Here is a 57,671-nt window from a genome sequence, read left to right as displayed (position 1 = left end):
ATTTCGCGCAGGATGCGGTCGTAGCTGCCTATAATGAGAGCGAGCAATGGCTGGACGACATGTTCGCTTATGTGGAAGGCAATCTCGCTTACGCGCTTCAATACTTGCAGCAACATCTGCCTTCGGTAAAGCCGATGAAGCCGGACGGCACCTATCTGCTATGGGTGGATTGCAGGGAATTGGGACTCGATAAAGCGGGTCTCAAGGATTTGATGTATAAGCGCGCCAAGGTCGTCTTCAACGAAGGTTCTGTATTCGGCAGCGAAGGCGAAGGCTGGCTGAGGATCAACCTGGCTTGCCCGAGGTTTATTCTCGAGAAGGCTCTCCGTCAATTCGCGGAGGCGGCAAACGGTCTGGAATCCCGGTAAAGGTGGCGATAAACGTGGAGCAGCAGGCAGGAGGCATGAAGACGGAGGAAGGACGGGCTATGCTAGAACGGGTTCGTTCGATATGCGCGGAATTTCCCGAATCGACCGAGCTTGTCGACGGCCATGGACACACGGTCTATAAGGTAAAGAGCAAGTCGTTCATTATGATGCGGGATGGCATTATGCATATCAAGTCTACGCCGGAGAACGCAGAGATCTTGCTTCAAGACGCGAGATTCTTTCGGACTCCTTACATCGGCCAGCATGGCTGGATCAGTATCAATCATCTCGAGGAATGGGAAATGATCGCCGATCTCTTGGAAGAGGCTTACCTGCTGGCCGCGCCTAAGGGACTCGCGAAGGCGTGGCTTCAATCCAAACGAGGCTAGTTAGTGCTAGTGCTAGTGCTAGTGCATCCATTTGCAACCATAAAAGCCTCCCAAGTCGCATCATAGCGGCTTGGGAGGCTTTTTCACGATCGCTCCAACAGCGATTGCTCCAGTACGGAACGGATCTGCGGGTACCTGGCGGTAATGCCCAGGAACGATTCCCGGTTCATCGACAGCACGGTTCCGGATGCCGAAGCCCTGACGGTCGCCGTGCGCGGAATGTCCCGCAGCAGCGCAATCTCGCCGAAATGGTCGCCGTCTTGCAGCACGGCAACGGTGATCTCGCCTTGCCCTTCAATCTCCTTGCGTACCTCGAACCGGCCACGCACGATAATGTAGAATTTGTCGCCTTCCTCGCCTTCGGTGACGACATCTTCTCCTGCCTTGAAGGTTTCGGTCGCGAAATGGGCGGCGATCTCCTCCAGCGCGTCCGATTCCAGACCTGAGAAGAAAGCAAGCTTGGACAAACGCTCTCCCTGCACGGCGGCATGTCTGCCGTCTTCGGAAAGGCGGAAGCCATGCTGCTTGTCCCATAAACCCCGATAAACGCCGCCGCGCTCCATCAGCTCGGGATGCGAACCGGATTCGACGACGACACCTTGGTCGAAGACGAAGATCAGATCCGCTTGTGCGGCGGAATCCAGCCTATGCGTTACGGATACGAGAGTATGAGCGCCGCGAAGCTCAAGCAGCAGCTTGTTAATATCCGCCTCCGTCGCGGGATCAAGCGCGGACGTCACCTCATCGAGCAGGAGCAGCCTCGGTTTGCGGAGGAGCGCCCGCGCGATGGCAAGCCGTTGGCGTTCGCCGCCCGACAAAGTGCCTCCCTCGTGATGCACCTTCGTATCGTAGCCATCCGGCCAACGTTCGATAACGGCGTGAATTTTTGCTTTCTCCGCCGCTACGCGCAGTTCTTCATCGGTCAGGCCGCTCTGGTCGAGCACGAGATTGTCGCGAATGGTGGTGTTGAACAAGAAGGTTTCCTGCGTAACCAGTGTGACGTACCGTCTTAAGGAAACTTCGCTGATGGTACGGAGGTCGAGGTTATCGGCCATCACCGCACCCTCTCGAGGATCGTAGAAGCGGGCCAGGAGCTGCAGCGCCGTGCTTTTGCCGGAGCCGCTGGAGCCCACGAAGGCAACGTAGCTGCCGGAAGGAATGTCCAGGCTTACATTCCGCAGCTGCGTCGTCGTATCGGAATAACCAAACGTCACCTGGTTTAACCGGAACGTTCCGACTTCCTGCTGAAGCGTTTTGGCGTTGCCGGCCTCCGGCACGGTCGGCTCTACCTCCAGCACCTCTCCCACTCGCCGGAAGCTGACGCCGGAATCGATAAAATCAGGAATGAGATACGACAGATTGGCTCCTCCTTGCGCAACGGTCAGCGAAAGGGTGAAGAAAGCCATAAAGTCTCCGATGCTCATCATTTCCCGGAAAATAAGATACCCTCCAAGGCCAATCAAACCGCCGTTTGTCAGCAGCATGATGGCGAGTGGAATCCTCTCCATCAGCGAACTTGTCATATGCAGTCGGAATCCTAGAGTAAACAGCCCTTTAATGTCGCTGCCGCCGCGAGTCGTAAATCGTTCCTGCTGATGCAAGCCCTTGATCGTCCGATGACCCTTGATCATCTCGTCAACCGTATTGGAGAAACCGGCTTGCGCATCGCGGTAGGCGATCGTTGCGGCTTCCGCCCGCTTCTGCAACAGCTTGGGAGCGAGCATCATAAGCAGGGAGGCGGCGAGAAGCGCGAGCGCCAGTCTCCACTCCAGCAGGAAAAGAGCCGTCAAGCCGAGAACGACCGAGAACGACTCCTTCAGCAGCGAAGGACTTGTCAATCGAACGAGGCCCTCAATCGAGGACATGTCCGACGAAAAACGTGTCGTCAGGTCGCCGATTCGATATTGCTGAAAGAAGGGTAACGATTGCTTTTGCAGATGCGAGAACAGCTTCGCTCGAAGGGTCCGGATCGTATTGCCGCTAAGAATGCCGAGCGAATAGTCGCCCAGCAAATTCGCGACCACGCTGATTGTGCCTCCGATCAGCAAAATGCCCAGGATAAGGAGGAATACCTCCATATTTCGCGGAATCAGCGCTTCGTCCATAATAAATTTCAAGCTGTACGGTGCTGCTACCGCATAGGCCACTTCCAGTACAAGGGCCAACAGGAACAGCACCGTCCAAAGCTTATGCTTCCATAATTGCGATAGAATCATTGTGGTCAATTGCAACGGGACACCGCCTCTCAAGTAACTCTAGCGTACTTCACAAGAGGGCGGTCTGTAAATATGCCAAGTGCCGATCTTACAACTGCCAGAGTCGATAGAGAATGACGGCGGCTTCGGCTCGAGTGAGCAGGTCTCTTGGCGCCAGGCTGCCGTTTTTGCCTACAATGATACCGAGGTCTGCGAGCGCCTCTACGCTCTCTCTCGCATACCCGGCAATTTCTCCCGCATCGCCAAACGTCTCTAATGTAGATTCCGCTGAAGCCGCTGCCTCGATGCCGACTGCTTTCAGTGCGCGCATCGTCAGCACCATTACGTCTTGGCGAGTGATTGGGCCGTCCGGGTTGAACCGGCGGTCTCCAACGCCTGCTGCAATCCCTTGTTGCTTCGCGATTAGCAGCTCCTCGTAATAATAAGCGTCCGAAGGGACATCTTCGAACATTTCCGCCTCATAGTCCGCTTGTTGCAGCTCCAGCGCTCGCACCAGCAGAGCGACGAAGTCGGCTCTCGAGATAGAGGCTTGAGGCGAGAAGAAGTTATCGCCGACCCCTCTCACGATATCGCGTGCAGCCATTGCATGTATTGCGGTTTCGGCCCATTTCACGCCCGACAGATCCCGGAAAGCAGGGCTGGCATAAGCAACCGCGTAGGTGCTGAAATGTGTCGTCCGGAACACGACGGCGCCTGCGCTTTGGTCGTAAATGCTGTTTTTGACCGGAGTCGGCGTACCCGATCCATCTATATGCCAGACCACGATTCCTTCCGGGTGCAGATTCTCCTCGGCCGTTGGCGTATAAGGAACAACTACAGAAACTGGCGAATCCGGGTTGTGCCAAGGGATGATCCGGTCGCCGTCCAGCACTTGCAGCTCGATGACGGGACGTTCTCCGATCAGCGCCTTAACAGCAGAGTCCAGCTCTGTCGCAGCCGTATCCGATATTCGAATGGATATTTCGGCGGATAAGCCGTCCGTGCCGGACAACATGTCGCTCGGAACATAGATCATGTTGCTGCCCATCTTCACTGCGAGTAGGAAGGATTCTTTGCCCCGCAGACTTTCCGTTGGCAATACAATTTCGTAAGACGACGCGTTCGCCTGCGCCGGCAGCTCTATCCAAATCTGTTTGGCTCCTCCGTCGCCGGAGTCCGCCAGCTTCAGTGCATCCTTTAAGTTGTCGCCAGTTACCAAGGCGGTCGAACGGCCGTTCTTGAAAGTTATTCGAGGCTGGATGGTGACGACGCCCTCCTTGCTGATCACAGCACCGGAATTGGGGAGAACAATTACGCCGTTCCCGTTCCCGTTGCCGTTACCGGAGCCTGGGCCGAGAAGGGCAAGCACCCCGTAGACAGAGGTGTCCTGATAACCTTGGCCTGTCATATCGTTCCATGTCGCGACGCTTTGACGGGAGCCGTTTTTGCCGTCGTTGATTTGCACGTCGAAACCAAGCTTCGAACCGATGTCCGGGGTGACCGACGTCAGCGGTATCCGCAATTCCACCGTATAGTTCGTTCCGTTAATCGCGGTTGCGGAATGGAAACCTTCAGCGATGGAGGGCGGATTAAATGACGTTTCATTGTCATAGTTGACCCGGTATTGTCCGTCATCGTTCTGATAGGAGGGAGTTTTCCCGTTGTTCTGATCCAGGAATATTTCGACGGAGTCTTGTTCGTAGGCGTTCGGACTGCTCTTGTCGAGTTCGGCGTTGTTGACCTGGAACAGCACGTACAGATATTCGTTGTCCCATAGCGCCTTGGCCGTGCCATGGGCGCCTTGCCACGCCATCTGATATTGATTGACGGGAATGTCGGCCGTCGTGCTCCAGATCCCGTCGATAACGCCGTCTACGACAGGCGTTCCGTAACGGGCCGTCGTTTCCTTGGCCGTGACGTCTACGGGAGGATTTTGTTCGATAAACTGATCAGGATCGATAACTCCGTAATAAGCGGGCTTGGCTTGCAGCTCCCTGTCAAAGAGGAGCGGGTTATTGTCCGATCTCCAGCTGGAAGCGTCGTTAAGCCCCCAGAACGTCACGCGGGCGATGTGATCGGCATATTTCTTGTAGATGTTCATGAGCTGCGCGTACAAATAGCCTTGCGCCTTCGCCTGCGCATCGGACAAAGTGGCATTATCGCCGGCCGTAATGTCGATCTCCGTAATGCTGACCTCTACGCCAAGCGCGATAAAACGCTCCAGAGAAGCTTCCACGTTGTCAGGTTTCGTATTGAGATTGTAATGGGCCTGCATGCCGATTCCGTCGATGAGCAGCTCGCCGTCATGCGTCTCCGCGTATTTATCGTTAAGCTCTTTCACCATATTGGCGATGGCGGTAGACTTGTTCGCGTTGTCGTCGTTGTAGTCGTTGTAATAGAGCTTGATGTCCCAACCATTGTCCAGAATGACTTCCTTGGCGATCAGAAAAGCCTGCTCGACATAGTCGTCGCCGATGGCCGCTTTCCACGGGGAGTTGCGCAGCGAAGCCCGCCAGTCGGACGGATTGGGGGGATTATCGCTCATGGCTTCGTTGACAACATCCCAGGAGATGACCTTGTCGCCGAAGTGCTCAACGACCGTCTCGATATGCGTCCGCAGATTGGCCAGTGCCGACTCCCGGCTGAGCGGCGTGTTATCCTCCGCGGTGCTTAACCATAAGGGCATCTGCTGATGCCAGACAAGGACGTGGCCGTGCAGCAGAAGCCCGTTCGCTTCGATCTTGGCGATCAGGGCATCCTCCGCGGCGAAGTCGAACTGCCTGCTCTCATTGTAGGCATAGTCCGGCTTCATCGCATTTTCCGCCGTTACGACGTTATGATGCCGCTTTAGCAGATCCAGGCGGTTGCCTTCGAACTCGGCGTCTCCAACCGCGTTGCCGATCAGGAAGTAGTCCTCATAGGTTTCCTTGATCGGAGTCAAATTCTGAATCGGCTTCGGCGCCGCCACGGGACCGATATAGGAGAGGACGAAGTCATCCATATAAAAAGCAACGGGTGCCGCGGGCTTTTGAGCCGTCTCCACATAGGCCTTTAATACGCTCGGAGTAGTGGCGACTGTAAAGGAACCGGACAGTTGAACCCAGGCTCCGTCCGTTGCGGCCACGTTGGGGGAGACGTTTGTATACGTGCTGTCGCCGCTTTGTACGCTGAGTCGAAGCGAGGTCGGCGGCTCTCCGGGAGCCATCTTGACCCACGCCGAGAGTTGGTACTGATGTCCTTTGTGCATCTTGCCCATCACATCCAGAATAGGGCCGTTGTATTGGGACGACACGTTTACCAGCAGACTGCCTTCTCCGCCGGTGGTATGATTGTCTGCATCGGAGACTGCGATACTTTCGCCAGGACTGCCGCTTCTGATGGCCCAGTTGCCGGAACCGTTCTCGAAGTCGGCCGTCAAGCCGGTTTGATCGAGGTCGCCGCCGCCTGGCGCGGTATCCGGCGTCACGTCTTTGATCAAAACCTCGTCGATGTAGATATCCGCCGTAGAGACGGAATCACTGGCGGATTCTACCCAAATACGGAATTCCGCAGTGTTTGCCGGAACCTCGTAGTTTCGGATCGAAAAGGTCGTCCATTCCGCGGAAGATACCGTTTGATTGCCGATGATCCAGGGGTATTTGTTTTCCAGAAGCGGTGAATCGACTTTGGAGGCGACATGGAACGTATCGCTGCCGGAGCCGGATCGTACTTTGAGGGAGAGGTCGTAGGTTTTGCCGGAGATCATAAGAGCCGTTAGATTAAGACTGGGACTGTTGTCGCGCGTTTCACGGCCGCTAAAGAGCAGGGAATGAGTGCCTTCCGAAGCTTGTTCCGTGGAGATGGAGACAGAGCCGGGACCGCCCCAGACGGATGCCCAGCCGCCGGTCTGTCCATCTTCGAAGCTTTGGGACAATACGATGTTGTCCGGTGCCGAATCTGCGCCCTCGGCCATCGCATTGCCGGCAGACCAGCTTGCCGGCAGCAGCAACAGCATGGCCAGCGCGACCGCAATGACCTTAGTAAGCGATTTTCTCATTGCTTGTTTTCCCCCTTGCGCATTGTGGTAGAAGCTTCGGCGAAATGCCGCAAGGCAAGGCAGACCCTGCCAAGCTTCCCGACTTTCATTATATCGCGGGGGTTGTAAGCGTTTGCTTAAGAAACTATAGAACATACTGAACATATTAAACATCTGTCAGCCCGTTCCCCGATTCGCCGCGGCGGGCGAATTAGGGGAGAAAGCCGGCCTGGCTTACAAGGACGGCATCCGGCGGAAATGCTCGCCGCAATCGCTCCAGCAAGGAATGATAGGCGGAAGGCGAATACCATTCCTGCAATTGAAGCTCATCGTACAGCTTATCGATGCCGAGCCGCTTCGTTCGTTTGCCGCCGCTGCCATCGCCCATAAAATAATCGTCGACGCATACACGGTCCACGATCGCGCGCAAAGTCTCGGCGAATCCTTCGCTGCTCGGCAACAAGGGAGCTATGGCCGCCTGCGTGGGAACACCTGCTTCGGCTAACTCGCGCAGCGCCCGCAGCCTGGCAGCGATCGGAGGAGCGGAAGGAGTAAACGCCCTGCGAATGTCTTCGCGATCCGTCTCTATCGTCATGCTGACCCGAACGCGTTCGCCAAGCTTAAGCAGCAGATCGATATCGCGCGTTACGAGCGGGCTTCGGGTCTGCACCAGCAGGAAGTCGGGAGGAAGCTGAGTCATTACCTCCAGCAGCGAACGCGTAACGAGTTCCTTCGCTTCCGCCGGCTGGTAAGGATCCGTGCTTGACGACATAAAAATCGTAACAGGTCCTTTGGTTTTGGCCCTCGAGAGCTCCTTGCGAAGCACATCTGCCGCGCCTTGCTTGACATCCACCCACGAGCCCCACTCCTCCCCCCGGAACAAAGAGACGGGCATGCCGCGTACATAACAGTAGGAGCAGGCGAACGAACAGCCGGAATAGGGATTCAAGGAGTGGCTGTAGCCCTCCAGAAATCCCGTTCCTTTGTTCAGCAGCGTCTTGGGTTCCTTGCGGACAATTCTCGTCATCGGGATGAGCCCATCGCAAGATGAACTCCTGTATTGGAATGGGCTGCCCTGTCTTCCAGCTCCAGCAGCAGCTTTTTCATCGGCAATCCGCCGCGATAGCCCGCAAGCGACCCGTTTTTGCCAATGACGCGATGGCAGGGCACGAAGACGAGTACCGGATTGGCACCGATCGCGGTGCCTGCCGCACGAACGGCGGAAGGGCTGTCGATCGCTTTCGCGATATCGGCGTAGCTTCGGGTCTCGCCAAAGGGGATGTCCAGAAGCGCCTTCCATACCCGAAGCTGGAACGGAGTGCCGCACAGGTCCAGCCTCCCTTCGAACAGCGATTTATTCCCGCCCGCGTATTCCGCAAGCTCGCTGCCATAGCGCTTCATCCGCTCGTCATCCCGAATCCATTCTATGCGGCCGAATCGACGCGTACACCGCTCCGCCATTTCGTCGAACGGTTCGCCCAAAGCCCCTGCGTAACAGAGACCCCGCTCGGTCTCCGCGATATGCATATGGCTGTCTCCGAATGCAATGAGAGACCAATAGAGACGGCTTCCTCCGGCTTGCTTATTCATGATTAGCATCCTCCTTGCGTTGTAATAGCCGATATTGGGCGGGCGTGCAGCCTGTAATCTTCTTGAACAACGTAATAAAATAAGGGGCGTTCGGCAAGCCGACCCGCGCGCCGATCTCGGCTACGGAAACGCCGCTCTCCGCAAGCATTTTCTTTGCCTGCCGTATGCGGAACTCCTGAATGTAAGAGACAGGCGTAACGCCCGTCACTCGCTTGAAAATCCGGTGCAGGTGATACGGACTGCCATGGCCGATCTCGGCCAGCTTCTCCAGCGTTAATGGCTCCATGTACCGCTCACGGATATAGTCCGTTATCGTCAATATCCATTCCTCGTCGGGGAGACGCACGCCTGTTGGCTTGCATCGTTTGCACGGTCTGTACCCTGCGCTTCGGGCGGCATCCGGCGAACGGAAAACGGAGACGTTTTCCCGAATGGGCGGCTTGGATTTGCAGGAGGGGCGGCAGAAGATGCCCGTCGTCCGTACCGCGTACCAGAACGCTCCGTCGCTTGCGCCATCGTTGCAGACGATGGCTCCCCATTCCGCCTCCGAAGGGCGATCTCCCTTTTTGCGGGGAGTGATTTCGTCTCTGTTCATTTGCCATCACCTCTGCTATAAGTATAACCGCCGAGGACGAAGCGCGCGCGTACATTCTATTGGAAAAGCAAGATTTCGAATAAGTCGTTTAACTATTGAGAGCTGCCAGTACAAATCAAAATAAGTGTGGTCACATTATCGTCGAACTGCGCAACAAACACCATGACTCTCGATAAAAAGATTCATTAAGCTAAAGGGCAGCATCAGCTCTCTTTTGTTCATGATAAAAAAGGGAAAATGGACGTCGGTGTGGAATCAGAACTTAACATCGGAATAATTAATGGAGCGTGAGCCTATGTATCGCACACAGATTCCAGATAAACCATTCAACTCCAAACGACCGGGCACCCTCGTTGGTATCTTGTTGGCCGTATCGGAGTATCTAGGTGCATTATACGGAAAAATTGCGGAGACAATGAGTGCATGCTCTTATGGTCGTTGCTCCGAGTGTGGAGGAAACGTTGGATCAGCCGAGATCGACCCCAGTCGCATGATCGCTCCCGAGCTGTCACTCAAGAATGGCGCCGTCCTCTTGTGGGCTGGAACGGATTGCGCGCCAGTTCCAAGGATCAGGCAGTTGGCAGCAATGCTTGGAATCGATTATCTGAAACCACTGGACGAGCAAGATCCGGGGTTTATCCCCATCCTTCTATATGGGTACGACAAAGAACCCGTTTCGTTTGTCCATAACAAGAAACCGCATACGGACTATTACCGCGGCTGCGTACACGATCTTCAATACATGATCGATGCGCGCACGACGAGTAAAGGCAATCTGAGGATGATTTCTTACTTCTCCAAAAGATCGGATTGTCCGGCGTGCCAAGGAACAGGCATGAGCAACACCGTCACTGATATCCGTCTCGCTGGTCATAGGCTGTCAGAGGTTGAAAAGCTGCCGATACCGGAAATGCGTTCCTTTATCCTGGGTCTGTCGCAGTTGATAGACGCGAACGAGCACGACATTGTAAGCCCTATAATAAGCCAACTTGAACCAATGCTTATTTACTTGAACAAAATTGGAATCAGGACGCTCAATCCAACCACCGCACAAGAAATAGTTCAGACCGTCACTTCCTAAGTCGCCTAGCGATGATCGTTCGCGTCTTCGATAGCCCCTTGAAGACAAATTTTTGAAGGTGCCTAGTTACGCTAACGAAAAACGATAGTTCAATTGACCGCCTTATGAGAGAGGCGGTTTTTTTCCTCTCTGTCGCAATACGGATCCTCTGGGTCCTTTAGCTTAATGAAATAAAGAGCAGCTGCCGCTCCGGCAAACTGCTCCTGGATCATGAAATGACGATTACAATTTCTTTTTTAAGAAAAATTGTTTAATATTTTCTGGATATTCATCATTGACCGCAAAAACTTCGTAGCCTCTACGTTTATAAAAATCCGGCGATTGATACGAAAATGTGCAAGTATGAGCCAATATACAACCTAGTTCTTTTCCGAGCCTTTCAGCTTCGGCTATCATGACTTTTGTCTAATATTATCAATCCGAAAGCCGGTATTCATGGAACCCCCCTTTATTTCATCTTTTTAAGATTACTGTAACAGTTAAGAAGACTCTAATCGATGTAATTTATCTTTTAAACTGTATTTCCTTATCAAAAAAGACGATGGATACGATTTCCTTGTCATTGATCACATTTTCGAATGTTTTAACCGTAAATAACTGAGTGCCATTCTCCGTCAAATGCAATCCGTTAAACAGGTTTGTCGTTTCCAACGTACCGTCCTGGTACTTTATCGTAATCGGGTAGTTATCCAAGTGTTGGTTAACGCCAATTTCCTTTAATGAACCAGCAGCTTCGTTAATCTCATTCATTGAACTGCTCTCAATCTTTAATGAAATCGAAATCGGTGAGACGGAGATTGTTTTTAGTACCGCTCCATAACCAAACATGGCAATGTTTTTGTTGACTTCATAAGGAGTAGAGTACTCCTTGAAATCCAGCTTAAAATCTGTTTCCCAAACGTCTGGTATGACCGTTGTAAAAATGCCAGGAAACGGACCTGCCGCTTGTAGATCTTTGAGTTGGAAATGAACGTTTTGACCAGCTATGGAGTTTTTCGTTAGGATGCTCATAGCCAAACTAATTTTATTGTCACTGCGGTTGCCATCGTCAAGCACTTTAAAGCCTACGCTCTTATAGTCCTGATTTGTTGTAATGTCGTAATTTAAAAAGCGGTACCGTGCCGCGTCTAATACCGTACCTTCAGGTGCAGTAAAGTCCATTAAGATATAGGTCAGATTACTATCGCCAATCACTTGTTTAATATTAATCGTCCCGTTCTTATTTTTTACCTGTTTATCAACCTCATAAGCGCCATTTGACAAATATTCTGCTTGCTCTTGGTTTACCGGATTAAGAAATTTCATAAACACATCATCTAATTTCATATATGCCGCTGCAAAAGCGGTTGTGGCTAAACAAACCATCAATACAGCAACCAATAAAGCGGGTCTTAAACGTTTCGAAAGAATAAATCCCCTGTTTTTTTTATTTCCATCCCTGCTTTGCACTAAAAGGTTATGAAACATCTCTTCTTTTTTTTCGGTATTTGGCGTAAGAGCTTCGAAAAGCCGATTAATATTATTGTTACTCAAGGAGCTTCCCTCCCAGGTCAATTTTGAGGCGTCTACGACCTCTGAATAGTTGCGTTTGAATCGTGCTTTCTTTGTATCCCAACATCTCAGAGATCTCTTTTACGGTGTACTCCTCGAAATAGTACAGATATAAAACGGTTTTGTATTTTTCGGGCAGTGAAAGTAGTCTTGCAAGCACGTTTCCCGACGGCTCATCGCCATCCCAAGAAGAAATCTCAGGTAAAGCGTCTAAAGCAACTCGACGGGTTTTCCACCAATTTTTAAGAACGTCTTTACAGTAATTTCTGGTCGTTACCGTCAACCACGCTTTTTCATGCTCGCGGTCATTGAAAACCATTTGATATTTGATCAGCTTTAGAAATACAGATTGAACAGCATCTTCTGCATCAACGGGATTCTTCAAATAGATAAAGCATAGCCTGTAAACTCGATCTACATGCCGTTGATATAGTTCAGCCAATTCTTTATCCGTACGCAATAAAGAATTGTTCTCCATTTTTTCGCCTCCTGCATATAACACGATCGGGTACTCGAAATAATCCCATTATCGTTAATTATTTTACAGTACGCAGAGAAGCAGAGTAATCATAAAGAAAAGCCCAAACAATTTCCTTGATTGGGCTTTGTGATGCAATCCTATTCAAAGAACAGATACAATCCATTTTATCCAGTAAGCAGCTGGCACCAGTAATACCTGTGCAAAAACAGTCCCTAATAATCGGGATATCATTAATAAACCAAAAACCTTATTAAGTGTAGCGACCTGTTTTTCTCCTTTAAGGACTTTATCTGTCATTAAACCAACTTGCGGATCAATTAGTATGGTAAGTAAAATGGTCGCCATTCCATTTATTAGACCAGATGCTTGTGATGCGGTAATCGAGTATTCTGTCGTTAAAGTTGAAGCCAGTAGTGCAGCTAACACACCGATTGTGTAAATGGCTGTCACCAGACAATTAAGAGCCACTAGCCTTTTGGGAATACCTCCAACCCTCAATCGCGACAGCATCGATAACTTTGGGGATCGCAAATGATATCGTGCATGATTTATCTTTTGAAAAGAAACAGAAGAACGGACCATTTGAGGTATGGATCCTGCAACTTCTAAATGAGAGATTACCCTCGAAGATAGAAAAACTGCGGATGGAAACAGTAATAAAGCTGTAAAAGTTCCTACTGTTGCCGCACCAATAATAATACGAAACTGATCAATTAAATTATATTCTACGGTAAATTTTTTTGATAAATCAATAATGTTACCTGTAAGTGGAGCCTGTAGCATATTAGCTGTTCTTGAAATGAGCAGTATAATCCCCGATAAGGATAAAGCAACCGCCAATTTCCCTAATCGTACACCTGCCAAGCGAATAGAATAGGTAAGAGTCTCCGAAAGATGAATAATAAAAGTAAACATAGATACAAGCAATACTTGCTCCAACAATCGAACACCTCATATCGTTCTTGACGATAGTGAATATAGATAAGACCTATATAAATTATATTGATGTAATAACCTTCAATAAAGAGAAATGAGCTCCTTGATTTTTTCCTGTTTTTCGCATACCCAGGTGATGGTACGGTTAGAACTGAAAAAAATTTAGACTGAGCCTGGAAAATGAACCAGCGACAGCCAAGGACTTTATTTCTCGTCCTTGGCTGTCGCTGTTGTCATTCAACTAACGTTCCCCGATGGCGTAATCCGTATCAGGAATCAATGGGGGCGAATCCGATAATGATTTGACGGAATCTCTTTCGATTAACTTTGAGTTCACATACACAAACTGTGCCTCTTCATCGGGATGCTGGAGTCTCCACTGCATTCGTTTTAACGCCTTTTCTGCAAATTCGAATCTATCGATATGCATCGTCGTAAGTGCAGGGACCATAGTTTGACTGATCTCCGTATTATCGAAGCTGATAAGCGAAACATCTTCGGGTACCCGAACACCATTGATTTGGAGCTTGGATAACAAGATATGCGCAGCCATATCGCAATAACAAACAAATGCCGAGGGGAGCTGGTCCGGCAACGAAAAGTCGAAGTGATATTTTCCCGATTCATCGTTATTGACGATATGCCATTCTTTGCGAATTTCCAGTCCGTGCTGTGTTAAGGCTCTGAAATATCCGCAGTATCGGTCCATTACACTGCTGGTATAGTTCGGGTTACCGACAAAACCAATAGTATGGTGACCTTTTTCAACCAAATAATTAGTTGTGAAATAACCCATCCGGTAATTATCAGACACGATATAATCCAATCGCAGGTTGTTTTTGTAAAAGTCAATCGCAACGATTGGTATGGGCAGATTTAACAGCAATTTCAAATAATCGCTCTTAATTTCACCCGCAATAAACAGGCCGCTCAGTTCGCTTTGATCTTGAGTAAACGATAAAGGGTAATTTAGGGCATCTTCTTCCTTTGGTTCGAGGATGTAAAGGTTCAAAGTATAGTGCAAGAGGGCACACTCTCGATTTAAGTAATAAAAGATCTTTGTATAGAAATCATCGATCTCCAGAAAAAAACGTTTCGGGACGATGAGTCCCAACTTATAGACGGTCTGAATCGGTTTTTCTTTACGGGTTACGTATCCCATTTGATTGGATAGTTCTATGATCTGTTTCTTTAAAGCCTCACTGACGCCGGGCTGGTTTTTTAGTGCTTTTGACACCGTAACCTTAGTAATCCCGAGTTTACTGGCGATCTTATCCAGGGTTACTTTTTCCTTAGTCATACTCAACACTCCTCCAAAAGATAACAAAAACCTTTATGTGCATTATCGCAATTATATAATATTGTAACTTTACAAGTCAACAAAATAAACAAAGTGGTTTGATCGTCTTTATTGTTGAATTTATCGCTATTCAGCAATGAATGAAAGCGGAAACAGGAAAAATGGAAACACAAAATAAAAGGTGTTGACACAAAAATGTGAAGTGACATATACTTGCTTCGAAAGGTTATTTATTCGAAATTACTAAAAAAGTAAGGTTACAAAATGAATGGGGAGGTTGCTTAAGATTTATTGGAAGCAAATTAACTTGATGAGGTGCTTGGGGCGATTGACGCGTTTGGTTCCTCGCACTAACAAAATGGTGGTGTTAGTAAATTGAAACATAAGGGCTTAAGAGATTTGGTGAAAAATCGTTACATATATCTAATGACGCTCCCGGCTCTGTTATTCAGCTTGATATTTTCTTATTTGCCGCTCGCAGGCATTACGATGGCATTTCAAGATTTCAACCCTATCAAAGGTATTTTTGGAAGCGAATTCATTGGTTTGCGAAACTTCGAGTTCTTTTTTCGAGGCCGAGATTGGTTCACCGTGACGTTTAACACGGTATTTCTTAATCTTCTATTCATTGGATTTGGAACACTGCTGTCCATCACTCTTGCCATCATGTTATCCGAGCTTGGTAAAAGCTTGTTTGTTCGAGGAATGCAGTCGATCATGATTTTGCCCAACTTTATTTCCTGGCCCATTGTTGGGCTGTTCTCTGTAGCCTTTTTGACGGCGGATACGGGCACCTTGGACGGACTTATGAAATGGTTGGGTATCTCGGATGCTTATATGGAATCTTCGATTTGGCCTGTTATTCTGCTCTTTTTCAGCTTATGGAAAGGCACGGGTTTTGGAGCCATTGTGTACTTGGCGGCAATAGCGGGCATAGACAGGGGACTATACGAAGCGGCAAAGATTGACGGGGCCAGTCGACTCCAATGCATTTTCCGAATTACGCTGCCGATGCTTAAAAGTACGATCATTATGTTGTTTTTGCTTGCATTAGGCGGTATATTCTCGGGCACGTTGGATATGGTCTATTCGTTGGTCGGGGATAACTCATTCCTGTTTCCGACAACGGACACGATAGATACTTATGTATTTCGCGCGTTGCGTACGCAAGGCTCATTTGGGATGTCCCAGGCCGTAGCCTTGTATCAATCGATTATCGGGTTCATCCTTGTCGTGCTCTCCAATCAACTTGTCAAAAAATTCGATAAAGATTCATCCATTTTCTAGAGTGGAGCGGTGAAAGTAATGAAATTATCATCTTTGTGGTCGTTGTCTACTTTATTTTACTTATTTACGGCATTGTTTTCTCTGGCTTGCGTCTATCCGTTTGTACTCGTATTGACGAGCTCGTTGACCGATGAAGTGGAATTGATACGGAACGGCTACTCCCTGTTTCCTGAAACTTGGTCTATTGCTGCTTATAAAGCCATATTAAGCACTCCGACGATCCCGAGAGCCTATCTAGTAACCATATTTACAACCGTTGCGGGTACACTTATCAGCTTGATTGTTACCAGTATGATCGCCTATGCCTTATCAGGTCGAAAGCTGTATTACCGTAACCACATTAACTTCATTTTCTACTTCACGATGCTGTTTAATGGCGGACTTGTATCCTTTTATATTTTAGTAACCCGATACTTGCAGCTAACGGACTCCATTTGGGTTTATATTATCCCTTTTGTTCTCAATCCATGGAACATGTTCCTCATGCGTAACTTTTTTAACGAAATACCGGAAGAGCTGTACGAATCGTCGAGGCTGGAAGGCGCGGGGGAATGGCGGATTTTATGGCAAATTGTATTGCCGTTGTCATTGCCGGCGTTGGCAACCATTGGTTTGTTCTATGCCCTTATGTATTGGAACAGCTGGCAACCGGCACTTCTTTTTATTAACAATGACAAGTTATTTTCGCTGCAGTATATCATCATGCAGATTATTCGCAACATTGACATTGCACAGAATATCGCAGTCTCAAGTACGGCCGGTTCGGTTATCAACACCCAGCGACCTCCTGCTTTTACCGTAAGACTCGCGACCGCCATGGTTACCATTGGTCCGATTATCTTTCTCTATCCGTTCCTGCAGCGATACTTTGTAGGAGGCTTGAAAATCGGGGCAATAAAAGGATAAATCACAGCTACAATCAGCAAAGCTGAATTAGCATATAAAAATATCGGAGGGGTTAAATATGAAAAAAGGTCTAAAAAAGACACTTTCTTTGATCTTTGCAGTCACCATGAGTACTTCTTTGCTTGCGGCATGCACCGGAAAAAACTCGCCATCGACACCGGATAAGGGGGAGTCGTCACCGACAAATGCGGTGCAAAACAATTCGTCGGAACCGCCCGCAGTTAAGACTCCGTTGGAGCCTGTAAAGCTGGAGGTCATGCTCTGGGGAGACAAGCCGAAGCAATTCGATGAGATTGTCGATGAATTCGAAAGACAGACCAAAGATACTTTGAACATTGACTTAAACGTGACTTGGACGCCGCTGGCCGACTACGGCAATAAAATAAAGCTGATGCTGTCAGCCGGGCAAAAGATTGACTTGGCTTTCGATGCACCGTGGTTGAACATGCCTGGTTTGATCGCTAACGGCAGCTATATTGAATTGGACAAGTATTTTAATAACGATCAATATCCGGGCTTGCAAAAAGCGTTCGGCGAAAGCTTGCTTAACAACAATAAATTTGTTGGTCCCGATAAACAGCAGCATGTTTACGGGGTACCGCTCGGTCAAGGTTATGCTCCCGTATATGCGCTGTATTACCGGAAAGACTTGGCCAAAAAACACGGTATATCGGAACTGAAATCCTATGACGATATGATTGCTTACTTTGATGCAGTAAAAAATAATGAGCCTGGAATTACTCCATATATCTTTAATAAGGATCAATACCCGCCAGCATGGATTATTGACGGAAATAGAGCCATTAAAATCGATCAGGCCAAAAATAATATATGGGAAGTATCGACAGGCTCCGCTGGCGTAGCCAAATTGCATATTGTAGACAACAAAATTAAAGCAGCCTATTTGCCAGGGGAAAGCACGGATGTTTTGAAGGATTTTCCTGAGCCCTTTCATGCACTCGACTTCACAACCAATGAAGAGATATTGAATTGGAACGAGAAGGGTTACATCGAATCCAATGCAATCAACCGCAAGGATGCGCAAGATCAATTTACTGCAGGCACCGCCGGCTCGTACATGCAGACGTTAGACAACTATGTCGCACTAGAGAACGCATTAAAAGCGGCAGTGCCGGGAAGCGAGCTGGGTGTATATGTGTACGAGAACAACGTGCGCAACATGGAACCGGCTTCTCTGCTAACCGAATTTAAGTTTTGGAACTTCTTGAGCATCCCCGCTTCGTCTAAGAATGCTGATCGTTCTATGATGTTCCTGGATTGGATCTTTGCAAGCCAACAAAATCACGACTTATTTGAATACGGAATTGAAGGTAAAAACTGGGTTGCGGTAGGGGACGATAAATACAAGCTTCCGGATGGAGTGGACCCTGGCCAGAACTACGCATTTCCTGGATACCAATTAACTTGGAATCCGAACTATATGCGTCTTGCAGAAGCATATCCGCAAGATGTAGTGGAGTATTACAGTTATGTTGCTCAAGATACGACGTTCCTCAAACAAGTTAGCGCCGGCTTTACTTTTAATGGGGAGCCTGTGAAAACCGAAATGACCAACCCTTCCTTTGCAAAAATGGCCGCCGAAAACGCAGGCTTTGAGCTGGGACTCATTAAAAATATTGCGGACAACAAAGCCAAACAAGAACAGAATCTGTTGAAAGACAAGCAACTCCAGGCAGATATTCAGAAAATCAAAGCGGAATTGGTTCAACAACTGCAAGCGTTCTTGGATGAGCAATAATGACGGAACTTTGGACCGTTGATAAACTGCGGGAAAGGGGCGGCAACCAGCAACGGTGGCTGAGCCTTCCCGGTAGTCGCGTCGTTGTAAATCCTTTTAATTTCAAGAAGGCGGGGACGACGTCCCCTTCTTCGTACAGCAATCGATCCACAATGCCTATGAACGTCGGATATCTCACTCCGCATATTCCCGAGTCCGAGATAGGGTTCGAGTTTGACGATATGATTATGATTCACACAGATACCAATCGCTCGCCGCAGCGAATCGAGGGATGCGTATTAAATGTATCTGACCCGGCCCGGTGGACAATAAGCGAATATGATATTCCCGGTCATGGAACCGCCCTGTTCGGCGCCTCCGGTATTACGATTACGGTTAATAGCGATGCGAGAGATTACTGGCAGTATCTTACGACGGAAATTGAGGTTGACCTTGATCAAACGCCAATGCTGCATGTGGTTGTACCGGAATGTTTGTCCGCATGGAGCATTAAAGTTGCGCCGCTTGAGGCGGAGTCTGCAAGAGAAGATATCGAACTGATGACGGAAAATTCCAACTCGGGTGTCTTTAGCGCTAATATTGCCGAAGTGACGGGATGGGGAGGACGCAAGCGTTTTAAGCTGAGGTTATATGCTTATGGGTTTGGCAAATCCATAACATTTGAAAACTTGGAGATCGCGGGGGTTATGAATCCCTACGCCGATGCCATTCGGTTTGAAACCGAGTGGGCGCCTCACGAACTTGCCTTTCAAGCGGTTTATCGAAATCATATGACGTTGGAAGGGCGAGACTATTTCTATAACACGAACACGGTGTGCAGATCCTTAACTTGTACGCAAGAGGCGTTCGACACCGACATCATCTTGGGCGGCCGTTATACGGGACAGCTAACGTATGATCCCGGCCTGACCATGCTTGTTGTAAAAGACAGACGTTATGCCTTCGCGATTCGACTATTAGGAGAACACGTTGAGGGGATGGTTTACTATGCCAATTATTGCGACTATTTAAGCGGCACCCGGGCATTGGAGGAGCCGCCACAATGCGGGTATTGGCAGATGCGGATAAAACCTGTTCGGAGCACCGGGGAAGGCATTCATCTATTGGTCTCCTTCCCGGGTCCGCTTGAAACGGCCGAGAGCCTGGTACGCGATTTGAGCGCAAGTTCGCTTCGGGCGTCGGTCAACGAACGTTTAGCTGTAAAAAGGGAACAGAATGAACGATTCTGGAACGGGTTCTTGAAAAAGGTCCCGTCGCCATCTTTGTTCTCACTGGGTCATGTTCCATCCAAAGGAGTAACGCCTGGTCAAACGGAGGAACAGTATTATAAGGCATGGATTTTTCTGGCGTCCAATGTACTGGACGTATCGCCGGAGGCGGGGTATCCATACCCTCAGCTTTGCTGCGGCAAACCTTCGTTATGGGGGTCCGGGGCTCACGAAGCGCCATATTCCGCTGCATGGGAAAGCCTCTTTGCGATACAACTGTACGCGTATATCGATCCAGACTTGGCTTGGGAAGCATTTAAAGGTCTGATGTCTTTGGTTGACCCAACCGGCATGCTCGGGGGAGAAAGTCTGCCCTCCAGAAAAGCGCAGACGGCCATGATTTTATATGAACTAACCGGAGATATAAATGCCTTGCGGTCCGTATATCCGTCAATCCGTTCATACTTACGCTGGCGTGTGGACAACCCGCGCTGGATTCTTGGATTGATTAATAATCCGAATTCGAAAGATTCGGAATTCGTCGTTTCCGCGCTTATCGATATTTCTTATTTCATTCAAATGGCGGAATTGCTCAGCATGCATGACGAGATTCCGTTTTGGCAAGAAACGTATGCCGAATTATTGCAAAATTACAAAGCATGGTTTTGGGACGCGCCGGGCGGATTTCCTAATCAATATTACGATACCGCCACGGGAGTGAGAAGCCCGGGCTGGACCTCCTGGGTGCTGACGGGCGTTCATCTCCCTTCCTTGGAAACGCCTTATGCGGAGAGCTTGATTAACCGGTTCCTGGGAGAATTCGACCCGAGCAAACCGTTTGGAGGACTTGCTTACCCCAAACATCCGGATATTAACTTCGACATTTACGGCTTGATACAGTTGGGTTTTCTGGAGGAGGCTCGGCAGCTTGTCGAGGTATGTATCCGCGATGTAACGATGTCCGGTTTTTTTGCGGAGCAATATGATGTGGAGGATAAACCCCATCCGACGGGAGTCAGGCCATCCATTTTCGGGTGTGCGCAATTAATAGAATGCGTACTTATAAAAAACGGGTACCGCTTGGAAAACGGCAAGCCTTATCGGATGAATTTGTTCCATGAGCAAGGGCTGGTTGAGAGTTTTTAGGAAATGTATTCGAACATAGAGACTTCAAGGATTGGGAGTGTAAAAGCTGACTAACACCGTATCTTTAAATGAATGTCAATGGGGATTAATGGGCTTTTACAAAAACCAATGGCGACTATATGAGTCCATGGAACTCGGTCACGAGATCATTCCTGCTATTGGACATATGAAAGCAAGGATTCCCGGCAGTGTGCAAACGGATTTAATGGCGAACGGGTGGCTAAAGGATCCCAATTTAGGATTGGCCAGCTTGGACGGCGAGTGGGTTGATAACAGGGAATGGGTATATGAAACGAATTTCAGCATATCCGATGACTGGCTGCAAGATCGATGCGAACTCGTATTCGAAGGATTGGATTACTCCGGAGAAATTTATCTCAATGGGGGCAAAGTGGCGGGTTTTGAAGGCATGTTTATCCCCGTGAGACTGGATATAACAGACCGGATCCGTACAAATGGATCGAACCGATTGTTAGTCGTATTTCATGCGGCGCCGGATATTGACGGACAATTCGGTTACTCCAATCAAATTCGAAAGCTGAAATCGCGTTTCAACTATGCCTGGGATTGGTGTCCGAGGATTGTCCCGGTCGGCATTTGGAGGGACGTTTATCTTCAAACTTACAGCGAGGTCAAAATCAATGACTTCTACCCCAATGCGATGGTAGAGGACAACTTGATCGACGGCCATGTGCGGTTTCGTACGGAAGTGACCGTTCAGCGAAGGGGCTCCTATACGATCTCTTACAAGGTCATAACAGATCAGGGCGAGCCGAAGGCGCTTGCTGTTCATACGATGGAGCTTGAATGCGGTAATTCATTTATTGAACACGAACTTGCAGTTGCTGATATTGAATTATGGTGGCCTAACGGGTATGGAAATCAGCCGCTGTATGAGGTTGGCATTGAGATCACGAGTGATAACCATATCATGAAATGCCAGGATAGGAAGCTTATCGGATTCCGTAAGTTGGAATTTATTAAAAATCCGAATTCCCCTGAAAGCGCTCTACCTTATACGCTCGTAATCAATGGCAGACCGATCTTCATGAAAGGCGTTAACTGGGTGCCTATCCGCCCCTTTTATGGAGATGTCAAGGCGGACGAATATGCCAACTATCTTGGCCGGTTTAAAGATATGAATGTAAATATTTTGCGAGTTTGGGGCGGCGCCATTATTGAAAAACAAGATTTCTATCAATATTGTGATGCCAATGGACTCATGGTGTGGCAGGAATTATTGCAATCTTCTAGCGGAATCAACAATACGCCGCCGGACGATCCCAAGTTTCTCAATGATTTGGAGCAGGTGGCCATCTTTGCCATTAAGGAAAAAAGATCGCATCCAAGTCTTGTCATCTGGTGCGGGGGCAACGAGCTCATGTGGGAAGGGTTCAAGCCTGTCGATGAGAGACATGCCAATATTGCGAGACTAAAAAAAGTTGTCGAGGAGCATGATCCTGACCGTGGATTTTTGCCGACAAGCGCCTCCGGCCCAAGCTTTAATGCCAATGTCGAACATATGGGCAACGGGCTTCATCATGATGTGCACGGCCCTTGGTTATATTTGGAGGGGGATCACTACGAATTTTTTAACAAGGACGACTCACTATTGCTGTCCGAGATGGGGACTCCCGGTATTTCAAGAGCGGAAAATATCGAGAAATATGCGATAGGCTGTTCGGCTTGGCCTCCAACAAAGGAAAATCCGTATTGGGTTCATCGGGGGGCATGGTGGATTCAATGGGAGCAGTTAAACAGATTATTCGGCGAGTGGAGTCGCGATCATAATGAATTGCAAATATACAGTCAAGCCAGCCGGTATTTGCAGATGGAATCGCTGCGTTATGCGATCGAAGCGACTCGGAGACGAGAGCCATACGCATCCGGTTTTATTATCTGGATGGGAAATGAACCCTTTGCCAACAACTCGAACACATCTGTAATCGAATATGACGGAATGGTCAAACCGGCTTATTATGCCGTAAAGAATGCATTTTCCTCACTCCATATTTCAGCGAAGTATGACAAGGTCAACTTTAGCGAAGGAGAGCGTTTCAGCTGTCAATTGTACTTGCACGATGAGCTTGGAACAAACGGACAGACCTTTGAGGTACAGGCCGAAATTGTAGGGATCGATGGCACGGTGTATAAGCAAGACAGGTTTACCTGTACTTCCGAACAACTTGCAACGCAAGCAGGCGAGCTGGATTGGATTGTCTCAGGGGCTCCGTACTCTCTCTTTTTCTTGAGATTGCAAGTAAGGGATAAAGAGGATGCGGTTGTCAGCACCAACACGTATCTGTACTCTATGGACTTGCTCTCCCCGTATCGACCGCTAAGACAGTTGCCTAAAGCATCGTTAGCTGTGGAACTTATGGGAGAAGGGCAGCTGCAGATTCGCAACGTCTCCGATATTACAGCGGTAGGTGTCATGATTCAAGAAAAAGAAGCTTCCAGGTTTGTTTCATTTAATCATAACTATCTTCATATTTTCCCTGGAGAAAGCGTTACGATTGAGAGCTCTATGCAACCTATGGATACAGTGGAGCGGCTTGTAATGAATGGCTTCAACATAGATTTGCCGAGTTAATCATCGATTTGAAGAAAGGGAGGGGATTCTATGTTTAGCTTTAAGAGATTAAGCAGGCCTATTTCATTACTTGTTATCGCATGTCTATTGTTTTCCTATCCGGGTTTGGTCTCAGCGCAGAAATCGGAATTGGAAAATCATTGGGCACAACGGGCAATGACAAAATGGATTGATAAGGGGATCATCCGAGGAGATTCCAAACAGCAGTATAAGCCTGATCAACCAATGACCAGAGCGGAATTAGCCAGCTTTATCGTACGCATATTGAACTTGAAAGAAACGAGCAATAAGGAATTTGCCGATGTATCCCCCAATGCCTGGTATGCTTCCGACTTTTCGAAGGCGCATGCTGCCGGACTAATATTGGGCGATGACAGCGGACACGCAAGGCCGCTGGATTACATTAGCCGCGAGGAAGCCGCGGTCATTTATTCCCGAGTATTCCAGCTGCAAGCAAGCGACAAATCTCCATCTCAGAAGTTTACTGATGCTTCGCTTATTGCCGATTGGAGTCGTGAAGCGGTACAAGCCATGCAAGAGAACGGCTTTATTAAGGGGAAGGGCGGAAATAAATTCGACCCCAAGGGTCGCTTAACCCGTGCGGAAGCCTTTCAAATCTTCGATAATGTCGTAGATGAAATCATTAGCGATGGTGGTGCCTCAGGAGATTACCAAAAAAGCGTCATCATTAATGGCAATCATGTTGTTCTTTCTAACATGAAAATAAAAGGCAATCTCTATGTTACGCTTGGAGTCGATGCCGGTGTCGTCGCACTGGACGGGGTCGAGGTAGAAGGAAATATTATCATCAACGGTGGTGGGCTTGAAGGCATATTTATTGCCAATTCTCAAATTAAAGGCAAGGTTATCGTAAACAAGGAGCAAATGAAAGTCGTTGCAGATAACAGTGTCATTCACTCCCTGGATGTGGTGAAACCCGCAAACATTGTTTTAAACAACTCCAAGGTGGACGATATGGTTATCGGCAACAAGGGAACAGGGAGCGAGCTTCATCTCGATAAGCAATCAAAGCTGGGGCAACTCATCGCACAAGCTCCAATAACGATTACAGGCGCCAATGGGATAACGAGTGCCGATATTCAAGCTGGCGGAGTGGTGATGGATAATCAACCCGGCAAGATCATGATTGCTCCGGGTATAAGCGTGAAGATTGCGGGTAAGAACGTAACGGCTCAAGACTTGACGAGTCATCCGGGATCGACTGCCCCTGGCGGGGGGAGCACCAATCCAACAAATCCAGCCGATCAAATGCTAAGTCAGCAGTTAATAGAAGAGGATAGTCCGCAACAGCGTCGTTGGATGAGTGTGCCGCAGAGCAGGATTGTTGTCAATCCTTTCGATTTTCATCTGCCGGATCCGACGACACAGGTGCATTATAGCAATAGCCCAATCCTTCCCCTGAATATTGGCTTTCTTAGCCCTTGGCCAACGAATTACAAGGGGTATACCTTGGATAAAGTAATGGGAATTTTCGATAAGTCAAATACGGATCAGACTGTGGACAACATATGGTCGGCAAGCTTTAACGATCCGGACAAATGGAGAATTAGCGAGTTTGAATATCCCGAGGATGCCATTGTTGACTTCGATCCGAATTATATGCAATTGTCTGTAAAAAACGATGCGACATACCCCTGGCAGTTTCTAACAAGCGAATCGATAGCCATAGATTTAGATAAGAAACCATTACTGCAGCTTCATACAGAAACGACGGGAGCCTGGGCCATTAAGATCTACGACTTGAGCAAAGGCGACCGTGGAGATGAACGGGTATTACGCGTGGAGAGCTCAGCTGACGGAACGGAAACGATTGATATTGCCAAGATGGTTCCGGACTGGACAGGCGAGAAGGATGTATTGCTGCGCATATTCCAGGTGGGCAAGGGCAGCTATCTCAAAATAGATACGTTGGAGATTTTCGAGATTCAATCGACATTAGCGGAAGCGAGCGACTATACGACAACATGGGCGCCGCATGAGCTAACCTTCGGGGCGGACTACAATAGCGGTCTGCAATTGGAAGGGTCAGACTTCTTCTATGACGAGAACACGGTTGTTCGGACCATTAAAGCAAATCAAAACGGTACTAGCAATTCCATCTCTTTGTTTGGGCAATACAAAGGGGATATTCAATGGAATGAAAGTATAACTACCCTATACGTATCAACGGGTACAACCTTGCAGGATCAGCAGTATGCGATTTCCTTCGGGCAGCAGCCTTCAAACGGTATTCGGTATTTCGAGAGCTATGCGGATATGCTGATTGACAACGGCTCATCGCAACCTCATGGCAAAGGCTACTGGTTGATGGATTTTGAACTTCATACGTTGCCGCCTGGCGGATTATCCGCAGCATTCAGTATAGGAACGCCAGCGGATAGCAAGGTAAGTATGATTGAATCCGTTCGCACTCCTTTTGTGAACAACGATCGTGATCGTAAATTTAAGGAACGATTGGATAATTGGAATCAATATCTCGCTAAAGTACCTAAACCGGGTAAATTCGAACTGGAATATGTAGATCCGCAAGGCGTCACATTCGCACAGATTGAGCAGGAATATTACAAAGCTTGGGTGTTTACAGCTTCGAACATTTTGGCCGCTGCTCCCGAAGTCGGCTTTAACTATCCGCAAATCGTGACAGGGAAGGCTTCGCTCTGGGGACACGGCGATCAAAAAGCGGCGTATTCCGCTTCGTGGGAAAGCTTGCTGTCGATTCAACAGTATGCATACATTGACGTCGAACTGGCATGGGATGCGTTCAAGGGACTGATGTCCCTCGTGGATGACGACGGACTTATGGCAGGGGAAAGCTTGCCTTCCAGAAAGGCTCAAACAGCGCTCATTCTTTATAATATATCCAAGGACGCGGATTCTTTGGAAGTGATTTACCCCGCTTTAGAGCGGTATCTCTTGTGGAGGATCGATCATCTTCGTTGGATTATGCCCGGCGTCGACAATCCGGATGTCATTGACGCGGAATTTGCCGTCTCTGCACTTAAGGATATCGAATTCGCAATCGAGATTTCTCGCATATTAGGGTATACCGACAAGATCGACTTCTGGGAAGATAGATATAAGGAGTTATACAAAACATATACGACTACCTTTTGGAAGGATGGAGTGCCTTACCAATATTACAATTTGGTAAATGGCGAATTCACGCCGGGCAACCCGCTTTGGACCTCCACGGGAATGTATATTACCGATTTAGACCCGACTTTACGTGAAAGTTTATATAATCGGCTGAAAGCGAATATGAACCCGGAAGCACCATTTGCAGGGTTGTTTATCCCGAAGCATCCGGATGTTGGTTATTTGACATACGGCTTGATTGACAACGGTTTAATAGAAGACGCAAAAATGATTATTGAAACCATGATAAGGGATGTGACCAAAGCCCATTTCTTCGCCGAACAATATTCGGTGCCGGGAGTGCCATATCCGCAAGGCGTACGTCCATCCTCTTTTGGAGCTACTATGCTCGTTGATAACGTGCTTCAGCGTAACGGATATCGTATGGATATGGGCAAACCGATGTTTACGAACTTGTTTGAGGCCGACGGTGAAGTATCCAATATTTTATTGGATGGATTAAAGCTTAACTTCAAATTGGACGCTTCCAAGAAGAAAATCAATTTGTCGGGATCTTGGATGGGCGGGACATCTGCCGTTATGGATGCTCCTGATCATAAGCCCGTTCATTTGCCGGCAATAACGGAATCGCCGCTCAAGGATCAAATCATTGGAGTTGGCGAACAAGTGAAGCTCCAATTGCAAGACGGGGTATCCTATTATGTTGCGAGCAGCAAAAAAACGACAGCAGCAGTCGAGTTGGTTGACAACGTACTCACTGTGACAGGCCTCTCTGCCGGAAACGCAGTTATTACGGTTGTTTCCAGTCGAAATGGCTATTCGGATACAATACGTACATTCGATGTGGGTGTTTCCGCAGCCACAGGATGGCAACATGAAGAGGCAGGTTTGAATGCATGGACTTGGGATCACGGGAAGTTAAACGTGAACGAAGCCGGTGGAAAGCTTCAGCTTGACGTGCTGCAGGACCATTATATCGAAACGGTAATTGAAGCCGATTCCGTTACGGTCCAACTGCTAAAGCTCGCTGTTACGGAGGCTAGCGCTCATTGGGGTGTCAGCTTGATCAACGAAAGCAATGAAGAAGTGGTTGTAAGAGAGAGCAGTTATGGAACAGGCGACTACCTCTATGATTTGGAAGCATTGACGGGCTGGACGGGTCAGCAGACATTCAAGCTGCGGATCTACGCTTCGCAGTTCGGCGGACGGGTAATATTCGATACGTTGAAGCTGATGAGCAAGCCCGAGATCACGATGCAAAGCATTGCCGACTACGAAGTAGAGGCTTATACGGATACAATGATTTCGCTACGGACAACCCCGGGGCTTGTCAGCTATGCATTGACCTCGGAACATCCGGAGATCGCCAATGCTCAGATGGTGGGGAATCAGTTGAAGCTGCAAGCGCTAAGCGAAGGGACGACAACGATAACCATTCAATTAAAGAGAGAATTTTATGGGGATCGGAGTCTCTCCTTTCATGTGAACGTCAGCATTCCGGATGTCACTGTTGCCGATATTGCGCCTCAGTATGTTTCGGTCGATGCGAGCAAGCGAGTGCAGGTTGTTGCTGTTCCGGACAACGTAACGGTTGTTCCGGTATCTAGCGACAGCGCTATCGTTCAGGCAAACGTGCAAGACGGGGAATTGTCGATCATAGGTGTATCCGAAGGCAATGCGACGATTTCGTTAACGTTGTCGAAGACGGGCTATCAGTCCGCAACGAAGACATTTCCAGTCACGGTATTCGCCAAAGGCTTAGGCTGGCAAGCGGACTTTACAGACTTGCAGCGGTGGAATTCCGGATATTCCTCGAACCCGGGCGGCCTTGATGTCGTGCAATTAGATGGCGGAGCGGATGGCGTTAAACTAACCATAACCGATCAGGCGAATCCGACCTGGCAACCGTTCTACACAAAAATAAAGGTAAACGTGGATGAAACGCCGATTCTGCAAATTCGGACCTCCAACGCAACAAAAAATTGGACGGTAAAAATCGGGACCAGCGAATTCGGAGATGAGCAGGCCTTGAAAGGGGAGGACGGATCGGAAGGCATATTCAACTACAATCTGAAACAGTATGGACAGATGAATAGTTGGACCGGGGAGCAGGAATTTTTCGTCAAGATTTATCTTGTCGGCGGGTCGGGCGCTTCCATTACGATCGATCAACTGCGCATGGTTAGCCAGACCTATCTCGACAACAACGCGTCGGCAATTCTAGTTGGCGATATATTGCCGCAGTATGTTTCGGTCGATGCGAGCAAGCGAGTGCAGGTTGCGGCTGTTCCAGAAAACGTAACGATTGTTCCGGTATCTAGCGACAGCGCTATCGTTCAGGCAAACGTACAAGCCGGGGAATTGTTGATAAGTGGCATATCCGAGGGAGAAGCGAATGTTACGTTGACGTTGTCCAAGGCGGGGTTTCCTTCGGTGACGAAGACGTTCCCGGTGACGGTGCTGGCTGAAGGTTTAGGCTGGCAAGCGGACTTCACAGACTTGCAGCAGTGGGAATACGGATATTCCTTCAATCCAGGAGGTATTAAAGTCGAACAGATAAACGGCGGAGCGGATGGCATTCGATTAACGACAACAGATTTGGCCAATCCGGCATGGCAACATTTCTACACGAAAGTTAAAGTAAAAGTGAATGTGGATGAAACGCCGATTCTGCAGATTCGTACCTCAGCAGCAGTGAACAACTGGACGGTAAAAATCGAAAACTTGGACATTGGAGTTGATCAGGCCCTGAAGCCGGAGGACGGATCAGCTGGTACTTTCAACTACAAGCTGACTACTTATGGACCAATGTTAGGCTGGACCGGGGAGAAGGAGTTCATCATTAAAATATTTGTCATCGGCGAGCCGGGCGCTTCCATTACGATCAATCAACTGCGTATCGTCAGTCAAAGCTTCATTGACGGACAAGTATAACAGGTACACTTAACAGTCAGCGGTGATGTCGCAATTACTGAGATGTGTGTTTTGCGACTCGCTGCTGACTGTGTTTTTTCATCTGCCGAGGGTGATTGAACGGGATGAAATCTTAATCTATAGGGAGGAGCATGAAATGATGCGGAAAACCAAAAAGTCGGGTCTGTATTTCCTGGTATTCGCGATTCTTGTAACATTGCTCGAAAGTTCCTTTGGATCTATGAAAGCTCATGCTGCACTGATTGGTAATGTGGAGATGGCGGGAGACGCTGCTTTTAACAGCGACAGTATTGCGGACAGCAGCGCTCAACAACCCCGCTGGCTTAGTTATCCGGGTAGCCGCCTATCTTTGAACGCCAACATGGGGGACTCATCAACGCCGCCGGGGGCATTGGATGGAGAATTAGCGGCTCATTTGGGCGGATGGTTTAAATCATCCACTTTCAAATGGCCTTCCGTAGTGAATACAAGATTGGTGGCTACCGGAACGAACGGAAACCCGGCCGGCACCGTTCAATCTACTTGGTATCCTTACAAAATCGATTTTAATGCAACTTACTCCGGCTTGGTCAACCAATCCTTAAGCGGCTACGATTTTTTTGTGGATGACAATGGCACATTTGTCCGTTATCTCCAAAATAATTCGGGCGTCCCCAATGATGTTCTGGTAAGAGGGACGATCACCGGCTCGGGCGGCGCACAATGGGACAGCACCAACCGTGTCCTGCTGGTATCGGATGCCAACTATTATTATGCCGTTCATTTTGTTGGCCTGACTGCGGATACAACCCCGGTAGCGTTAAATGAGGTCCCTGTTCTTGGAGCATCTACATGGAGCTTTAGAAAGCATTTTAATTCAGGCGGGAGGATGGCGGTTAGCATAGGCGTTGCCTCCTCATCCGAAGGCAGTACCGTAGCCATCTCTCGTGCTAAAGATGTGTTTGCCCTTAAAGTAACCGATCGATTAACGGCTGCCAAAGCCTATATGGACACGCAACTCCGGAAAGCGCCGCTGCCTTCTGTCTGGGGATTCTCCACGGTTAACCCCTATGGGGTAACCGCTCAGCAGCATCGCGATAGCTATTACAAGGCCTGGACGTTTTATTTGCAAAATTATATGAAAGCGCTACCGGAAAATGCTGCCTCTTTCCCCTATCCGCAAATGATGACGGGCAAGCCTTCATTATGGAATTTCGGCGAGCCGCGAAATCCGGGATCGGCGCAATGGGAGAGCCTGTTCGGTTACCAGTTTTTATCTTACATTATGCCTGCAGAAGCATGGAACGCCTATTTGGGCTTAATGAGTCTGGTCGATTCCAACGGAGCGCTTGCAGGAGAATCTTTGCCGACTCGAAAAGCTCAGACAGCATGGATGCTTTATAAAAATACTAACGATTTGAACAAACTGCAGACCGTATACCCTAATCTTAAACGGCATCTCGATTGGGCCGAGGATCACCCGTACTGGTTTATGGAGGGGGTCAATACTCCGCCTACGTCCAGGGATTTGGATTTCGTCGCCTCGTGGCTTTTCGATGTAGATTTTGCTATAAAAATAGCCAACGAACTAGGGATAACAGCCGACATCACGATGTGGCAAGCTAAAAAACAATCGATGATTGCAAATATGGAGGCTTGGTTCTTCGCAGAGCCTCAGCAAATCTATCAATATTATGATACGATATCGGGTCCAGTCAGCCTTGGGGGCGACTATATTAAAATTAGCGCGCTTGCGGTTAATGGCTTGTCATCCAATCCTTTGTCCAAATTAAAAGATTATTTTATAAGCATTCATAATCCAAGCGGGCAAATGAGCGGCTTTGGCGCAATGAAATATCCAAACGCATCTTTAACCATTTATGGTCTGTTGAATTATAGCGGTCACAAGCAAGCGAAGGAATTTATCGAAGCCAATTTGCGCGATGCGATACGCGCCCCGGATTTTGCGGAGATGCTTCTTCCTGGCAGTTCGAATAATCCGACCGTCGGCGGCGTTCGGCCGAGTCTGTTTATGGCAAGCGCGGTTATTGAATTTACCTGGTTGTTGAACGGCGTTCGCATTGATTCCGGGTCAGCAACGAACTTTGCTTTTAACTCATCCGCCTTCTCTATGCCAAATGTTCCGAATGTTATGCCTACTGTGGAAGATTTCAAAAATGTGGAAGACTGGACCGAACGTGTAAATTCAGGCATGTATGCGATCAATGGAGCGGGTACGATATTCAACTATTCCGCAAACAATCTCAACTACGGATATGGGGCCAAGCAAGTTACCTATGATGTAGACGCATTCTCTCAAATGACGATCAAGGTGGATAAAGTGCAAGGCAGTTGGGCGTTAAAAGTTAATGATGGCGGAGTCGATATTGACTTGCAAACTTCCACATCCCAGGTCGGAGAGTTCACGTATGACTTGAAGGCGATCACGGGGTGGTCCGGTACGAAGACATTTAAAGTCAAGTTGTTTGCTGTTAATGGTTGGGTAAAGGCCGATACGATCCATGTGATCCCTGCAACAGTACTGGAGGATTTTAATAATGTATCGGACTGGACGAATCCATTTAATGCATCCATCTCTACAACTTCGGGGGTAGCTACAGTATCCGCTGCTGTCGGTCCTTATGGTTCTGTAAGGAAAAACGTAACTGTCAATCTAACGGATTCGCCGTTCTTGCAGATTACCGTACCCCAGGCTTCGACTGGGACCCAATGGGCATTAAAAGTGAACAAAGGTTCTGGGGATATCAACGTGCAGACAGACACCTCTCAAACCGGAACCTTTACCTATGACCTTAGGGCTATTACGGGTTGGGGCGGCAAACAAACCTTTGATATTTTGTTATATGTCGTAGGTCCAACAGGGTCGAGTTTTAAAGTCGATCTACTATCGAGCCCTGCCTACACACTGGAGGATTTCAGCAATGTCTCGGATTGGCCGATCCGTAATAATGCCATTGCAAGCTCTTCAAACGGTCTTACAACCCTTTCTGCCGTAAGTGGTCCTAACGGAAATATGATCAGAGCGGTGGAATACGATTTAAATCGATACCCTATTTTAATTGTTCAAGTTCCGACTCTGACCAATGGCGCTAAATGGGCCTTAAAAGTCAATGACGGAACCGGTGACAAAGTCATTCAAGCGGATACACTGGAGACTGGAACTTTTAGATACAACATCCCAGCCCTTACAGGGTGGAGCTCAGAGAAAAAATTTGATATCATCCTGTTTGAAATCGGCGGAGCGGGAACATCTATGGTAGTCGATGAAATGAGGATTTCGAACGCCCCGTAATGTTAAGCATAGTCCCGTTCAGTTGAACGGGACTGTTCGATCATTTACAGAAGCGACTCCACGCCGTCAATATAAATCGCCGTGCCGGATATATGGCTGGACTCGTCCGAAGCCAGAAACAGCACGAGATCGGCGACTTGCTCCGGCTTGCCGGGTCCATGTTCCAGCGGCTGATTGCCCTCCGGATACTTTACGGGAATTTTAATTTCCTCCACCTCGGGCGTCGTATGCGTGTTCTCGCCGATATTGGTTTCGATGGCGCCGGGACAGATGGCGTTGACGCGAATGCCGTATTGCGCAAGCTCCAACGCCGCCATCTTGGCGAAGGCGACCTGGCCTGCCTTGGAGGAGCTGTAAGCGGACATGCCGAAGCCGGTAAACTTGCGGCTGCCGTTGATGGAGCTGGTAATGACGATGCTGCCGCCGTTCTCCTTCATATGGGGAATGGCATATTTGGCGGCTAGAAACGTTCCCTTAAGATTAATGCCAAGCGTCGTATCCCAGTCCTCGGGCTCCATGTGTTCGATCGGCGCCAGCGTTCCGTTTACGCCCGCGTTTGCGAACAGGATGTCGATGCGCCCGTACTTGTTGGCCGCCTGCTTAAGCGCCCGTTCGACGCGGGCGGGATCGGATACGTCCGTATCGGCAAAGAAGGCTTCGCCGCCATGCTCTTGAATTTCCTTTTCGACCTCCTGGCTTCTCCCGTCGACAAGATCGACCAGCACGACCTTTGCTCCTTGTTCCGCAAGCCTCAACGCGGCTGCCCGGCCAATGCCGGATCCTGCTCCCGTAACGACCGCTACTTTTCCGGCTACTCTTCCTTCGGTTTTCTTGTCCAACATGATACTATCGCTCCTTCCAGAATTGTCGTTCTAATCTTTCCATAACCGCCAGGCGGCTATTCCGAATCTTTTGATATTCGAATATAGCCGTATGCCGGGGATTCAGGGCTCGTTGGCAGAGAATGGTTGGCCGGCATCGATGCCCGTATTGGTTAGTCGTACGTGCACGTTAATTTCGAATTTTGCTTGTTTGAAGCGTTCCCCCCAATTTTGCTGCAAACTCTTCCAACGGCTGTTATGCCAGCGGTGGAGATGCGCGCCTGCGCCAAGGACATCAGCCTCCTTCTCTTGCAAGTAAGCTGCCGTCGAGGCAAGCCGCTTCTCCAGCTTTCCGGCGATTTTGTCGGTAAAACTGCTAACGTCATCCTCTGTTTTGATATGGGTGCAGGCAAGCTCCTTGACGCTTCCCGACACCTGCACACCAACATGTACCGTCAACTGGTCATTGATCAGCCGAGGTTTGATGGTGCTGCGGAGAGATCCGATCTTAAACGCTTCGCTTCCCTGACCGTTGTTTTTGTCTTCGCCGCAGGGGATATTGACGAAACCGTTACGATAATGATTCATCAGCATGAGCAGGAATGGAGTCTTCGAGACCGGCACGATGTCAATCAGCTTGCCCTCGGGGAATCGGAACAGTGCCAAGGTTGGCGTATGGGGTAAGGCGCCTGCTCCGGTGAAAGGAAGATAAGGAAGAACGAACGTCACTTCCCGCTGCTTCGCAAGGATGCTAAGCTCCCTGAGGCTTACGGATATCGACATTCCCGTAAGAATTTGGGCCGTCTCGATACTGGAGGCCAACTGCTTGCCGACGTTGTTTTCCACGAGAGGCTTGGCATTCAGGTGTGAACTTGCATCGCCCTTGGCGATCACAATCGTCAAGGTGCTCTTCGGTTCGTTGGAGCGGGAGAAAAAATCCAGCACCTCGCCAATGTTCCGATCCCTCGCGAAAGCTTCGCTAATAATCAAGGTTTCCATATGGCTCCACTGCAGCTTCCGGCCGATTTCATTGCTCGCCATCAGCGAGGCGCCATAGACGGTGTCATTGTCGCTAGAGATGTTGAAGAACGATGACCCGGTGGAGGGGGACATGCTGGATGCCTCCGTAGAACCGGGCTTGTAGATCTGGCTGGTGAGACGCAGCCGCCCGTCCTTGGACAGATCGACGGAGGCTGCCTGCACGAATGCCCAATTGTTGATCTCCAGCTTGTCCCAGCATCCGGAAAGGAGAAAGGAAATCATGCAGAGGCAGCAAGCGGTTTTCCATCCTTTTCCTTTGCTATGAGACGGCATGGGAGCTCCTCCTTATCGAGGTTGTATCTGGCGCATGATGCTTCTGCAAGCGATGTTAGGGATGCGGACGTCTGCCTCCTAACCGGAGCAGCTTGCGATTGCGCGGCGATCGCAGAAAGACCTTGAGCGGCACCCTGACGAACAGATCGCGCCAATCTCTGGGCTTGAATGGCGCAATCGACGTTAAATAAGGCTCGCCAAGCGAATGCAGGCTGGTGAGATGCAGCAGCGTCAACAGGAAAACGACCATCAGCCCGTAACCGCCCAGCAGACTGGCCGCGATCATGTACGGAAAACGCAAGAGGCGCAAGGAGATCGCCAGATCGTAATGGGGGATCGCGAAGGAGGCTATGCCCGTCAGCGCCACGACGATCACCATGATCGGCGAGGCGATCTTTGCCATAATGGCCGCTTGTCCGATGACCAGCGCTCCCACGATGCTGACGGCAGATCCGACCGTCCTTGGCAGCCGGATGCCGGCTTCGCGGAGAAGCTCGAAGGAGGCTTCCATGATGAGCGCTTCGAAGAAGGCGGGAAACGGGATACCCTCGCGGGAATCTACGATCGCCAGGAGCAGCACGGTCGGGATCAGCTCCGGGTGGAAGGTAGACAGCGCAATATAGAGACTGGGCAGCGTCAAAGCGATGATAAACGCGAGCAGACGCAGCATTCGGATAAACGAGGAGAAGATGGATCGCACGTAGTAATCCTCCGCCGTCCCCATAAAATCCACCAGAAACGCCGGACAAATCATGATCATCGGCGAATTTTCCACGAGCACGATAATTTTGCCATCCAGCACGGCCGCGGCGGCCGTATCGGTCCGCTCCGTATAACGGACCTGCGGGAACGGAGACAACGTCGATTCTTGAATCCAATCATCGATGTAGGAGGTCTCCAGTACTTCATAATCAGTGATGGATTCGACTCGCCGCCTGAATTCCGCAAGCACGTCGGGGTTTACGACCTCGTCCAGATAGCCGAAGCAGATCGCGCTCTTTGTGACTGCGCCGGATTGCAGAAATTCGAACTTAAACGCCGGATTGCGGATGCGGCTCCTGAGCAAGGTCAAATTCAGGGACAAGTCTTCCGTCGTGCCTTCCCGGGGGCCATGCACTGCAGGTTCGTTGACAGGCTCCGTAATTTGCCTTCTTGCTGCCGATTCCGTCGGGAATCCTAACGCTTGATTTACTTGGTCGAACAAAATGACAATGAAGCCGTGCATGACAGACTCGTACACGTTTTCGAATGATTCCAGCAGCGAGAACGGTTGAAGGGAGGCATTATTAACCTGCAAGCAGCGGCGCAGCTTTTCCGGCGTCATGCTATTCCAGTCTTCGCTCTCGTATCCAGGGATTTTTTCCAAAGCACGCTGGAGGAGGTGGCTGGAGTAGTCGGCGAGCGATGAGCAATAGACGGATACGGCCTGGAACGCGAACCCGTCGCCATAATTCCATTGTTGGAAGTGTACGTCCCCGCAGCGGGAAAAAACGCCTTCAAGCTTCTCTCGGTTAAATGTAATGTCGTCATGAAGAGCGTTGGTCTTGCGACTGTCCGTAGTCAAGAAGTATCGCCTCGTTCCGCTTGAAGATATCGTCGATGCTTGATCCACGTAATCAAGGTAAATAGGAGAATAAGTCCGCCACCCACGACAATGACCGTGAACGGCCAAATCGTATAGACTTGCTCCTGAAAGTCGGCAGGACTTTGAAACATTGTGGCCGATAAGAAGATGCAGGTCACCGAGAGGGGATACATCAATACATGATCGTCCTTTAGGTTAAAGAGCTGGATGAGACATTGGTAGATAATGAAGAGCAGAAGCGTTGCTTTCATATAAGAACCCAAAATAAGCGCAATGCCGATAATGGCTTCCATTCGCTGAAACAGCTCGACGATGTGAATCTCGATTGAGAGGCGGTATAGCGAATAATTGAAGTAACCGGCCGCCGGACCGAATGCCATAATGGTGCAAATCGTCGGCACGATCAGCATCAGCGCGGAAAAGGAATAGGATGCGTACAGTGCTTTGCTTATGGATTGTCCGGCTTGAAGCCGTACAAACGGCAGGAGCATCGCGAATATTACGATCTCCCCAAACGGGAAACCGGCCGAGATGAACAAACCATGAAGCATGGGCTTGATGCCGTTCTCGAATAACGGAAGAAGCATGGCCGGTTGATAGATGGGGATGGCAAGTATCATGACCAGCAGAGAGAAAAAGAGCATCAGCCACAGCAGCAAAAAAAACATGCGGGCCATAACGCGAATGCCTGAACGTGCCGTCAGCGCGGATAGCAACATGCCGATCGTATGGAAAATATACGAAGGGGTCCGCTTCATCATCACGCTCGTGAAAAAATCGCCGATGCTCGCATTAACGGCGCATGCGGCAAAAAAAAGCATCAAGATATAAAGGAGTCCGACGGGATAGGTAGCCGTCCGTCCGATCAGTTTGCGGCTATATGCGATTACGCTCGCTCCATCGTGCCTGTTGTGAAGGTACAGGACGCAAGTCAACATGATGATGCCGAAGCCGTAAGCGAGCGTCATCGAAATCCACGCGTCATTGCCGGCCGCGGCCGTAAGAGGATTGGGAATAAACACGATGGCGGAACCGATCACGTAGCAGCATAACAGACCTGCCAGCTGCCTTAAGTTGATGGTGGACCGATCGGACGACATAGCTACATCCCTTTCCGCGCGCGGAATTATTTGAGCAGCGCGACGATTTGTCTGGCAGGCCATCCATACATGGCTTTGGTGAGATGTCCGATGTTGAACCAAGGCAATTGCAGGATGAACAATAAGGACAAGTAAGAAGCCGGGAGGAGAAGGAGAATATACAGCACCTTCGTCCTGCGCTCCGACCGTGCGAAGCTGCGCCTATCCGCGAACAGGAGCGCCATCGCGATAATGACTACGACTAACAGGTTTTCCAGCAAGGGGCAACTCCTTCTGGCGCTGGCCGGAATATCGGCATTATTATTCCATTTTGCTGCTAAAATATGCAAGACACCGCGGTGCGAAGGAAGAAGGAATGCAAAAAGGCCCCGAAGGGCCTGTTGGCGGGGGATATATAGGGTAGAATGCCATGAAGCCGTCTAAGCCTGTTCGATAAGAGAGGATTGGCGCCGTCTTAATTCCGCCAGCTTTCGATCCTTGGCTCCCAGTTCGGTTTCCAGCTCCGCAACAATGCGGCGAATTAGCGCGCGTTTCTCCCTCACGGATTCCGCCGCGTCCTTAATACGGCCCTGTACGACCCAGTCCATCAGGAAACCGTCGAAGAAATAATCCGCGAAAGTCATCATGGAGCCAATATCGATCGTAATTCCAACGTCGCGCTGAACGTCCTTTAATTCCTTCTCGAATCGACGCAATGAGCTCTGGGCAGAGTGAATCGCCGAGCGGGCATCATCGATATGGCCGTGTTTGGCCATAGTCGTAAGTAAACCGCCTCCGAGCATGTCCGCGGTTCCCCAGTTCCTGGCTGACTGCAGACGTTCGCTGGCGCGATCCAGAGAGGAGATGACGGACCGGCCGGCGTTAACGGCCTCGCGCAGCTCCTTGGCGTCTGCCTCCGTCTCCGCTTCCTCGTCAGACCACAGCTTTAGCTCCGACGCCAAGGCAGGATGGGCATCGTAGATGTGTTTTTCCTTCTCTCGCATGGCCGCTTCGATGTCGGACTCGACATAGCGGACTGGCGCGAGATTGGCTTCGATATCCGCGAGCTCCTTTTCGAGATCGGATACCGTATCCGAGGCTTCATCATATTGAAGCTTGGCTTGCAGCAGCTCTGCTTCTTCTTCCGAGAGCTTCTCCTTTTTTTTGCCGATGAGGGAGTAGAATAGTCCGCCAAGCGACAGTTTCTTCAGCCGATCGACGTCTCTTTGTTCCTCTTGAAGCCAGGCTTCAAGCCTGCCCAGATCCTCTTTGGCGTTTGCCAGACTCACCTTCAACTGCTCTCTGCTCGCGGTCCAGTTCGATTTCTGTCTTTGCTGTTTTTTTAATTCGGCCAACCGGTCATTGTAATGCTGCAGCATGTTGCGTATCCTCCTCTTCTATATTAATAATGCGCGGCTAGGCTCTTCGTATGATCAAATACACGATCAGCCCTGCAACCGGGAATATCAGCGTGCCGATCAGCAACAGCAGCGCGTATTCGTTGCTCTTGCCCAGCTTCTTTGCATCCAGGTAAGCCCATACGCTCGTAGCGATATTAATCAGGAATAAGAAGAAACCGAACATGAGAAATATGCCGAATAATCCGAACCCCGACATGCGCAACTCTCCTTTCGTCCTCTTTGTGTATCCCTATGTACGTTAGCAAACGGATGATGTTTCGGTTTCGTGGAATTGGAGGGGAATATTGTAAAAGGTTCGTAACAAAAAAAGCCAGCTTCCGGTAGTGAAACCGGTGCTGGCTGTAAAACGTGAAGTGCCGGATCAGTGGCCCCCGGCTTCGGAGTCGTTCGTTAAACGCAGTACCTCGAACAGCTTGAACAGCAGGCTGAGCAAAATCGCGACGATTGTCGCGAGCGCCATGCCGGTGAAGGATACATCGCCGAAAGTCAGCTTGACGCCGCTCAGGCCGACAACCAATACGACCGTTGTCAGGAACAGATTAGTCGGTTTGCTGTAATCCACCTTGGATTCAACGAGCATGCGCAGGCCGGAGGCTGCGATGACGCCGAAAAGCAGAAGCGATACGCCGCCCATAACGGGACCGGGAATACCGGACACGAGGGAGGAGAACTTGCCCGAGAAGGACAGGATGATCGCGATTACGGCCGCGCCGCCGATGACGAAGGTGGAATACACCCGCGTAATCGCAAGTACGCCGATATTTTCGCCGTACGTCGTGTTCGGTGTCGAACCGACGAAGCCCGACAGAATGGTCGAGATGCCGTTGCCAAGCATGGAACGATGCAAGCCAGGGTCCTTGGACAGATCCTTCTCCACGATGTTGCCGGTTACGATAAGATGGCCGATGTGCTCCGCAATGACGACCAGGGCTGCCGGAGCGATTGCGATAATGGCGGTCCAATGGAACTCCGGAAAGGTAAGTGTCGGTGCGGCTAACCAGCCAGCCTTATCCAGTCCGCTAAAGTCGGTCATGCCCATAAAGTAAGCCAGCACGTATCCGAAGATGATGCCGAACAGGATGGGAATGATGCGCATGAAGCCTCGGAACAGAACAGAGCCCAGTACGGTGACCGCCATCGTGGATACGGCCAATAAGACGACATCGGTATCCATCGTCCAAGTCGGCGGATCTTCCGGGTAAGGGATAAAGCCGGACATCCTGGCCGCGACCGGAATCAGCTCCAGGCCGATGATCGCGACGATCGCGCCCATGGCTGCCGGAGGGAACACGACGTTTAGCCAGCCTGTACCCGTATATTGAATAATAAAAGCAACGACCGTAAAGATTACGCCGACGGCGATGAAGCCGCCCAGCGCAGCGGCGTAGCTGCCGCCGGATGCTTCGTTTGCGATTACGGCGCCGGCAGGGCCAAGGAAGGCGAAGCTGGAGCCGAGATAAGCCGGTATTTTGCCCTTCGTCACCAGAATGTAGAGCAAGGTGCCGATGCCGTTCATCAGCAGGCAGATCGCGGGATCCACCTTCAGAATGTTCGGTACGAGCACGGTTGAGCCAAACATGGCGAATAGATGCTGGAAGCTCAGCATCAAGCTTTGAAGATGCGGCGGTCTTTCGTGAACGCCAATGCTTTTTCTCATGGTATGTAAGATCTCCTTCGAGCAAATTGGACCGGAGCTCCGTCCGGCCGCTATGGATGATTCTACCTAGTTCGACAAAAGAGCGCAAGCGTTTTCTTGTGATTATTATTAAGCGGAGGGCGCTCTTGCTTTCATTCCGTATAAATGAGGCAAAGCTGCTCCGGGCAAGGTCCTTCAAGACCTTCCGAAGCAGCCCCATGACAGCCAATCGTGTAGTTGTTTCCTAATTCCAATTTCTATAGAGAAAGGGAACGGGATGAAAGGGAGGAGGGTAAGGGGAGTAGGCGGACTCGATGGGCCGCAGCGGGTAAGCATACGAACCGTGGCTTTGCTGCGTTTGCCCTTGCATCAAGCCGGCTCCCTGCTGTTGTCCCGACAGTCCTTGCCCCTGCATCGTCCCCATGCCGTAATCTGCTTGCGGGTACATGCCCGGCGTATTCCAGCTTCCATCATTTATGGCAGCCGGTCCATTGGACGATTGGCAGCCGGCGGGAGGACCGATGACGACGGTGGAATCGATCGGAGCCAGTGTCTCCTTTACCATGTCCTCATTGAGGCAATAATTGGCGGCAAGTACGGAAGCCGGCGTAAGACGCAGGATGTCCGAGCCGAAGATCGCTTCCGGTACCGGAGCATCGAAGATGGCCAGCAGATGCGTGTCATCCTGAGACGCCACCTCGTAGTGCCACCAGCCTTGCGGCACGTTGGCGACTTGCCCCGGTCCGATGGGGAAGTGAAGCAGCTCGTTCGTAAAAGGGTTAATCAGCGAGACGACAGCGGAGCCGGCAATGCAATACACTAGCTCCGACGCGTTTTGATGATAGTGCGGCTCCACATAATTTTCCTTGTCCAGATAGATGTCCAGCAACGAGGAATTGCCCAGCGTATTCAACTGCTTGACGGATAACGAAAGAATGAAGTTATGGTCGTCTTTCTTAAAGAATACATTGTTCCTCAGATCGTATGTGAATTGAGTGTTCGGCGCAGCGTAATCCATGCTTGTTGCTTCCATCAGCTATCCATTCCCTTCATGACTTAAGTGCCACAATGCCTAGGGTAGTGTATGTATTCGCCCAGAACATGGTGCATGGCTGAAAAGGCTAGAGGACTTGCGACAGCTTCCGGTATTCGGACGCCGATACGCCCTCGTGTTTGCGGAATTGCCGGCTGAAATAATGGATGCCGGAATATCCGACGGCGTCGCCGATCTCTTCGATCGACATGTCGGTCTCCCGCAGCAGCTTCCGGGCTTCGCGATGGCGTATGGAAGCAACATATTCGCCGGGCGGGCGTCCTACGAGCTCCCGGAACAGCTTGGCCGCATGATCGAGACTTAGATCGAGCCGTTCGGCGATCATAGCGTTGGTCCAGGCGGCGGAAGGGTGCCGTTCGATCTCTTCTGCCAGCTCTTGCAAGCGGATAGCGTGCTGCGAAGAGAACGCGTGCGACCGGGAGTGCGGGAGCCGCAGCAGATGAGCAAGAATGTTTAACATCAGCGCCTTGCATGCAAGCTCGTAGCCAAGCGGACGCATCGTAAATTCGTTCACAAGCTGCTCCATTAACGCGACGCACGCGAGAGTTGGCGTATAGACCACTTGCTGGGACAGCGGCGGAAACACATCGGGGACGGCCTCCGTAGCGAATCGATCAAGATCTGGAGCGGCATCGCCCACGATCATATCGTACTCCGTATGGATATCGAGCTCCCCGAAGAAGTCGAAGTGGATGCCGAGGAAACGCGTGCCGCCGGGCGATACCACTTCGTTCTGATGCAGCACGCCCGACGGGAGGAAGATCAGGTGCCCGGTTGACAGCTCGTACCGACGGCCGTTCATGATTGTGGCGGCTTCTCCCTGGCTGACGTATAACAATTCGAAATTATAGATGCGCCTCGGCGCAAGCTTCCCCTGTTCCAGCTTTTGAGACTTCGCATAATGAATGATGGGGGACCACTCCCGGAATGGAGCGGTCCGCTGCAAGGGAAATACCGTTTTATGGATCGTCACAGCGGCTTCACCTCTTTGTAGAGAAGTTACAGAAATTCCATAACGGAATCATGCAAATATTCGCTTGTATTGCTAAAGAAAGTCTCGCATAAATCTTTTATGATATAAGCATTATTACAGAAATATGGAGATATCGCAACGAAACGGAAATGGATAAAGGAGCGATTGCGTCGATGTCTCGGGACATGGATCTGAAACAATACTTATGCAGGCCTGCAAAGTGGATCGCCGGAAGCGAGACAGCAAGCGTTGGAGAGGGGCGGCAACTGGATTGGAGCGAGTGCGAAGCCGCGCCGTTATCCGAAACGGTAGACGGAGGCGCCGTCATTGAGCCTACGGAGTTCCAAGCCTGCTGGAGCCCGGATTATGTCTGGTTTCGAATCAGGTGCACGGACCATCATGTCTTCTCGCGCTTCACGCAGCGCGACGAGCCGCTGTACGAGGAGGACGTCGTGGAGCTGTTTATTGAAGAAGGGCATCAGGAGGCTGGTCCTTACGTTGAACTGGAGCTAAGTCCGCATAATGTGGTATTCGACGCAAGAGTGTGGAACGACGGCCAGGGCGGGATTGCCCGTATTGACGTGGAATGGAATATGGAAGGACTGCGGACGGAAGTTGTCAGGCAGGGCGACGAGCTCATCTATCACCTGGCGATTCCGACCGCTGGCTTCGCAAGGAAACCGGCGCCTGGCGCATGGTGGCGAATGAACGCCTACCGGATCGATCAGGACGAGAACGGTGTCCGGCAATACCAGGCATGGAGTCCGACGGGAGCGGTCAACTACCATCTGCCCGCGCGGTTCGGGATGCTGCGGTTTCTGGATCAAGGCGACAATCCAACTATCGAGGAGGAATGACGATGAAAAAAGGAATTAATATTTGGTCGTTCAAGGAAGGGACTTCTATTGCCGATGCTATCGCTCTTGCGAAAAAAGCGGGTTTTGACGGCATCGAGCTGTCCCTTAACGAGTCGGGCGAGCTGGGGCTGGATGCCGGCGACAAGGAGATTCTCGCCGTTCGCAGCCGTCTGGAGGATGCGGGGCTGGAGATTGCCGGTCTTGCTACCGGTCTCTACTGGTCGTACGCCATGACCAGCGAGGATAGCGGCATGCGCTCAAAGGCGGTCGACGTCTGCAAGAAGCAGCTGGAGGTCGCGGCCGCGCTAGGCGTCGACGCGATTTTGGTCATCCCCGGCGCCGTAGGCGTGGATTTTATTCCGGGAGCAGAGGTCGTGCCTTACGATAAAGCATACGACCGCGCGCTCGAAGCGATCGGCAGTCTCGTGCCGCATGCGGAAAGCGCTGGCGTGTCCATCGCGATCGAAAACGTATGGAACAAATTCCTGTTGTCGCCGCTGGAGCTGAGAACATTTATAGATGCGCATGGCTCCCGTTATGTGGGCTCTTACTTCGACGTAGGCAATGTCGTGCACAGCGGGTACCCGGAGCATTGGATCCGCATTCTCGGCGACCGCATTAAAAAGGTTCACTTCAAGGATTACCGCCGTCAAGCGGGAGGACTGCACGGCTTCGTCGACTTGCTGGCGGGCGACGTGGATTACCCTGCGGTCGTATCGGCGCTGAAGGAAATCGGCTATGACAATTACGTGACGGCGGAGATGATTCCTCCGTACACCCATCACGCCGAGCAGATCATCTACAACACTTCGGGCGCTATGGACGCCATACTGGGCAGAACGGACCGCTAAGGGCGGATTACGCGATAAGGGAGAGGACATCTATGCTAAAAATCGGATTAATCGGTTTCGGATTTATGGGAAGGATGCACTTCGATAACTATGTACGATTGATGCAGGAAGGGGCGGACATTAAGCTTGTGGCGATCTGCGACAAGCTTATCGAGGAGTTGAAGGACGGTGCCGCTTGGGGCAATATCGCTACCGAGCAATCCGTATACGATCTGACCCCGTACAAGCTGTACGATTCCATAGAGGCCATGCTGTCGGAAGAGGAGCTGGACATCGTCGACATTACGCTGCCTACGCCGTTGCATGCGGACTTGACATGCTCCATGCTGGAGCGCGGCATTCATGTATTGTGCGAGAAGCCGGTAGCCCGCACCTCCGAGCAGGGCTGGCGCATGGCGGAAGCGGCTAAGCGCACGGGCAATACGCTGATGATCGGACAATGCCTGCGCTTCTGGCCAGCTTACGAATATTTAAAGGCCTGCGTAGAGGACGGACGCTACGGCGCCGTAACGTCGGGGAGTTTCTTCCGCGGAGGCGGATTGCCTCAGCCTTGGTTCCTTAACGGGGAACTGAGCGGCGGCTGCATGGTGGATATGCATATTCACGATACGGATGTCATCAACTGGCTGTTTGGCAAGCCGGAGAGCGTCTCTTCCATCGCGCGCAACGTAGTGCCGGGCAGCGCCTACGACGTCGTATCGACCAACTATGTCTATCCTGACGGCAAGGTGCTGAACGCGCAGGCCGACTGGACGCTGGGCGGCGACTTCGGCTTCTCGATGACATTCCGGGTGAACTTTGAGCGCGGCAATCTCGTATTCGAGAATAATGTGCTCAAGGTGAATCCGCATGACGGCGAAGGGTTTGTTGCCGAATTATCCCCGGATATGGGCTACTACCGCGAGATCAAGTATTTCGTCGAAGCGGTGGCGGCGGGAGAGCCGGTTACGATTTGTTCGCCGGAGAGCGCCGTCCAGTCGCTCGAAATCGTCGAGGCGGAGATTCGATCCGCGGACAGCAAGGGCGCATACGTCAACGTTTGATAAACAAGCAAAGAGGCTTCTACCTTCGCGGGCAGAAGCCTTTTTGCCGAGTCCTGTTAAAATATAGGGAAGCATTCTTCGCAACTCTTTCCCTATATTACCCCGAATGAACCGAGCAGCGCAGCCAAAGGACGGCGACAGTCGTTTCACCTTGTTTGCAATGGTGCCTTCGTTCATAATATGATGGATTTATTCGAGCATCAAGGGCGCTCTCCGCGTCTTGAACGAAGGAGAATGGAAGAGATGAGCATGACGAATTACCAGATCGAGCAATTCAAGAAGCTGAAGACCGAAGTGACGCGGTTTATGATGATGTACCAATTTGCGCTCAACGAGCTGGAGACAAAGATCGAGATCGTGAAGGAAGAATTCCAGTTCCTGCACGACTATAATCCAATCGAACATACGAAGTCGAGAGTCAAGTCGCTGGAAAGCATTATGAACAAGATCGGCCGCAAGGGCATCGCGTTCTCTCTGGAGGATATTAAACGGGAGATCAAGGATATAGCAGGCCTGCGAATTACTTGCTCCTTTATTTCGGATATTTACCGGATCCGGGATATGCTGCAAAATCAGTTTAATCTGCATATCTTCGAAGTGAAGGACTATATCGAACATCCCAAGCCGAACGGCTATCGAAGCCTGCATTTGCTCGCGGAGGTGCCGGTCAACATGTCGGACGGAAGCGAAAGCGTCTGCGTCGAGATCCAGATCCGCACGATCGCGATGGACTTCTGGGCAAGTCTGGAGCATAAAATCTTTTACAAATACAATCAATCCGTGCCGGCCAGGCTGATCCAGGAGCTTAAGGAAGCTTCGGATTCCGCTAATCGTCTGGATCAGCAGATGGAGCGGCTGCATAGGGAAATCTCCGTCATCAAGGAGAATCAGGCTGACGATACGGAGGAACTAACCCGATTGTTCTTAAATAATAAGGCGTTCCAACTGCCTCAAGCTTTGTTGGAGCTGGGCAAAGAAGCCGAATAATCCGCCAAGCGGGCAGCATCTCGTCAACGATCGCTCTATGAGACTCTGGCAAGTCAACTCCTCTTCCGCCTGCTATTGGACAGCGATGTCGTTTTTTAGTAGGATAATAGAAATGGAAAGAGAGACTACAACGACAAGGGCGATTGGGGGAGATTGGATGTTGCAGCTGGGCTCCAAAGTCATCATAATATCGGATCAATACGAACAGAATCTTCCCGTTGGGGAGCATGGATATATTATTGCCTATGACCGCAATGCCGACAACGTGTTCGATTACGTAGTCAGAGTTCCGGCATCGAATCGCAATTTCTTGCTGCCCGACGAGGACGTCGAGCTGGAGGAAGTGCTGTTTCAATTGGAGGCGGAGCGGATCGAACGGGAGGCGCTGATCGATTACGCGCTTGCGACGCATAACGAAGAGCTGTTCTATCGGATCATGAAGGGCGACGGAGAGCAAGAGGATGAAGTAGCGGCGAAAGAGCCGCTGAGTCGGGAAGACTTTATTCGCCAGGTAAACCTCAAAGCCTGGATTTAATAGGTTTTTCAAAAAGTCCAATTTTGATTACGAAGTAACTCGAGTAGTATATCGACATCGAATCTTGTCTGAAACCCACGAAAGTGAAATGAAGCTTTGAAGCCTACTCCGATTACTTTCGCGGGGCCCGAGGTTGCCAGGACTAGGTCAATGCTTTCGAAGGATGTTTCCTCCGGAAACATTGCAGGTGCTCACGTAGCTTCCACTACGCTCCGCAGTCCCTAATCTTCTTGCAACCTTCTCGGTACTGAAAATCGAACTTTTTGAACACGAACTAATAGCTTGTCATGGGAGCGGACTTTGGTGTCCGCTTCTTTTTGCTGCCCTCCGCGAAATTGTCGGCTCATGCGATTCGTTGCTTCTTACTAATTGATGTACGCGCCGAATGTAGGCTATAATGATGGGTATGACTGACGCAGAGAAGGAGAGTTACCGATGAGCATTACGCTGAAGGATGTCGAGCATGTCGCTAATCTGGCGCGGCTGGAATTGTCGGATGCCGAGAAGGCGCAATTTACCGACCAGTTAAACGCCATTTTGAAATACGCGGAGAAGCTGAACGAGCTGAATACGGACGAGATCGAGCCGACCAGCCACGTGCTGCCGATCACGAACGTCATGAGGGACGACGTGCGCAAGGAGTCGCTGCCGATCGAGAAGGTGCTGCTTAACGCGCCGGACGAAGAAGACGGACAAATCAAAGTGCCTGCGGTGCTTGAATCATAATTTGCTAGGATTTGAAGGGAGGAGCTACTGTTGGCATTGTTTGATCTGCGCCTGCAGGATGTACATAACAAGTTAAAGGGCAAGGAGCTTTCCGTGGCGGAGCTCGTGGATAGCTCGTTCGAGCGGATCGCGAAGACGGATTCCGCGATAGGGGCTTTTCTATCATTAAACGAGGATGGAGCCCGCACGCAAGCCGCCGAACTGGACAAGACGCTGCAAGCCGGCGGCGAACGCGGCCTGCTGTTCGGCCTGCCCGCCGGCATTAAGGACAATATCGTAACGGAAGGCTTGACCACGACTTGCGCAAGCCAATTTCTGAGCAATTACAAGCCGATCTACAACTCAACGGCTGCAGGCAAGCTAAATGCGGCCGGCGCCGTTACGATCGGCAAGCTGAACATGGATGAATTCGCGATGGGCGGCTCCAATGAAAATTCCAGCTTCCATCCGACTCGCAATCCCTGGAATACCGATTACGTGCCAGGCGGCTCCAGCGGCGGCTCTGCGGCATCTGTAGCGGCCGGGCAAGTTTACTTCTCGCTGGGTTCCGACACGGGCGGCTCCATCCGCCAGCCAGCTGCCTATTGCGGCATCGTAGGCTTGAAGCCGACGTACGGCCTGGTATCGCGCTTCGGCCTCGTGGCGTTCGCCAGCTCGCTCGACCAGATCGGCCCGCTGACGAAAAACGTGGAGGATTCCGCTTACGTGCTTCAAGCGATCGCCGGCTACGACGCAAGCGACTCGACGTCCGCGAAGGTGGACATCCCGGATTATACGGCCGCGCTGACCGGCGACGTCAAGGGCCTCCGCATCGGCGTTCCCAAGGAATATCTCGGAGCTGGCATCGATCCGCGCGTTAAGGAAGCCGTTATGGACGCTCTTCGCGTATATGAGTCGCTTGGCGCGACTTGGGAAGAGATCTCGCTGCCGCATACGGAATATGCGATTGCAGCGTACTATTTGCTCGCATCCTCGGAGGCATCGTCCAACCTGGCCCGCTTTGACGGCGTGCGATACGGCGTGCGCGCGGACAATCCGGACAACCTGATCGACCTGTATCGCAAATCCCGAAGCCAAGGCTTCGGACCGGAAGTGAAGCGCCGGATCATGTTGGGCACGTACGCGCTCAGCTCCGGTTATTACGATGCCTATTACTTGAAGGCGCAGAAGGTTCGCACGCTGATCAAAGGCGACTTCGACAAGGCGTTCCAGCAATATGATCTCATTATCGGTCCAACGGCGCCGACGCCGGCATTCCGCATCGGCGAGCAGGTTGGAGATCCGCTCACGATGTATTTGAACGACATCTGCACCATTCCGGTCAGCCTGGCGGGCGTTCCGGCCATCAGCGTGCCGTGCGGACAAGCCGACGGCTTGCCGATCGGACTGCAAATCATCGGCAAGGCGTTCGACGAATCGACGGTGCTGCGCGCCGCTCATGCGTTCGAAGCGCACACGGACTATCATAAGCTGCGTCCGCAGCTGTAATTCGAACGGAAGGGAACGATAAGAATGTCAGTATCGAACAAATACGAGACGGTCGTCGGGCTGGAAGTGCACGTCGAGCTCCACACGAACAGCAAGATCTTTTGCGGCTGCTCGACCGCCTTCGGCGCGCCGCCCAATACCCATACGTGTCCGGTCTGTCTCGGACATCCCGGCGTCTTGCCGGTCCTGAACAAGCAAGCCGTAGAGTACGCGATGAAAGCGGCGATGGCGCTAAACTGCACGGTTGCGGATATTAGCAAATTCGACCGCAAAAACTACTTCTACCCGGATTCGCCCAAAGCGTACCAAATCTCGCAATACGATCAGCCGATCGGCGAGCATGGCTGGATCGACATCGAGGTGAACGGGGAGACGAAACGCATCGGCATTACCCGTCTTCATCTGGAAGAAGACGCGGGCAAGCTGACGCATGTGGACGGCGGCTACGCGTCGCTAGTCGACTTTAACCGCGTAGGCACGCCGCTTGTCGAGATTGTCTCCGAGCCGGATATTCGCACGCCGGAGGAAGCCAAGGCGTATCTGGAGAAGCTGCGCGCGATCATGTTGTATTGCGACGTATCCGACGTCAAGATGGAAGAAGGCAGCCTGCGCTGCGACGCCAATATCAGCTTGCGTCCATATGGACAAGAGAAATTCGGCACGCGTGCCGAGCTCAAGAACATGAACTCGTTCCGCAGCGTGCAGCGCGGCCTGGAGTACGAGCAGGTCCGCCAGGCGGAAATTCTGGATGGCGGGGGCGAAGTCGTGCAGGAGACGCGCCGCTACGACGACGCTGTCGGCAAGTCGTTTTCGATGCGCGGCAAGGAAGAAGCGCATGATTATCGTTACTTCCCGGATCCGGATCTTGTCCGTCTGCATATTAGCGAGGAGTGGAAGGAGAACGTACGCGCCTCCATACCAGAGCTTCCAGATGCACGCAAGGCACGCTACCAGGCCGATTACGGTTTGTCCTCCTATGATGCCGACGTTATTACGGCATCCAAGAAGCTTGCCGACTTGTTCGAGGAGAGTCTTGCTTATACGAAGGACGCAAAGGCTGTGGCGAACTGGGTCATGGGCGATCTGCTCGGTTATCTCAATGCCAATAATCTGGAGCTGTCGGACGTAAAGCTGACAGGTCAAGGCCTTGGCGAGATGATCGGACTTCTGGAGAAAGGCACGATCAACGGCAAGATTGCGAAGACCGTCTTCAAGGCGATGCTGGAGAACGGCAAGCTGCCGGGTCAGATCGTCGAGGAGCAAGGACTTGTACAGATTAGCGATGAAGGCGCGATTTTGGCGATCGTCGATGCCGTGATCGAAAGAAATCCGCAATCCGTGGAGGACTTCCGGGCAGGCAAGGAGAAGGCGATCGGCTTCCTTGTCGGACAGATTATGAAGGAAACGAAAGGCAAGGCCAATCCGGCACTCGTAAACAAGATGCTGCTTGATCGGCTTAGCTGACATAGACCCGGACGCGAACGGCGGGGGATATAGAGCGAAGGCGCGGTTCATCCTAGAGATGGACTGCGCTTTTTGTTCGTTATTGATATCCCGCCGATTTGGGTATTCATGCATCCGGCCATTAATAGTCTGATAAACGTCGGACATATCCGGCGATTTCGAAAAAAAGGCGGGGTATTTATGGATATGTTTGTTGCTGCGGCAAGGGATCCCTGGTTCATTAACGAATTGGACATTGCCGCCCGACTTGGGCTCGCGATCGTGCTTGGGGGGGTGATCGGCTTCGAACGAGAATCGTCCAATCATGCTGCCGGCTTCCGAACCAATATCCTGGTTTGCTTGGGAGCCTGCTTGTTGATGTTGTTATCCATCTATGGATTCGCGGACTTTGTGGAAGAGCCCAATGTGCGGGTAGACCCTGCGCGTCTGGCTGCAGCCGTTATTACCGGGGTAGGCTTCCTTGGAGCGGGTACGATTCTATTTACGGGCAAATCGATTACGGGACTGACTACGGCGGCTTCCTTATGGGTTGTTGCGGCTATCGGTCTCGCCGTCGGAGCCGGCTTCTACTTTGCATCGGCGACAGTTACGGTTATGGCATTATTAACGTTATGGGGTTTTAACAAGATCGAGAAGAAGTTTATGAATGCGAAGAAGGACAGAATAATCAAGATTGAAGCTCATGATCTGTCCCCCTTGCTGAGCAAGATTAACGACATGCTGGACCAACGCAAGGTTACGATTCGTAAAATGTCGATGGAAACCGTAGCTGCTTCAAGGCAAAGCGGAGACGAAGCCTTGACGAGGCTGATTCTCCATGTCAGGATGCCTTCGCGCAAGAAGGATCCCGCCGTTCGGTTGCTCGACGAGTTGAATAAATTGGAGGGCATACGTTGGGTAAGCTCCGAATAACGCAACGAAAACGGGCGTGGCTTGCGGTCTTGCTTGCGTTCGCGATCCCGGGCATGGGACATGTGTACAATGGACAATATTCGCGCGGCTTGCTGCTTCTTGCCGGCTTGCTGCTGGATGTTACCGCCATTTTTCGGCTTGCCGATTCAGACGGCGGCAGACATCTGCTGTTAATCGTTTATCTAGGCATGCTGCTGCCCGTCTTCTATTTCGTCAGCGTGTACGAGGCCCTTCAACTCAAGGAGATACCGCGAGAGGAGCGGATGCCTGTGCGTCTGGCGCACGGCATTTTGCTTGCCTTGTCGGGAATCGTCATGATGATTATGGTCAAGCCGCCGGATATGCTGCTGCCTTGGATGAACGAGCTGGCGGAGCTGATTGTCGGTCCGCTGCTCATGACGCTCGCTTGCGTCGTCGTATGGACAGCAGCGAGGAGAGGAGGGTTCGCCGTGTTTAAGCTGGGGCGGCTGACGGCTGCCATTCTGATCCTGAGCGTCGGAGCGCTGCTGCTCTGGGACCAGGCGAGGGGATCAAGCGATATTGCGCTTCTTGGCGACTGGTGGCCGCTTCTGTTCCTGCTGCTTGGCATTGAGGTCATCCTGTACAGTACGGTGCTTCGAGCCAAATCCGCCAAGCTGAAATTTGATTTGTCCGGCGCCGCCGCGGCGCTTGTCGTTACGGTGACGGCTTACGCGGTGACGCAATATGCGGACTTCCCTGTCCGCTGGCTGGATCAATTCAATGTCGATTTAAACGGAATGGTCGATTACGGCGATGAGAAGGGCTACCGCATCGACAAAAACGTGATGAAGGTGCTTGTTGAAGAGGATTTGTCATCGATTACGGTCAAAAATGTTAACGGCGATGTGACTCTCCGCGCCGATGACGTTGCAGGAATCGAGGTCTATTCCACCGTGTGGGTCGATGCCGGAGACGAATACGAATCGAAGCGGATTGCCGAGCAGTCGACCATCGACGTGACGCCTGGCAACGAGATTGTGCTGGAAGCCAAAGGACAGCGGTATGGAGCCGATAACAACCGCGTCCCCAAGATGAATCTGACGGTTGTGGTGCCGCGTATCGAACCTAGCGTCAAGCTGGCTCCTCCGGATGTGCAGCAGGACGAGCAGGATGAACAAGGCGGAATCGAGGGCGATGGACAAGCAGAGGACGCGGAGGGAGCACTAGCGCCCCCGTTTACGGATATTGAAGATGATGGATCGGAAAGTCCTTCGAGCAATACTCCGACAGATTCTTCCGAGACCGGGCTGACGCTCGAAGAACAACTTGCGGCTCTTCCCGGGGACGAGTCTTCGCTCGCTTTACCCGATTTCGAATGGGAAATGTCGCCGCCACCGGCAGCTCCTTCCGCTATCAGGGTTGCGATTGAGAACATCAATGGCGATACGGAGGTTACGGATCTGGTCGCAGAAGACGGTTTAACCGTGAAGAGCGGAGATGGCAATATCAGGGTCGCGCGAATTATCGGTCCGCTGGCTGTAACGGGTAACAGCGGGAGCATCGAGGTCGATACGCTGGACGGTACCGGCACGCTGGAATTGAAAAACGGCGAAATCACCGTCAATGAAACGACCGGCGGCGCGTTATATGCTGCTACATCCAACGGGAACATTTCGTTGGGAGGAGCTTGGGAAGATGCGGAAGCCGAGACCAAGAACGGCAGCATTACGATAGCGGAAGCGCATGGTTCGGTTAAGGCGAGCACGATGAACGGCGGCATTGCCGTAAGCAGCAGCCAGGTTGGCGGCAATTGGGATCTCGACAGCTCCGTGGGCGAGATTAAGGTTGTGGTGCCGGAACTGGGCGACTATTCTCTTTACGGCTCGGTAACTTTTGGCAAGATCAATGCCGAGATGCCGTTCAGGCAGATCCGCAAGACAGTGAGGGGAACGGTAGGGACAGGCGTATACCGAATTCATATTAATGCAACAAACAGCATAACCATTGAAAGTCAGGACACGACTTAGAGAGGTTATTCAAAAAGTCCATTTAGAGGCGCTTTCATTGACAAAATCTTTGAACTGAACGTACAATAGATTATAACGATTATTAATTAACAATAAAGAAAGGCGTGAGGGGAATGGCAGCCAACGTTCATTCGGCACTGGAACAACTGAAGATGAATGGCGTTCGTATGACCCCGCAACGACACGCCATACTGGGATATTTGATGGATACCAAGTCACATCCGACCGCCGACGAGATCTACAAGGCGCTGTCGCCGACTTATCCGAGCATGAGCGTTGCGACGATTTACAATAACTTAAGGCTGTTTGTGGAAGCGGGCCTGGTTCGAGAGCTGACATACGGAGATGATTCCAGCCGATTCGACGCTGACTTGTCTGACCATTATCATGCAATCTGCAAGGGCTGCGGCCAGATCGTAGACTTCGGATACCCGCCGCTGCTGGAGGTCGAGAAGGTAGCCTCGAAGGAAACGGGATTCACCGTTCATGGGCATCGAATGGAAATATATGGACTTTGTGCTACTTGCAACACTTAAGACGGATTCGTCGTCTATAGAATTGGATAACGGCTATTATAACGTGCTGGGCAGCGTTCTGACGCTACTTCTTGCACGTTTTTATTTGAGGTGACAGCTGTTTCCGTACAATATCGAACAATAAGGAGAGTGAGTGCTTGGAGACGAATTACGTCCGCTCGCCGCGCAAGAAGCGGAGAGTCGGATTCATGACACTGGTATTCCTATTTATGATTTCAGCTATAGCTACCTTCGGGTGGTTCGGATATATGAAGTATGTACCAAGCAGGGAATATCAAGCGCCGGCGTACGCATCGACGAATCCCATCATGATCGGCGGCAAGGAAATGGGGCATGGGGCGTTGATCGAGAACGGCGAGGTAAAGCTCCCGCTGCCCGTATTGGAGGATCTCTTCGCCCAGGACAAGCCTCTTCATTACGAAAGCTCGACTGGGACGATTGTGCTAACGAGCGCAGACAAGGTGCTTCGGCTCAAGACGGATACGTTGACCGGCATCCTGAACAGACAGCCTTACAAGCTGACAATAGCTGCGGAAGTAACGAATGAAACGGTGTACATTCCGTCTGCGCCTTTGAAAGAGCTGTATGGCCTCCGAGTGGATTATGATGCGGAGAGCGGTATCGTCACGCTTCTTACGGAAGGAGAAACGGTGCCGCTGGTAGAAGCAAAACCCGAGAAGGGGGCGGCGGTTCGCACGGGACCATCTATACGCGAGCCCTACTTGCTTAAATTGCCTCAAGGAGAGAAGCTTCGCGTCTGGGAGGAGAATGAAGGCTGGCTGCTCGTACAGAGCGGCGATGGTCATATCGGCTACATCAGAGAGAAGGATGCGACGCCTGCCGGCTCCGAGACGGTAACTGAAGTAGAACGAGACGACCCGTTCGTGCCGTGGAAGCTGGACGGCCGAAAGATCAATCTGACCTGGGAAGCGGTTTATGAGCGCCGTATTGATCCCGCCAAGATCGGAGAGATGCCGGGCCTTAATGTGGTTAGCCCGACGTGGTTCGAACTGATTGACGGTACGGGAGCGATTAAAGGCAAAGCGGATTCCGCTTATGTAAAGTGGGCGCATGACAGAGGGTATCAGGTATGGGCGCTGTTTAGCAACGGCTTCGAGCCGGATCGGACGACGGAGGCGCTGGCGACGGTAGAATCCCGATTTGTTATGATTCAGCAACTGCTCGCCTTTGCGGAGATGTACAACCTTCAAGGCTTTAACATCGACTTCGAGAATGTCTATACAAAGGATAAAGAAAATCTCGTTCAGTTTATGAAGGAGCTGACTCCACTGCTGCACGAAGCGGACCTGGTCGTATCGATCGACGTCACTCCCAAGTCGAACAGCGAGATGTGGTCTGTCTTCCTGGATCGCGAAGCGCTTGGCCGGACGGTAGATTACATGATGGTGATGGCCTACGACGAGCATTGGGCGTCGAGTCCGAAGTCAGGCTCTGTTGCATCGCTTCCATGGACGGAGCAATCCATCGCCCGCATACTGGAAGAGGATAAAGTGCCGCCGGGCAAGCTGATTCTCAGCATGCCGCTCTATACGAGAATTTGGAGCGAGGAGACGGGTGAGGACGGCAAACTTAAAGTTTCGTCCAAGGCCGTGGGCATGGAGCGAGTGAAGACGATTATTCAAGAGAAGGGGCTAAAGCCCGTGTTAGATACGGCGTCGGGACAGAATTACGTGGAATACGACGAAAATGGCATCAAGCAGCGGATTTGGATCGAGGACGATATGTCCATGAAGGCAAGAGTTGAGCTCGTGCACAAGTATAAACTTGCAGGGGTTGCGACTTGGCAAAGGACTTTCCAGACACCATCCATCTGGCAAACGATTGACGAAGCCTTGCACGACTAGCAGAAAGCTCTAATTCAAATCATCATCATCATTTTAACTCAAAAACCTCCATGCTCAAGCGGCTTAAATGCATGCCGCTAAGCATGGAGGTTTTTGTGGCTTCGTACGAAGTTATGCATTGACCTCGTTGGCGGCATCTCTGGCTTGATTTGGATCAAGTGTCAGCATCGTTCTGCAGAACATGCAACGGTCCGTCTTGCCTAACATCTTGGTCTGGCGTCCGCATTCCGGACACTCCAGCATAGTAGCGCTCGTCGACATCATGCCGGCCCAGAAGTAGACAGCAACGCTGATCAGCAGCGAGATCATGCCGAAGATCATAAAGATGCCTGCAACGATCTTGCCGGCTTGCCCCCACAATACGATTCCGGCCGTTCCAAGGATCATGATACCCATGCCGACGAGCGTGAATACGAGTCCCCAGAGGCGGAATTCATTGATTTTGGCCGATTTGAAAAAAATTCTGTTCATGGTTCAAACCCTTCCTATTACTATTGGCTTACGAAATTGAGACTGGAAAGCTTCGTGTAAAAGCAGGAAACCGCAAGGTTGTTGTCGAAAAGAAATAAATCTGTAGATTATTATTATAGCCTAATAGAAGGCGATAAGCTATACGGAGGAGCCCAGTGGAGCATATCAGAACTCAATTCTTAGACATCTTTCGGGAACGCCCCGGACTGCTATCCCTAGCCGTCATCGAGAACCCTTACCTCTATAATCCGCTAATGGATGGGCTGGATGCGCTTGTATTGGCCGTGCTCAGCGAAGAAGCGCAGACGGAATACGCAAAGCATATTCGAGTGGGCGGCGCGCGCTTGTTAGTCAGAGCTGTTCGTCAAGATACGATTCAGAGCTGGATTGCGAAAGGGGAACATCGGCATTATATCGATTGGTTGGTACGGGGGGAGATATTATTGGATCGCGACGGTTATTTGGCGGGCGTACGTGAGCGGTTGTCGTCATTCCCGGATTCCATGCGCGAGAGGAAGCGGTTCACGGAGTTCACCGGCTTTCTTAAAACGTACTTGCAAGCCAAGCAGGATCTAGTGGAAGGCAACTTGCTGGATGCATACAGTTATGTGCTGCAGGCGTTAACCTACTGGGCACACATCGTGCTAATAGAAGAAGGCAGGCATCCGGAGCTTACGGTATGGAAGCAGCTTAAGCGAGTTCATCCCGGCGTCTACAAATTATACGAAGAGCTGACGGCGAGTCCGGAGACACTCGAGCAGCGGGTGCAGCTTGTCATGTTAGCCTGCGAGTTCTCTGTCATGAGTCTCATGAAATCTTGCTGCGAGCCTCTGATCCGCATCATGAATTCTCGAACCGAACCGTGGAGTCTGGGAGAGCTGCAGACTCACCCGCAGCTGGCGGAACATCAGCTGGAGTTGTCGCTTGTCATACAGAAGCTGGTGAAACGGGCTTATGTACGGGAAGTGGCCGTTATGAAGGATAACAACGACAACGGAGCGATCGAGCTTCGATATACGATTATGAATGCTTAAGGTTTGCCGCCTCTGTCGATCGGAGTTCCAAACGGAATGGAACCTCCTTTTGCAGAGGTTTTATTGTTAGATGGAACTAAGTTTGCGCGTGAATTTTTAAGTTGACTGGTCTACGAGGGTTATGATAAATTGGAATTCGCCGCTGGTTCAGGCGGGGCGAATGTAGAACGTCCAGTCAAAAAAAATGTCGAATGCTGAAAAAAGTACTTGCAATGAGATAGGCAGCTGTGATATATTATTTCTTGTCGCCGCGAGAGATTGACGCCGGCAACGAAAGAAAAGATTGTT

43 protein-coding genes (1 of these 43 running past the window's edge) are annotated in these 57,671 nt (G+C 50.7%); 23 read left to right on the top strand and 20 right to left on the bottom strand.

Going from position 1 to position 57,671, the window contains the following annotated elements; all coding sequences use genetic code 11:
- Both PAT3040_RS32465 and PAT3040_RS32460 read left to right on the top strand, forming a co-directional pair.
- Positions 1-368, top strand: partial view of a MalY/PatB family protein gene (locus PAT3040_RS32465; RefSeq protein WP_108995930.1) — the end only. The gene continues 814 nt to the left of window position 1, outside the view; 368 of the gene's 1,182 nt are visible here — the last part of the coding sequence; its start codon lies beyond the left edge, outside the window; the stop codon is at positions 366-368.
- Positions 369-382: 14 nt separating this feature from the next.
- Positions 383-757, top strand: a complete 375-nt coding sequence (locus tag PAT3040_RS32460) for an MmcQ/YjbR family DNA-binding protein (RefSeq protein WP_258235275.1) — start codon at positions 383-385, stop codon at positions 755-757.
- Positions 758-840: 83 nt separating this feature from the next.
- On the opposite strand, the gene PAT3040_RS32455 is transcribed toward PAT3040_RS32460, so the two are convergent.
- The 5 genes from PAT3040_RS32455 to PAT3040_RS32435 all read right to left on the bottom strand — a co-directional run bounded on the left by PAT3040_RS32455 (position 841) and on the right by PAT3040_RS32435 (position 9,152).
- Entirely contained in the window at positions 841-2,988 is a 2,148-nt protein-coding gene (locus tag PAT3040_RS32455; RefSeq protein WP_108995929.1) for an ABC transporter transmembrane domain-containing protein, read from the bottom strand.
- 73 nt (positions 2,989-3,061) lie between these two features.
- Positions 3,062-6,988 carry an endo-1,4-beta-xylanase gene (locus PAT3040_RS32450; protein WP_108995928.1) on the bottom strand — a complete coding sequence of 1,309 codons (3,927 nt, stop codon included), beginning with the start codon at positions 6,986-6,988 and terminating at the stop codon, positions 3,062-3,064.
- Positions 6,989-7,178: 190 nt separating this feature from the next.
- Complete coding sequence (locus PAT3040_RS32445; protein ID WP_108995927.1) at positions 7,179-7,994, bottom strand: SPL family radical SAM protein; 816 nt, start codon at positions 7,992-7,994, stop codon at positions 7,179-7,181.
- Positions 7,991-8,566: a methylated-DNA--[protein]-cysteine S-methyltransferase gene (locus tag PAT3040_RS32440; protein ID WP_373863994.1), complete on the bottom strand. Its 576-nt coding sequence runs from the start codon at positions 8,564-8,566 to the stop codon at positions 7,991-7,993. Before PAT3040_RS32440 ends, PAT3040_RS32445 begins: the two co-directional genes overlap by 4 nt.
- A complete protein-coding gene (locus tag PAT3040_RS32435) occupies positions 8,550-9,152 on the bottom strand; it encodes a bifunctional transcriptional activator/DNA repair enzyme AdaA (RefSeq protein ID WP_108995925.1) in 603 nt (200 codons plus the stop codon). The genes PAT3040_RS32440 and PAT3040_RS32435 overlap by 17 nt, the downstream gene beginning before the upstream one ends.
- Before the next feature lie 280 nt (positions 9,153-9,432).
- Here PAT3040_RS32435 and PAT3040_RS37750 point away from each other — a divergent pair, with 280 nt between their 5' ends.
- Entirely contained in the window at positions 9,433-10,233 is an 801-nt protein-coding gene (locus tag PAT3040_RS37750; RefSeq protein ID WP_307719188.1) for an excinuclease ABC subunit UvrA, read from the top strand.
- Positions 10,234-10,737: 504 nt separating this feature from the next.
- Here the strand turns inward: PAT3040_RS37750 and PAT3040_RS32420 are convergent.
- The 4 genes from PAT3040_RS32420 to PAT3040_RS32405 all read right to left on the bottom strand — a co-directional run bounded on the left by PAT3040_RS32420 (position 10,738) and on the right by PAT3040_RS32405 (position 14,501).
- Complete coding sequence (locus tag PAT3040_RS32420) at positions 10,738-11,766, bottom strand: DUF4179 domain-containing protein (RefSeq protein WP_108995923.1); 1,029 nt, start codon at positions 11,764-11,766, stop codon at positions 10,738-10,740.
- On the bottom strand, positions 11,759-12,262 hold the full coding sequence (locus tag PAT3040_RS32415) for an RNA polymerase sigma factor (protein ID WP_108995922.1): 504 nt from the start codon (positions 12,260-12,262) through the stop codon (positions 11,759-11,761). The genes PAT3040_RS32420 and PAT3040_RS32415 overlap by 8 nt, the downstream gene beginning before the upstream one ends.
- A 144-nt stretch (positions 12,263-12,406) precedes the next feature.
- Positions 12,407-13,207: a lipid II flippase Amj family protein gene (locus PAT3040_RS32410; RefSeq protein ID WP_108995921.1), complete on the bottom strand. Its 801-nt coding sequence runs from the start codon at positions 13,205-13,207 to the stop codon at positions 12,407-12,409.
- 235 nt (positions 13,208-13,442) lie between these two features.
- The gene (locus tag PAT3040_RS32405) at positions 13,443-14,501 is read right to left on the bottom strand and encodes a LacI family DNA-binding transcriptional regulator (RefSeq protein ID WP_108995920.1); all 1,059 of its coding nucleotides are present in this window, start codon (positions 14,499-14,501) and stop codon (positions 13,443-13,445) included.
- Between the two features lie 375 nt (positions 14,502-14,876).
- Here PAT3040_RS32405 and PAT3040_RS32400 point away from each other — a divergent pair, with 375 nt between their 5' ends.
- The 7 genes from PAT3040_RS32400 (at position 14,877) to PAT3040_RS32370 (ending at position 32,743) form a co-directional block, all read left to right on the top strand.
- Entirely contained in the window at positions 14,877-15,788 is a 912-nt protein-coding gene (locus PAT3040_RS32400) for an ABC transporter permease (protein ID WP_258235274.1), read from the top strand.
- Between the two features lie 18 nt (positions 15,789-15,806).
- Positions 15,807-16,694, top strand: a complete 888-nt coding sequence (locus PAT3040_RS32395) for a carbohydrate ABC transporter permease (protein WP_108995918.1) — start codon at positions 15,807-15,809, stop codon at positions 16,692-16,694.
- Positions 16,695-16,752: 58 nt separating this feature from the next.
- Entirely contained in the window at positions 16,753-18,453 is a 1,701-nt protein-coding gene (locus PAT3040_RS32390) for an extracellular solute-binding protein (protein ID WP_108995917.1), read from the top strand.
- Entirely contained in the window at positions 18,453-20,807 is a 2,355-nt protein-coding gene (locus PAT3040_RS32385; RefSeq protein ID WP_108995916.1) for a glucosidase family protein, read from the top strand. Before PAT3040_RS32390 ends, PAT3040_RS32385 begins: the two co-directional genes overlap by 1 nt.
- Positions 20,808-20,895: 88 nt before the next feature.
- A complete protein-coding gene (locus PAT3040_RS32380; RefSeq protein WP_108995915.1) occupies positions 20,896-23,400 on the top strand; it encodes a glycoside hydrolase family 2 protein in 2,505 nt (834 codons plus the stop codon).
- A gap of 30 nt (positions 23,401-23,430) precedes the next feature.
- Positions 23,431-29,451, top strand: coding sequence for an S-layer homology domain-containing protein (locus PAT3040_RS32375; protein ID WP_108995914.1), 6,021 nt, complete (start codon positions 23,431-23,433; stop codon positions 29,449-29,451).
- 136 nt (positions 29,452-29,587) lie between these two features.
- Positions 29,588-32,743 carry a hypothetical protein gene (locus PAT3040_RS32370; RefSeq protein ID WP_108995913.1) on the top strand — a complete coding sequence of 1,052 codons (3,156 nt, stop codon included), beginning with the start codon at positions 29,588-29,590 and terminating at the stop codon, positions 32,741-32,743.
- 44 nt (positions 32,744-32,787) lie between these two features.
- Here PAT3040_RS32370 and PAT3040_RS32365 read toward each other — a convergent pair whose 3' ends face one another.
- The 10 genes from PAT3040_RS32365 to PAT3040_RS32320 all read right to left on the bottom strand — a co-directional run bounded on the left by PAT3040_RS32365 (position 32,788) and on the right by PAT3040_RS32320 (position 42,626).
- A complete protein-coding gene (locus tag PAT3040_RS32365; protein WP_108995912.1) occupies positions 32,788-33,585 on the bottom strand; it encodes an SDR family oxidoreductase in 798 nt (265 codons plus the stop codon).
- Between the two features lie 102 nt (positions 33,586-33,687).
- Positions 33,688-34,878: a Ger(x)C family spore germination protein gene (locus tag PAT3040_RS32360; protein WP_108995911.1), complete on the bottom strand. Its 1,191-nt coding sequence runs from the start codon at positions 34,876-34,878 to the stop codon at positions 33,688-33,690.
- A 55-nt stretch (positions 34,879-34,933) separates the two neighbouring features.
- Entirely contained in the window at positions 34,934-36,442 is a 1,509-nt protein-coding gene (locus PAT3040_RS32355; RefSeq protein WP_087566315.1) for a spore germination protein, read from the bottom strand.
- Entirely contained in the window at positions 36,439-37,563 is a 1,125-nt protein-coding gene (locus tag PAT3040_RS32350; protein ID WP_179215340.1) for a GerAB/ArcD/ProY family transporter, read from the bottom strand. Before PAT3040_RS32350 ends, PAT3040_RS32355 begins: the two co-directional genes overlap by 4 nt.
- A gap of 26 nt (positions 37,564-37,589) precedes the next feature.
- The gene (locus PAT3040_RS32345) at positions 37,590-37,823 is read right to left on the bottom strand and encodes a hypothetical protein (protein ID WP_087566317.1); all 234 of its coding nucleotides are present in this window, start codon (positions 37,821-37,823) and stop codon (positions 37,590-37,592) included.
- Between the two features lie 159 nt (positions 37,824-37,982).
- Positions 37,983-38,921, bottom strand: a complete 939-nt coding sequence (locus PAT3040_RS32340; RefSeq protein ID WP_108995910.1) for a hypothetical protein — start codon at positions 38,919-38,921, stop codon at positions 37,983-37,985.
- Between the two features lie 37 nt (positions 38,922-38,958).
- Positions 38,959-39,159, bottom strand: coding sequence for a hypothetical protein (locus PAT3040_RS32335; RefSeq protein ID WP_087566319.1), 201 nt, complete (start codon positions 39,157-39,159; stop codon positions 38,959-38,961).
- Positions 39,160-39,324: 165 nt separating this feature from the next.
- A complete protein-coding gene (gene uraA / locus PAT3040_RS32330) occupies positions 39,325-40,620 on the bottom strand; it encodes a uracil permease (RefSeq protein ID WP_087566320.1) in 1,296 nt (431 codons plus the stop codon).
- Between the two features lie 223 nt (positions 40,621-40,843).
- On the bottom strand, positions 40,844-41,632 hold the full coding sequence (locus tag PAT3040_RS32325) for a cupin domain-containing protein (RefSeq protein ID WP_108995909.1): 789 nt from the start codon (positions 41,630-41,632) through the stop codon (positions 40,844-40,846).
- Between the two features lie 88 nt (positions 41,633-41,720).
- A complete protein-coding gene (locus PAT3040_RS32320) occupies positions 41,721-42,626 on the bottom strand; it encodes a helix-turn-helix transcriptional regulator (RefSeq protein WP_108995908.1) in 906 nt (301 codons plus the stop codon).
- Positions 42,627-42,799: 173 nt separating this feature from the next.
- Between PAT3040_RS32320 and PAT3040_RS32315 the strand changes: the two genes are divergently transcribed.
- The 12 genes from PAT3040_RS32315 to PAT3040_RS32260 all read left to right on the top strand — a co-directional run bounded on the left by PAT3040_RS32315 (position 42,800) and on the right by PAT3040_RS32260 (position 55,878).
- Positions 42,800-43,483, top strand: a complete 684-nt coding sequence (locus PAT3040_RS32315; protein ID WP_258235273.1) for a carbohydrate-binding family 9-like protein — start codon at positions 42,800-42,802, stop codon at positions 43,481-43,483.
- 2 nt (positions 43,484-43,485) lie between these two features.
- Positions 43,486-44,334: a sugar phosphate isomerase/epimerase family protein gene (locus tag PAT3040_RS32310; protein WP_087566323.1), complete on the top strand. Its 849-nt coding sequence runs from the start codon at positions 43,486-43,488 to the stop codon at positions 44,332-44,334.
- 32 nt (positions 44,335-44,366) lie between these two features.
- Positions 44,367-45,377 carry a Gfo/Idh/MocA family protein gene (locus PAT3040_RS32305; protein ID WP_087566324.1) on the top strand — a complete coding sequence of 337 codons (1,011 nt, stop codon included), beginning with the start codon at positions 44,367-44,369 and terminating at the stop codon, positions 45,375-45,377.
- Between the two features lie 249 nt (positions 45,378-45,626).
- Positions 45,627-46,364, top strand: a complete 738-nt coding sequence (locus tag PAT3040_RS32300; protein ID WP_087566335.1) for a GTP pyrophosphokinase — start codon at positions 45,627-45,629, stop codon at positions 46,362-46,364.
- 157 nt (positions 46,365-46,521) lie between these two features.
- A complete protein-coding gene (locus PAT3040_RS32295; protein WP_108995907.1) occupies positions 46,522-46,899 on the top strand; it encodes an ATPase in 378 nt (125 codons plus the stop codon).
- 435 nt (positions 46,900-47,334) lie between these two features.
- Positions 47,335-47,625 carry an Asp-tRNA(Asn)/Glu-tRNA(Gln) amidotransferase subunit GatC gene (gene gatC, locus PAT3040_RS32290; RefSeq protein ID WP_087566326.1) on the top strand — a complete coding sequence of 97 codons (291 nt, stop codon included), beginning with the start codon at positions 47,335-47,337 and terminating at the stop codon, positions 47,623-47,625.
- 30 nt (positions 47,626-47,655) lie between these two features.
- Positions 47,656-49,113 (top strand): Asp-tRNA(Asn)/Glu-tRNA(Gln) amidotransferase subunit GatA, encoded by a 1,458-nt coding sequence (gatA, locus tag PAT3040_RS32285; RefSeq protein ID WP_108995906.1) that lies wholly within the window; start codon positions 47,656-47,658, stop codon positions 49,111-49,113.
- A 24-nt stretch (positions 49,114-49,137) separates the two neighbouring features.
- Positions 49,138-50,577 carry an Asp-tRNA(Asn)/Glu-tRNA(Gln) amidotransferase subunit GatB gene (gene gatB, locus PAT3040_RS32280; RefSeq protein WP_108995905.1) on the top strand — a complete coding sequence of 480 codons (1,440 nt, stop codon included), beginning with the start codon at positions 49,138-49,140 and terminating at the stop codon, positions 50,575-50,577.
- 180 nt (positions 50,578-50,757) lie between these two features.
- Positions 50,758-51,489, top strand: a complete 732-nt coding sequence (locus PAT3040_RS32275; protein WP_373863993.1) for an MgtC/SapB family protein — start codon at positions 50,758-50,760, stop codon at positions 51,487-51,489.
- Entirely contained in the window at positions 51,471-53,477 is a 2,007-nt protein-coding gene (locus PAT3040_RS32270; RefSeq protein WP_108995904.1) for a DUF4097 family beta strand repeat-containing protein, read from the top strand. The genes PAT3040_RS32275 and PAT3040_RS32270 overlap by 19 nt, the downstream gene beginning before the upstream one ends.
- Before the next feature lie 113 nt (positions 53,478-53,590).
- Positions 53,591-54,013 (top strand): Fur family transcriptional regulator, encoded by a 423-nt coding sequence (locus tag PAT3040_RS32265; RefSeq protein WP_087566330.1) that lies wholly within the window; start codon positions 53,591-53,593, stop codon positions 54,011-54,013.
- Between the two features lie 137 nt (positions 54,014-54,150).
- A complete protein-coding gene (locus tag PAT3040_RS32260; RefSeq protein ID WP_108995903.1) occupies positions 54,151-55,878 on the top strand; it encodes a glycosyl hydrolase family 18 protein in 1,728 nt (575 codons plus the stop codon).
- A gap of 111 nt (positions 55,879-55,989) precedes the next feature.
- Here PAT3040_RS32260 and PAT3040_RS32255 read toward each other — a convergent pair whose 3' ends face one another.
- Positions 55,990-56,340 carry a YgzB family protein gene (locus tag PAT3040_RS32255; protein WP_108996068.1) on the bottom strand — a complete coding sequence of 117 codons (351 nt, stop codon included), beginning with the start codon at positions 56,338-56,340 and terminating at the stop codon, positions 55,990-55,992.
- A gap of 164 nt (positions 56,341-56,504) precedes the next feature.
- Here PAT3040_RS32255 and PAT3040_RS32250 point away from each other — a divergent pair, with 164 nt between their 5' ends.
- Entirely contained in the window at positions 56,505-57,383 is an 879-nt protein-coding gene (locus tag PAT3040_RS32250; protein ID WP_108995902.1) for a nucleotidyltransferase-like protein, read from the top strand.
- Positions 57,384-57,671 lie beyond the last annotated feature (288 nt).

It is taken from the genome of Paenibacillus agaridevorans, from assembly GCF_003112455.1.
GTDB lineage: Bacteria > Bacillota > Bacilli > Paenibacillales > Paenibacillaceae > Pristimantibacillus > Pristimantibacillus agaridevorans.
This window is presented reverse-complemented; position numbering and strand designations above follow the sequence as displayed.

What these genes read in the sequence shown, in the direction of transcription:
- PAT3040_RS37750 (WP_307719188.1), top strand. Translation starts at nt 9,433, where the DNA reads ATGGAGCGTGAGCCTATGTATCGCACACAGATTCCAGATAAACCATTC.
- PAT3040_RS32435 (WP_108995925.1), bottom strand. Translation starts at nt 9,152, where the DNA reads ATGAACAGAGACGAAATCACTCCCCGCAAAAAGGGAGATCGCCCTTCG.
- PAT3040_RS32340 (WP_108995910.1), bottom strand. Translation starts at nt 38,921, where the DNA reads ATGCTGCAGCATTACAATGACCGGTTGGCCGAATTAAAAAAACAGCAA.
- PAT3040_RS32375 (WP_108995914.1), top strand. Translation starts at nt 23,431, where the DNA reads ATGTTTAGCTTTAAGAGATTAAGCAGGCCTATTTCATTACTTGTTATC.
- PAT3040_RS32310 (WP_087566323.1), top strand. Translation starts at nt 43,486, where the DNA reads ATGAAAAAAGGAATTAATATTTGGTCGTTCAAGGAAGGGACTTCTATT.
- PAT3040_RS32275 (WP_373863993.1), top strand. Translation starts at nt 50,758, where the DNA reads ATGGATATGTTTGTTGCTGCGGCAAGGGATCCCTGGTTCATTAACGAA.
- PAT3040_RS32440 (WP_373863994.1), bottom strand. Translation starts at nt 8,566, where the DNA reads ATGCTAATCATGAATAAGCAAGCCGGAGGAAGCCGTCTCTATTGGTCT.
- PAT3040_RS32390 (WP_108995917.1), top strand. Translation starts at nt 16,753, where the DNA reads ATGAAAAAAGGTCTAAAAAAGACACTTTCTTTGATCTTTGCAGTCACC.
- PAT3040_RS32445 (WP_108995927.1), bottom strand. Translation starts at nt 7,994, where the DNA reads ATGACGAGAATTGTCCGCAAGGAACCCAAGACGCTGCTGAACAAAGGA.
- PAT3040_RS32300 (WP_087566335.1), top strand. Translation starts at nt 45,627, where the DNA reads ATGACGAATTACCAGATCGAGCAATTCAAGAAGCTGAAGACCGAAGTG.
- PAT3040_RS32325 (WP_108995909.1), bottom strand. Translation starts at nt 41,632, where the DNA reads ATGGAAGCAACAAGCATGGATTACGCTGCGCCGAACACTCAATTCACA.
- PAT3040_RS32305 (WP_087566324.1), top strand. Translation starts at nt 44,367, where the DNA reads ATGCTAAAAATCGGATTAATCGGTTTCGGATTTATGGGAAGGATGCAC.
- PAT3040_RS32295 (WP_108995907.1), top strand. Translation starts at nt 46,522, where the DNA reads ATGTTGCAGCTGGGCTCCAAAGTCATCATAATATCGGATCAATACGAA.
- PAT3040_RS32365 (WP_108995912.1), bottom strand. Translation starts at nt 33,585, where the DNA reads ATGTTGGACAAGAAAACCGAAGGAAGAGTAGCCGGAAAAGTAGCGGTC.
- PAT3040_RS32360 (WP_108995911.1), bottom strand. Translation starts at nt 34,878, where the DNA reads ATGCCGTCTCATAGCAAAGGAAAAGGATGGAAAACCGCTTGCTGCCTC.
- PAT3040_RS32395 (WP_108995918.1), top strand. Translation starts at nt 15,807, where the DNA reads ATGAAATTATCATCTTTGTGGTCGTTGTCTACTTTATTTTACTTATTT.
- PAT3040_RS32370 (WP_108995913.1), top strand. Translation starts at nt 29,588, where the DNA reads ATGATGCGGAAAACCAAAAAGTCGGGTCTGTATTTCCTGGTATTCGCG.
- PAT3040_RS32415 (WP_108995922.1), bottom strand. Translation starts at nt 12,262, where the DNA reads ATGGAGAACAATTCTTTATTGCGTACGGATAAAGAATTGGCTGAACTA.
- gatC (WP_087566326.1), top strand. Translation starts at nt 47,335, where the DNA reads ATGAGCATTACGCTGAAGGATGTCGAGCATGTCGCTAATCTGGCGCGG.
- PAT3040_RS32405 (WP_108995920.1), bottom strand. Translation starts at nt 14,501, where the DNA reads ATGACTAAGGAAAAAGTAACCCTGGATAAGATCGCCAGTAAACTCGGG.
- PAT3040_RS32380 (WP_108995915.1), top strand. Translation starts at nt 20,896, where the DNA reads ATGGGCTTTTACAAAAACCAATGGCGACTATATGAGTCCATGGAACTC.
- uraA (WP_087566320.1), bottom strand. Translation starts at nt 40,620, where the DNA reads ATGAGAAAAAGCATTGGCGTTCACGAAAGACCGCCGCATCTTCAAAGC.
- PAT3040_RS32265 (WP_087566330.1), top strand. Translation starts at nt 53,591, where the DNA reads ATGGCAGCCAACGTTCATTCGGCACTGGAACAACTGAAGATGAATGGC.
- PAT3040_RS32350 (WP_179215340.1), bottom strand. Translation starts at nt 37,563, where the DNA reads ATGTCGTCCGATCGGTCCACCATCAACTTAAGGCAGCTGGCAGGTCTG.
- PAT3040_RS32385 (WP_108995916.1), top strand. Translation starts at nt 18,453, where the DNA reads ATGACGGAACTTTGGACCGTTGATAAACTGCGGGAAAGGGGCGGCAAC.
- gatB (WP_108995905.1), top strand. Translation starts at nt 49,138, where the DNA reads ATGTCAGTATCGAACAAATACGAGACGGTCGTCGGGCTGGAAGTGCAC.
- PAT3040_RS32335 (WP_087566319.1), bottom strand. Translation starts at nt 39,159, where the DNA reads ATGTCGGGGTTCGGATTATTCGGCATATTTCTCATGTTCGGTTTCTTC.
- PAT3040_RS32315 (WP_258235273.1), top strand. Translation starts at nt 42,800, where the DNA reads ATGTCTCGGGACATGGATCTGAAACAATACTTATGCAGGCCTGCAAAG.
- PAT3040_RS32450 (WP_108995928.1), bottom strand. Translation starts at nt 6,988, where the DNA reads ATGAGAAAATCGCTTACTAAGGTCATTGCGGTCGCGCTGGCCATGCTG.